The following is a 56574-nucleotide window of genomic DNA, read 5'->3' as shown; positions in this document are numbered from 1 at the left end:
ATTCGCCATCAAGCGCAGGTCGTTCTCTGATACTCCAGCTGCGTGATACGTAGGTTTAGAAGGCGTAATAGGCTTCGACGGTGCAGGTGTTGCGGTTTGTGGAACCCCGAGATCAGAAGCAGTAGGCTTATAATTTTTCGTTGCGTTGTACAGTTTTACTTTCGTTTGCGCGCCGAGGACACCATCTACGGTCATACCAAACTCATACTGAAAGTTACGCAACGCCCAATATGAACGCCACCCGAATACGCCGTCTACTTTTCCTGTATAAAATCCAAGGTGCTTCAAGCGATACTGCATTTCACGCACGTCTGAGCCTTCTGCCCCTACTTTGACGATCTGCTTACTGAATGCATCTGAGTGCAACGGAGATACCATAACCGCAGTCGTAACCAGAAGTGCGAATACTACTACAGCTAGCAGCCATTTGACAGGCTGTTTCATTTCTTACCCTCCTTCGGGTATGGATTTGAATATCAGTTGATTATTGTTAGGTTCTCCAACTTCCGTCATTTTGGCCTTAGTAAAATATTGGAGAATGCGTAGACTACGAGTAATGTATTTCCACTTTAGTTCTGGAAGGGGAAGATTTTGATGCAGGTCGCGCAATTTTTGACGGAACAACTGATCAGATGGGGAGTAAAACGAATATACGGGGTGGCAGGTGACGGTATCTTTGCCTGGCTGGATCAGATCGCGAAGCAATCCGACATTCAATACATTGCCTGCAAGCATGAATCTGCTGCGGCTATGATGGCAAGTGCGGAAGCAAAACTGACGGGAATTCCGGCTGTTTGTACCGCGACGATGGGGCCGGGTTTTGTGAATTTGCTGAATGGACTTGCAGATGCGCATACAGATCGCGCACCTGTCCTTGCAATTACAGGTCAAGTGGAGACATACAAGCTGGGTGGCGCGTACAAGCAGTTTATCTCACAAGAAGACATGATACGGCCCATCAGTTTTTATTCGACGACGATTACGCATCCAGATGCCATCCAAAGTGTTTTGCACAAAGCATTTGTCACAGCTATGCAGCAAAAAGGAGTGACACATCTCTCCATTTGCAAGGACGTCTTTACGCAATCGACTTCAGATGCTGTCCTTCCAGCACTTCCACGCATTCCACATGCCATTTATCCTGATCGAATGGAGATCGAGCTCGCTTGTGAGCAGGTTGCGAAAGCGCAAAAGCCTCTCATACTACTTGGTATCGGTGCCCGCAAGTTGGCGGATTCGTGTGTCAAGCTAGCGGAACAGCTAGGGGCAGGCGTGTTCCTGTCGCTAGGAGCAAAAGGGGCGGTAGATGAATCTCATCCACTGGTGATCGGCGGATGGGGAGAGGGGGGCAGCGAAACAGCTTTACATGCCTTAGTGGAAGCTGATTTGTTGCTGATTTTGGGAGCGAGCTGGTTCCCTCGCGCTTTTTTGCCAAAAAAACTGTCCGTCATTCAAGTAGATCATCAGCCTGGATCGATACATGCACATCCCTACCTCCAGTCCGTCACGGCTGAATTGGACGATGTTCTGCCGATCTGGATGAGACGCTTGCAATCGCGTAGACAGGACGATGCGTGGCAGGAACAGATCAAGAGGTGGCATGGAGAGTTTGGCAGGGAGACAGAGCAAGCAGTCATTCAACAAGCGAGTGAACAAGTAAAACCACAAACCTTGATGCATACGCTTGGGGGCGTGGTCAATGAAGATGCGATTATCGTCCTAGATACGGGTGAGCACACGATCTGGTTTAATCGAGCGTTCCGTGGGAAAAAACAGACCCCACTCTTTTCCGGGAAGTGGCGAACGATGGGATTTGGGTTGCCTGCGGCTGTGGCTGCAAAGCTCACCTATCCTGAGAAGCAGGTCGTCTGCGTCGCTGGGGATGGGGGATTGCAAATGAATCTGGCAGAACTTATGACAGCGGCCGAGCTCCAACTTCCGATTGTGATTCTCGTAGTGAACAATGGGACATTAGGATTGGAAGAGGTCAAAATGAGTCAGGCGGGCTTGATCCCTTTTGGAGTGAAATTGCGTAATCCAGATTTTCAACAATTGGCGAATGCTTGCGGAATCAGTGGCAAGGTTGTCAAAGAGGTACATACCCTGGAGTCGGTATTGCGGGAGGTGCTTGCTGCAGATCAGTTGACACTCGTTGACATTCATTGCACGTCTCCGACACTAACGGAGAGAAAAAAACAAATTTCCTTCCAAGCCCAAGCATGATTTGTTTATAATGAAAGAAAAGGCAAATGAAACCAGTGGGGGAAGTGCGAAACGGGCGAAGAGGAGGGCGACCTGATGGCTGATGGGCTTGGCGAAATCAGAGTAGCAGATCAGGTGATCGCGATCATTGCTGGAGTTGCTGTAGAAGAAGTGATGGAAGTCACAGTTCGTTCAGGCGGAATCTATCAAGATTTGGCGAAAAAGCTGAATGGCGGCGCGAAAGGCATTACCGTTTCCGTAATAGAAGACAGAGTCACCATTGACATGCGTGTCTCCGTCCGTTATGGGGCGCAGATCCATCACGTCTGTCACGTCCTACAGGAAAAAGTAAAAGAAGCGGTGGAAACATTAACAGGTCTTTATGTGGAAGCCGTGAATGTACGGGTGGAAACAATCGAACTCCTTCGAAATGAGTAAGAAAAAAGGGATACTGGAAGCATCCGGTATCCCTTATATTTGTTTCTTACATGGCATATGGCTGTTTTTGTAATTGCTCTTCTACCTTCTGGCGACTGACTTCCCGCGATATACTGAGCAAAAAGCCAGTGGCGAGCAGACATACGAGTAAGGAGGAACCACCATAACTGATAAACGGCAATGGTACACCTGTCAATGGAATCAAACCCGTTACTCCGCCAATGTTTAGGATCGCCTGAATGGCGAACATACTGACAACACCGATTCCTGCCAGACTGGCAAAGGTGTCTTTTACGCGCAGACAAATATGGATGCCGCGCAGCAGGAAAAGCAAGTAGATCAAGAGGAACACAGAGGCACCGATAAAACCAAGCTCTTCTGTCAGGATCGCGAAAATAAAATCAGTATGCATCTCTGGCAAATACAAATACTTTTGAATGCTTTTTCCAAAGCCTGTCCCAGTCAGACCGCCATGTGCAATGGCAATCCAGGATTGAATAATGTGGTAGCCAGTGCCATCTGTATCACTCCACGGGTTGAGAAAGGAGTAGATCCGGTTCAAGGCATGTGGCTTCGCTGTGATGTATGCCAATAAGGCAACAGTCACAACAGGGGCACCAAGTCCGAAGAGGTGACGGATTTTGGCACCGCCACAGATCATGACGATCAAAGCGCAACCGAGCAAGATGGCGGCAGAACCGAGGTCGGGTTGGACGACGATCAGCATAAAAAACATTCCCGTTACCATCAGTGGTGGCATTAAACCAGATTTGAGCTTCAGTATCCCGTTCCCTTTTTTGGAGATGATTGCTGCCAAGTACAGGATGAGGCCAAGCTTGGCAAACTCTGCAGGCTGAATGGTAACTGAACCGAACTTAAACCAAGATTGAGCTCCGTTATTTTCATGGCCGATCCCCGGTATGAGCACCAGGAGCAAGGAAAAGAAGCTGACCAGCGCAATTAATAAGAAATTCCTTTTATAAAAGGAGAAGGGAATGTTCATGGCGACCAGCATTCCAAAGACACCCACCAGTAAGAAAATGGATTGTCGTTTTACGAAATAGAGCTCATCCCCGCCACAATATTTACAGCCGCCGCTTGTAAAGCTCGTCAACGCGAAAATGGAGCTGGAGCTGAGCACCATGGTTATGCCAAACCCAACAAGTAGGGCGGTCAAAAACAGGAGCAAAAAGTCAGGTACGCCCCTCGTCTTCATAAAAATACCCCCCTCTACGTGAAACAGAGAGGGGATTCCTCTCTGTACACCGTGCCATTTCATTTTTTAGTGTGAGGACAGCTTTTCTCCCAGCAATTGCAGCTTCAATTTCGCTGTTTTTACAACGGAGTCTGGCATTGGGTAATCGTAATCCAGACCGTGTGGGAAAAGATGTTTGCCCATATAAGGATCTTCGAGCTTCAGGACGGCGTGCGTATCCTCAAGTTTGCCTTCTGTCACGTTCGCTTCGATACGCAGGTAGAAGACATTGCCTTTATCGTGGATTTTATAATCGTATGTAGCATGCTTGTAATCCCAAGCGCCGCGATCAAAGCCGAGTTCGCTCATGTAGTGCTCCAGATCGGCGAAAAAGACTTCTTTCGTGCCAATTCCCGTGTCCTTAATGACCATTCTTTTTCCTCCTAAAAATGGGTGAGATATTCACTTATTAATCATAGTCTGTTTTTGGAAGAAGCGCAATATATCATACTCTTTCTTGCGCATGAAACGATAGGGGAGAGGACAAACTACAATCGTTGATTAGCAAAAGGAGGAGAATGAAATGGCGAAGCTGGAAAATCGCACACTGCGCGAAATAATGACAAAAGATGTCGCTACTGTGACGCTTAAGGATAATGTGTATGAAGTGGCTTGCAAAATGCGCGATTGGAATGTAGGGGTCATTCCGGTTGTGGATGAAAAAGATGATGTGATCGGGATTATTACGGACCGTGATATCGTCATTCGCGGTTTGGCTGAAAAGCATGAGGGATCGGCTGCCACCGAGGTCGTCATGACACGGGACATTATTCTTGGGCAACCAGGAACGACTGTCGATGAAGCAGCCAAGATCATGGCCCAGCATCAAATTCGTCGATTGCCTGTTGTCGAGAAAGGCAAGCTGGTCGGAATTGTGGCGTTGGCAGATATGGCTGTTCGTCAATTCCACCAAGATGAGGCGAGTGACGCTCTCCAGCAAATTTCTGAGCCGGCGACACATTAATAAGATAGAAACGAGCTGTCGGAATGAAACCGGCAGCTTTTTTTCATTCGTTCTGTACATTCACGCTGCGTCAAGGTTTATGATAGAAAAAGAATGATACAGGGAGAGAGTTCCATGCAAATCAAAGACATGGCCCATCGCTTGCAAATAACCCCACGTGCAATTCGATATTATGAAGAAAAAGGGCTGATCAAGCCATCGAAAGCAGATGCGTCCGGGTATCGCCAGTTCACAGAGGAAGATGTCTGGAGGCTGCAAACCATCATGACACTGCGCGAGGTCGGGATGGCGGTAGAAGACATTCGAGAGCTCCTGATTCAAATGAAAGATCAGGAAGGCAGTCTTCTCCATTATTTAGAGCTGCAGCGTTCGTTTATGTATACAAGATGGGTAGAAATGAGCAAGGTCATCCAAACGACAGAAGCGATGATTGAACGGATAAAGGGTAGAGAATCGATTGATCCAGGCGAGCTGTTTACATTGGCAGAAGCGAACAAGCGATTGAAGCAGACACGGGATAACTGGGTGGATCGATGGAATTTTAATGAATGGGCGGACCGCTATGACGAATGGGTACATGGCGGGAATGGTCATGAATCATACGAAAACGTGCTGGATGAGGTTGTTGCGACTGTTGCGGTTAAATCAGGAGAGTGCGGTCTGGATGCCGGAACGGGTACAGGAAACCTCGCAGGGCGTCTCGTGAAAAAAGGAGCCAGGATGAGCGGGTTCGACCAATCTCCGCAAATGCTGAAGCAATGCAGAGCGAAACACCCAGAGGTCGAGACGAAGCTGGGAACCTTTTTCGCATTTCCATTTTTAGAAAATCGATTTGACTTTGTGGCTACGAGTTACGCCTTGCACCATTTGACGGATGATCAGAAGCAGCTTGCCTTGGCGGAATGTCGCCGTGTGTTAAAACCAGGGGGACGGTTGGTCATTGCCGATTTAATGTTTGAGGATCAGGCGCATAGACAAGCTCATCTTGACACCCTAAGGGAGGCAGGTCATACGAGAGTGATAGCAGATATTCAGGATCGCTGTTATGCCGATCGCTCCCGATTGCTACAGGAGCTTGCCAATCTTGGTTTTACGAACGAAGTAAAACAGCTAGGTACCTATACGCATTTGATCTTGTCTACTTGTAAGTAATTCATTCCTGAAACGTTTTTTCAAAAAGTCGACTTTTGAACACGCATTTTACTTTTGGGCTCTTCCAACTACTGGCACGCGTCTAGCCTTTTGCATAGGCTGTAGCGAGAAGGAAAGGAGGACTCCGCCATGGGTCTGTTCGATGGTTTTTTTGATCGCGAAAACGAGGAATTTATATGGATTATTATTGTCGTGGTCGTCCTGTTGTTCTTGTTTAGCGCCGATCGTGACTAAAATCTGGACGTATAGACAAAACGACCTTGCGTGAAGGTCGTTTTTTTCGTTAGGAAAAAACGGACTGCTTTTCTCTCCTATTGACCTGGGTTGGTAAATCCACTAGGCTGGAAAACAATGCAACGTAGAAGAGGAGAAGGAAGTCTATGAAACGATTAACCGTATTTCTGCTCGCACTGGTTCTTTTGCTATCGGCATGTGGATCGTCCGGTCAGCCAGAAGCTAACGGCGAGATAGATGCTGTGATCAAACGAGTGGTTGATGGCGATACATTTGAGTTGGACAGCGGGGAAAAAGTCCGTATGATTGGCGTAGATACCCCAGAGACAGTAAAACCCAACCATCCGGTCGAACCGTATGGAAAAGAAGCGAGCAATTACTCCAAGGAGCTTTTAACTGGCAAAAAGGTCAAGCTGAAGTTCGATGTTGAGCCTTATGACAAGTACAAGCGTTTGCTTGCTTACGTATATTTGGAAGACGGCACCTTTGTCAATGAAAAGCTCGTTCGTGACGGCTACGCCCGGATCATGACGATCCCACCGAATGTAGCTCAAGCAGAACTGTTCCTGGCAGCGGAGCGGGAAGCACGAGAGCAGAATCGCGGGCTGTGGGCTTTAGAAGGGCAGCAGGCAGAGGCTCCTAAGGAAAAAGCCAAGCCCCAAAAACAGTCCAAGGACAATACGGCGGCTGACACCGCGCCACCTGAAGGCAAAACCATCAAGGGCAATATCAACAGCAAAGGCGAGAAAATCTATCACGTTCCAGGCTCCGCTAGCTACGAGCAAACAAAAGCGGAGGTGTGGTTTGCGACGGAGGAAGAAGCGCAGCAAGCAGGTTTTCGGGCGCCAAAACGATAAGCCATGTAAGAAAAAGTAGCCGCATAAATGTATAAGTAAGCCTCGTCCGCCTTGGCAGTCGGGGCTTTTTCATTGTCGAAAAGAATTCTATAAATGTTACAGAACGATGTTGTATGATAAAAAAGTTCAAAAGACCTATAGAAAATGCCGTTACATAAGAGAAAGGGATTATTAAATAACTTACATATTTCACAGAATGCAGGAATATTTCGTAGAATTTCGATGGAGGAAACAACTATTATGAAGTTGACGGTAAGGAAAAAGCTTTTTTTAGGATTTTTGGCAGTGTTATTACTTTTAGTGGCAGTCGCAGGCATTGGTTATTCTCAGATTGCATCCATCGATTCTCGTTATCGGACAATGATCGAAGACCGAATTAACAAGGAGATGCTATCCAAGGACATTATTGCAAGTGTCAGTGAACGACAAAAGTATGCACGAGGATACGTCATTGTAGGCGATGACAGTTATCTGGCGGGGTATACGAAGGCAAATGACAGCTATAAAGAGCTTACTTCCGAACTATCCAAAATGGGTATGAATTCTGAAGGGGAAAAACTTGTAACAGAGATGAACGAGCTACATGCCCAACACGAGGAAATTATTGACCGGGTTGTAGCGTTAAAGCAACAAAACAAAGTAGAAGAGTACACGCGCTTGGTCAGAGATGAATGTACGCCAGTCGGCGAATTGTTTATACAAAAAGCCCAAGAATTTGTTGCTCTCGAACAGAAACTGTTGGAACAAGATATTGCCGAGCTGGATAGCAATATTCACTCTACGAAGCTCCTGGTTATCTTGCTTAGCTTACTTGCTCTTCTCACAGGAGTAGGTATTGCCCTCATGATTGGACGTGCCATTTCTCGTCCCGTTTTACTGATCACGCATGCAGCAGAACAAATTGCTGCAGGGAACTTGGCATCAACAGATATTCAAATCAAGAATCGCGACGAAATCGGTGAACTAGCCCGCCATTTTTCCCAAATGAAGCACAATCTGCAAGATTTATTAGAACGAGTCTCCTTCCATTCACAACAAGTAGCCGCCTCCTCCGAGGAATTGACAGCCAGCTCCGAATTAACACGCCAGACAGCAGAGAACGTATCCCAATCGATCCAAGATATTGCAGCAGGTGCTGAACAGCAAGTAAATGATGCGGAGAATGCCACACAGATTGCCGTGAGCATCTCGCAAGTCATGCAGCAAGTATCAATGAGCATGGATCATGCGATCAGCTCATCCGTTGAAGCGAACAAAACAGCAACTGAAGGCAATGAAGTGGTTGCCAAATCAATCGAACAAATGAATGAGATTAATCAAAGAGTGAGCTCTTCTACCGAAGTGGTCAATATGCTCGGTGAAAAATCAAAAGAAGTTGGTTCCATCATTTCGATTATTACGGAAATCGCGAGTCAAACGAATTTATTGGCGTTAAACGCAGCGATTGAAGCGGCGAGAGCGGGAGAACAGGGAAGAGGATTCGCAGTCGTAGCAGATGAAGTTCGCAAATTAGCAGAACAATCCGCGCAAGCAGCTTCGCAGATCGCTTCCATCATCGGAGATATTCAAAGAGATACGGAAAAGGCGATTCACGTCATGAGTCAAGGGGACGTAGCTGTTAAAGAAGGAGTCATCATGATCGAACAAGCTGGAGTTGCCTTCTACAAAATCTTGGGTGTAGTAGACGAAGTCTCGAAAAGAACACAAGAAATGTCAGGACAAATCAATGAAGCCAATAACGGAACTGTTTCCGTAGTGGAATTTATAGAGGGAATTGCGCATGTTTCAAGGATGGCAGCGGAAAACACACAAAGCGTAGTTGCTTCTGTACAAGAACAAACAGCTTCTATGGAACAGATTACAACCGCTTCCAGTACACTCGCCGAAATGGCAGAAGAGCTGCAGCATTCCATCCGTAAGTTTCAATTGTAAGGCGAGAACAGGCGGGGGTGCCATGTGTTTAATCAAATCAGAGAGGTAAAGTATGCATTATCTGCATTGGAAGAGTCATCTGTTATTTCGATCACAGATGAAAAAGGAATCATCACCTACGTCAATCACAACTTCTGCGAAATATCCAAGTTCAGTAGAGAGGAATTAATCGGTGAAAACCATAACATCGTCGATTCCGGTTTCCATCCGCGAGACTATTTTAAATCTCTATGGGATACCATCAGCCGAGAGGAAAAGTATGGAAAGGCGAGATGAAAAATCGGGCAAAGGACGGTACGGAATATTGGCTTAGCATGACGCTAGTGCCGTTCATGAACGACAGTGGATTCCTTTATCAGTACGTGGCAATTGGGACGGACATCACGAAACGCAAGCAGATGGAAGAGTCTCTATCAAAGACGATGAAGGACTTGCACGATATCAAAAATGCACTGGATGAATCTTCGATTGTAGCGATTACAGACGACAAAGGCGTCATTACCTATGTAAATGACAAGTTTTGTGAAATCTCCAGATACGAAGTGGATGAATTAGTTGGAAATACACATCGGGTCATTAACTCTCGCTATCATTCCAAGTCGTTTTTTAAATTGATGTGGGAAACGATCAAGCAAGGACGTGTTTGGAAGGGCGAAGTGAAGAATCGCGCCAAAAACGGCAATGAATACTGGATGAATACGACCATCGTGCCATTTCTAGACGACCGGGGAGTTCCGTATCAATATGTTTCGATCCGTACGGATATTACCGACCGCATTGAAGCAGAGGCAGCTTTGGCAGAAGCATTGCAGAACGATTTTCGCAGGACGGTCCAAAACTTGCAAAACTGTGTGTTCAAGATCGTGACAGATCCGAAAGGGAACATCACCTATACCTTGTGTGAAGGGAAAATGGCGGAAGAGCTCGGGCTAACTTCTGAGAGGATGCTGAGAAAAACGTCGTATGAAATCTTTCCTTATGAGGTAGCAGAGCATATGGAAAGCTATTTTCGCAGAGCGTTTGCTGGCGAGCCCGTTACCTTCGAACTGAAACTATCCGGAAATGATTATTACATTACGTTGTCACCTATTGAGGAAAATGGGGAGATCGTGGAGATGGTAGGCTCCATGATTGACATCACCGAGAGAAAAAAGGCGGAAGAAACGATTCGCTACATGGCCCATTACGATTCCTTAACCAATCTGCCTAATCGAACGCTTTTTCATGAAAAGCTGGCAGAGGCGATGCTCAAAGCAAAACAAAAAGATGAGAACATCGGCGTCATGTTCATCGATTTGGATCGATTTAAAAACATCAATGATACGCTGGGTCACTCCATAGGGGATGTCCTTTTACAAGCAGTAGCCAATCGTCTCATCGGGTGTTTGCGAAAAGGGGATTCTGTTTCTCGACTCGGCGGAGATGAGTTCGCCATCTTTCTCACAGATGTCACACACAAAGAAGTTGGTGAAATTGCGCAGCGAATCATCACGAGCATGTCCGAATCGATTACGTTAGACCATATCGAAATCTTTATCACACCAAGTATCGGCATCAGCATGTATCCGGAAGATGGAGACGATATTGAAGCGCTATTGAAGCGCTATTGAAGCATGCGGACGCTGCCATGTATTTGGCAAAAGAGCAAGGGAAAAACAATTATCAATTTTTCTCGGAGGAGCTACATCAGATTTTAGCCAAAAAGCTACAGCTTGAAAGAGAGCTGCGAAAAGCTTTGGATGAGAAACAATTTACGCTGCACTACCAACCGAAGATTCATTTACAGACGGGCCAGATTATCGGTATGGAGGCGTTGATTCGTTGGGAACATCCAGACCTTGGTCTCATTCCACCTATTCAATTTATCCCGATCGCAGAAGAAACAGGCTTAATCGTACCGCTTGGAGAATGGGTAATGCGAACGGCATGCCAACAGATAAAAGTATGGCAGGAAACAGGCTTTACTCAACTGGCGGTTGCGGTGAATATATCCTTACGCCAATTTATGCAAAACAATCTCATTGAGATGATTACCTCGATCCTTGAAGAGACGGGCTTATCTCCGCAATACTTGGAGCTGGAAATCACGGAAAGCATGGCGCTAAATGTAGACTATACAATTCGGATTTTGAATCGTTTGAAAGGTCTCGGGATTAGCATCAGTATCGATGATTTCGGGACGGGCTACAGTTCATTGAGCTATCTAAGTCAATTTCCGATCGATCGGCTAAAAATCGACCAATCCTTTGTCCGGAATTTGAATCCACGGAATCAAGCGATTATTAAAACGATCATCGATATGGCACACAACATGAAAATTGCTGTTATTGCAGAGGGTGTAGAAACACAAGAACATGTTGATTTTCTAAAGGAACAAATGTGCAATGAAGTCCAAGGGTACTTCTACAGTAAACCGCTGCCCACGAAAGAAATCGATTCCTTCTTGCAGGTAAATCGTTATGGTGAATCAGGCAGCATGGTTTAGATGAGACCATCGAGATTTTACAAAAGGAAGGCGGTGAAGGAGCTTGGATCATCAGATACATGGGACGTACGACAGTTTCCTTGTGATACTCTCTTATTTAATCGCGGTTGCAGCTTCTTTTTCTGCTCTCAACCTGGCAGCCAGAGTGAGTACAAGTAAGGGGAAGCATCAGCTACTCTGGTTGATTTTTGGGGCCACAACGATGGGGCTCGGAATATGGTCCATGCATTTTGTCGGAATGCTGGCACTTACCCTCCCAATTAAGGTTCTTTATGACATGGAGTATGTCATCCTATCTGTCATTCTTGCCATTTTTGTCTCGAGCATAGCCTTGTTTACCGTCACGAAAAGCAACCTCAATGCGAGACAGCTAGGTATCGCGGGAATTCTTATGGCTGCTGGAATATCTGGGATGCACTACGTGGGAATGGCCGCGATGATTATCGAAATTACATACGATATGTGGATCGTTATTTTATCCATTATCATTGCAGCGACTGCTTCGGCAGCGGCACTTTGGCTCTTGTTTTACTTTCGCCGTGATCAATCGAAATACGCATATTTATACAAATTGGGCAGCTCACTCATTATGGGAGCTGCAATCGCGGGTATGCATTACACCGGGATGGTTGCAGCGCATTTCTACGTAACGGAAGTGCCGACAACCGAGATAGAAACGCAGATCGAACCGGAGACCTTGGCCTATATCATTGTCTTGGCCACCTTTTTACTGATGGGCATTACATTGTTCGGCTTGTTTATTAACAAGCGACTCTCGCAAAAAGATACGGTCATTCAGGAAAGTGAAAGCTGGTATCGTTCCCTTTATAAAAATAATGAGTACGGCATTATTTCCTTAGATACAGGTGGATGTATTATCCAAATGAACCCAGCTGTCACGAAGATTGGTGGACTGCGGGAGGAAGAATTCATCCATCAACATGTATCGAAAATTGGCATGCATATAGTTGAGGAGAAAAGGGACATCACCAAAGATTCTTTTGCCCAGTCTTTTCAGCCCAATCGTAATAATTTTGAGACGGCCATCTTTCATCCGAACGGAAATCGCGTAGAGCTGAGTGTACTCAATGTCCCGGTTGAAATTGAGGGAGAAGTTGTTGGGAATCACATCATTGTGAAGGATATTACCGAAGAGAATCGCGTGAAAGAAAAAATCAGGTATTTGGCTTATCACGATGAGCTGACCGACTTACCGAATCGAAGAAAGTTTAATCAAGTCCTCCATCAATCTATTGAAAAAAGCAGCCAAGATTCAACCAGCTTTGCTGTCATGGTTCTCGACATCGATCGTTTCAAAATGATCAATGATTCCTTGGGTCACTCCTACGGCGATATCTTTTTGCAGGGGGTCAGCGACAGAATCGTAAAGAGTGCGGAAGGGTACCATGCAACAATTGCTCGTATGGGTGGAGATGAATTTACCATCCTCTGCAAAACACGAGCGGACCGTCGGGAAGCGGCGAGTTTAGCGGATAAGATCATTGAAGCGTTGAAACAGCCATTCTCGCTAAAAGACAGTGAATTTTACATATCAGCAAGTATTGGAACAGCGATATTCCCAGACCACGGAACGGATGCTGTCGCGCTGCTCAAAAAAGCGGATACGGCCATGTACGAGGTGAAAAAACAGGGGAAAAATGGTCACCTGTTCTATACGCCCGAGTTTGATGTGCAATTGCTGGAAAATATTGAGATAGAAAGTGATCTCAGAAAAGCAATTGAACGTAATGAGCTGGTAGTGTACTACCAACCTCAATTTCATGCGGAAAGTAACCGCATGATCGGGGTAGAGGCGCTCGTCAGGTGGAATCATCCGACCAAAGGGATGCTTTCACCAGGAGTGTTTATCCCTATTGCGGAAGAGACAGGGCTGATCTATGAGATTGGTACGTGGGTGCTTCGCGAAGCGTGCAGACAAATGAAGCAGTGGCATGATGGAGGGGGACCATTGATACCCGTCTCCGTCAATTTGTCCTCCCATCAATTCCACCAACGGAACCTAGTCCAGTACATCAAAAATATCCTTGAGGAAACTAAGCTTGGCCCACACTTTTTGGAACTGGAAATCACAGAGAGCATGATGATGGACCCGGCAGTATCGATCAGTATCCTGCATGAGTTAAACAAAATTGGAACGAGAATTAGCTTGGATGATTTTGGAACCGGTTACAGCTCTTTGAGCTATTTGAAAAAGTTCCCGATCCACAAACTAAAGATTGACCGCTCCTTCATAACAGACCTGTCTCGAAATGATAACGATAAAGCCATTGTGGCCACTATTATTTCGATGGCGAAGCATCTGAAATTGGATGTAATTGCAGAAGGCATTGAAACGAAGGATCAGTTAGATATTTTGACAGAAAATCATTGCAAGGAAATACAAGGGTACTATTACAGTCGTCCATTATCCGCGAATGAGGTGGAGCAAGTGTTTTTTGTTCCCACCAGAAACCATCTCATCCAAGAAGCGTAAGGAAAAACTCCCCGTCTTTTATAGATGGGGAGCTTTTTTGTAGGTACACAGCAGGAAAATGTAAAATCGGGTATTGTATACCATACAGGGGTATTGTAAAATAAAATCAAATAAAGCTTCCCAAAAACAAAGGAGGATGTAAGATGAATGTCACTTTGAACGTACAAGGAATGTCCTGCAATCACTGCGTCATCTCCATAGAAGGTGCTCTTCAAAAAGTAGACGGAGTTAGCAAAGCAACGGTAAGCCTTGCTGACAATCAGGTAAGTGTGACTTTTGATGAATCCGTTGTTTCGCTGGAAAATGTGAAAGAGACCATTGAAGATCAAGGATACGATGTCGTTTAAGCAAAGGTTGAGGGAAAGGCTGTGATTATAAAATTGCAGCCTTTCATAAAGTCTCCAGTTGACTGAATGTTACAAATTTAAATAGTGTAGGAGGAATGCCTTTTGAAGCGTGTACAGTTTGCCGTAAGTCCAGAAATTCGTGTCGGCGGTTCTGTGTTTACACCAACAGATATGGTGGCGATCGGTCAAATCGTTGGCGAGGATGCACAAATTGAACTTTCAATCTTTCAGCAGCTTATTGTCGAGATGAATGAAGAGAAGGCTGACGATGCCAAAAAAGCGCTGCGTGAAAAAGGCTTATGCGTGTACGAAACGGGCTCTGTTGTGAAGAATTTGTCTGTCTGTTCTTTTTGCAAAGGAGCAGAGATTGAAGGGCTAGAGGCAGCGAGAAATTTGAATGATACGATTGCAGGGATGGCCGTTCCTTTTACGATGAGAGTCGGTTATACGGGTTGCCCGAATGCCTGTGGAGAGCCGTTGGTAAAAGATATTGGGATCGTCAAGCGAAAAGAAACCTTTGAAATCTACGTCGGAGGTCAATCGAAAACAATGGAGGCCAAAACAGCCGAGCTCCTGGTCGAGCAGGTAAAGGAAGAACAATTATCCTCCATCGTTCAAAGCATGATTACCTTGTATCAGACGCAAGGGAAAAAGAGAGAGAAGTTTTTCAAGTTTGTTGAGCGATATGGATTGGAAAATGTCCGAAAAGAATTGGGACTGTCTTCCTGATGGATATGTGAACATGGAACTTGCTACGTTTTGAAAATTTAGATTATAATCGAAGCGTATGTTTGCTAGGATGATTAGAGGAGGAATCTCATTGTCAAGTGCAGAATTGAACGTTGTACAGTCTTGTCATACATCTGATCGAAACAGTCATCATTCAGAAAAAACCAAGCAAAACTTGCAGGCGCGACTCAATCGGATTGAGGGACAGATTCGCGGGATTAAAGGCATGGTGGAGAAGGATGCTTACTGTGATGATGTCTTGAATCAAATTGCTGCGGTACAATCTGCCTTAAATTCAGTGGGACGTATCCTTTTGGAAGGGCATATGAAATCCTGTGTGATTGAACGCATCCAAGAAGGGGACAGCGCAGTCATTGACGAGCTTTTAACCACGATGAATAAGCTGATGAAATAAAAAGCTTCAGAAATGAAGCTTTTTTATTATTGCGAAATATAGGTTAGTGGGGTATTGTATCATCAAGTCAGAATATTTTAATAATACAGAAAATATCAATCAAACAGGATGATAAGGGAGATGAAAAAATGGGCAAGAAAATGTTGCTGTTAGGTGTGTACGGCATGGAAGTGGTGGAGTGTGGCGGTGCCCTTGCCATTAACGTGAACAATGGAGGGGAATCGTACGCCTCGATCATGCTGTCTAGCGAAAAATCACGCCCGCAGGTTACAGAGGCGGCAGCGGTATTGGGGGTTCAGATGTATTTTCCTAGTTTTCAATCCGGTTATGTAGATGTCAGTCCGGAGTCTAAGAAAAAGCTCGTACGGATTATCCGAGAAGTGAAGCCAGATATTATCATTACGCAGGACCCGGAGCATTCCTTTCACGACTTAGACCCAGACCGTAGACAAGCCATGATTTTGATTTTGGAAAGTATCGCATTGGCCAGCCGGGAGTTTGCTTTAGATGAACTGCCTGGCTTGGAAGCTCACCCGATCCCGACGATCTATTACATGACTCCGCATCATCCCAACTGTGTCGTTGATATTTCGTTGGTGTGGGAACAAAAAAATCGAGCGATGGATGTCTTGCACAGTCAGATGGAGTTCAGTGGCTACGAAAAGGGAAGAGCCGTGCACAAGGTACTCGATCAAGCCATTCATGTGTATCACGGTTTGGCAACGCATGGTCATTTTGCATTAGCAGAAGCATATAAACGTGATGGGAACTTCCATTTGAAAGAACTGATTAACTACTAGGAGAGAGATGTCGGATGAAGCATAATCGAATCAGGATCATATGGCTGCTCATCGCTCTGTTTTCCACATTGTTCGTTGTTCCGGCTGGTGCCGAGAATCACAGGGAGGTGAAGCTTGGGATCACGCAGGATGAACGCTCCTTGAATCTGTACACATACAATACCGGTTTTCCTGGACTCGAGCTGGTCAATCTTCTCTACGACCCGCTATTTATCCTCGATAAAGGCAACAAACCGATTCCTTGGCTGGTTAAAGAATTCACGGTATCCGAAGACGGCAAGCAATACAAAATGAACTTGCATGACCAAATCTTGTGGCAGGACGGAAAGCCTTTGACCTCAGAGGATGTGAAGTTCACCTACGAATACCTGTTAAAATATAAAAAATCCCGCTTTATAACCCCAGCTGCACTCGTGAAAACCATTCAAACACCCGACCCAACCACTGTGATCATGGAGCTTGAGAAGCCTGAACCAGATTTCTTCATTCAACCTCTCGCTGATTTGCCGATTCTTCCTAAACATATTTGGAGCTCTGGCTGATAGTAGATGGGGAAGTACAAAATGAAGGAATCCAACGAGGATGTCCTTTTCTTGCCCGCTGCCCCCATCAGGTTGACCACTGCCAGAATATGAAACCTATGCTAGAGCGAATCTCATCCGACCACTATGTTTCATGTATCCATCATCAGGGGGAATTTGAGAGCGCAAAGGCTGCCAATCGGTATGCGAACTAGAAAAGGTGTGAGCCCTCTCGACAGTAGTCAGAGGGTTTTCTTGTTCGTTTTGTCCTATTTTGTTGACGTAGGACATACTTTACAATGTGGAGAATATACTCGGGGGTGGTATCTTGAACGCGGTGTATCAGGTCCTGATCTATGTCGGTTTCGCTTACGTTTGCTTTACATGGTTTATATGGCGACGAAAGCAGGGGATCGATCATATGCAAGGCATGATGAGCACGATGTCTGTCAGTATGATGATTGGGTTGATCGGTGGGTTGATCCTCGGCGATGTTTACAGGGGAGACCTTTATGTATCCACCATGTGGGGAATGCTGGCTGGTGGACTGTCTGGTTTTCTGCTAGGAGTTCCTTTGTCGATCCTGAGTATTGTAGAAGGAATTTTATCGGGTGTCATGGGCGGGATGATGGGCGCCATGCTAGGAGAGATGGTTCCCAGTGAAAAAGTAGAGCCTCTTCTGTTTGTTTTCGTCATGCTCTATACGGTATGTATGCTGCTCGTAGCCAAGCTGATTGATTTCAATAAAAAAGAAACGAAGTTGTCCTCCTTTTTTCATCATCCAGGCACTCCAGCTGTGTTGCTGCTTGCCGTCTTCTTCTGGTTTCAATCATTACCGTTTCCATCCCCGGCTCTTTATGCAGGCGATCGCGCGACAGAAATCACCCTCACAGCCGTCGACTTTTCGTATAAACCAAACCAATTTACCGTGAAAAAAGATACGGAGATCAAAGTTTTCTTTCAAAATGATGGCAATGTAGAGCACGATATCGAGGTTGTGTCTCATGGAAAAATCGTTACGATTTCAGAATCAAACAGCGAACATCATCATGGAGCAATGGCTGAAGGTGTGGTTCATTTGCACGCCAAATCAGGAGAGTCTGTTGAAACCGTGTGGAAGGCATTGGAGGAAGGAACCTATGAATTTTATTGTACGATCCCTGGACACAAAGAAAGCGGCATGATAGGACGCTTGCAAGTGACTGGATGAAGCAAAGGAGAGGCGAATCATGCCTTTCTTTTTTTCTTCATCGTTTCCTCACAACTTTTCTGTAAAATAAACGAAAAGGAAGACCCACTCGGAGGAGAAGCATGGATTGGTATTCGTACTTGTATCAATATGGAGCATGGATGAGCAAGCCCTTTTCCGATTTGTATTACGGAATGGGCGAACAAGCACCGTTGATTGGAGCGTTGTTGCTCGGGATCGTTGGCGCATTTGCACCGTGCCAGTTATCGGGGAATGTGGCTGCTTTTACTGTGTTCGGGAAGAATGTCGTCGTTAGAGGTGGCTTTCGTAGTCATGTCTGGATGTTCATCCTTGGCAAAGCAGTCGTGTATTCCGCTTTGGGAGCAACCGATGTTTATTTTGATTGGATTGTTCTTAATCGGATGGATTCGATTGCCATTTCTACATACGCAATCATTTGAGGAAAAAATCAAGCGTTTTTTGGAGCGATTTGAGGGAAAGACACAAACCTTTTGGCTCTATTTTGGACTGACGATGCCTTTGATGTTCACGAGCTCGTTCGGCCCGATCATTCCCACTGTATTTGCACTTGGCACGGCGCTTCCATTGCTCATCGTATTACTGCTGCTTGCCGTCCCAAGTGATAGCCCTTCTCTCATGAACAAAACGAGGAAATGGGGTACGGTCACGCAAAAATTGGCTGGAATCGTGTTTGTCCTGCTCGGTATTTCGGACTTTATGGCATTTTGGTAAGGGTGCGCCAAGATAGAAATCGAAGAGGTGGATAGGATGAACAAGAGATGGTGATTGTGGATCTGCGCGAGCCAGAATTATTTGAAGAGGGAAGAGTCCCCAATGCCATCAATATTCCTTTTGCAGAAATCAATGAGAAGTTTACCAGTATCCCCACAGACAAAAAAGTCGTCTTCGTCTGTCATACCGGAAGGATGGGAGTGGAGAGCGGAAACCTCCTGCTAGAAAATGGCTACAAAGATGTTGTGAATCTGGACGGTGGCATGGCTAGGTGGACTGGTCAGGTGGAGTCGTAAATGCTGGACCGCTTTCTTTTTATGGAGGAGAGCGGTTTCTTCGTTTTGGGGGATCAATCACGCCTACTGGGTGGGCTGCATAGTGTAGTCATGAAGGAACAGACATTGCAAGCTGGAGGAGGATTTTGGCATTGCATTCGCAAACACGCGACTATTATCCGTACGTGGGTCCCTATGATCCTTGTCCGCCGATTCGGGTGAAGACATACCAGGTACCCCCTCATCTGTTCATGACATTTCAGCCGGAGAACTTGCCACAGTACAGCCCGATGGAAGCGTTGAGATTAGGTACGTTATGGCCGGCACTTTTTAGCCCCTATGATCCTAGACTGAGTCATTTGGGGAGGGGGCACTCATGACAGCTGAAAATAGATTTGGCGATGAACAATATTACGCATTGCTTGAACAGCTGCAAGCGATCGACTTTGTACTGGTTGAGCTCAGTCTTTATTTAGATACGCATCCAACCGATCAAAATGCGCTTCAGCAGTTTAATGATTTAACAGAGCAACGCTGGGTTTTGGCAAACGAATATGAGAAATTGTACGGGCCATTGCAAAATCTTGGTCGCAGCTATTCAGGGTATCCGTGGCAGTGGAATGATGATCCATGGCCTTGGCAAGTTTAGAAGAGAGGGATAACGAAACCGATGTGGATCTATGAAAAAAAACTGCAGTATCCGGTTCGTGTCAGTAAGTGCGATGTAAGAATGGCGAAGTATTTGATTGAGCAATACGGAGGGGCGGATGGAGAGTTGGCAGCCGCTCTGCGCTATATGAACCAACGGTATACGATCCCAAATAAAGTGGTCGGATTATTAACAGATATCGCTACCGAAGAGTTTGCGCATCTCGAAATGATTGCCACGATGGTGTATAAGCTAACCAAAGACGCGACTGTCGAAGAGTTGAAGGAAGCGGGACTGGGTGACCATTACGCCAACCATGATCGGGCGCTCTTTTACAACAATGCCAGCGGTGTGCCGTGGACGGCAGCCTATATTGCTGCCAAGGGCGATCCAATAGCGGACCTTTACGAGGATATCGCGGCCGAAGAAAAAGCCCGCGCGACGTATCAATGGCTGATTGACATGACCGATGATGTTGATTTGCAGGACAGCTTGAAGTTTTTGCGGGAGCGGGAAATCGTTCACTCTATGCGTTTTCGCGAGGCTGTAGAGATTTTGAAGGAAGAGCGGGATTCGAAGAAGATATTTTAAGAGTGAAAGAAAAATATTTCGGGAGTTAAAAATCCACGCTCTTTAAACGGAGCGTGGAAAAATAAAACGAATTAATGTGAGGGTAACTTGTTAATCATCTTGCCTACTATTTGATTGACATGAATCGGACCGATCATTCTACTATCTAAACTATTCAAACGATTATCACCTATAACGAATATTGTATCTTGGGGGATAGTTATAGGCCCAAAATCCTCAGTCAGATAGAGATTTTCTTTTTTGGCTACATATTTAGCGGCAGCTAAGTATGGTTCGTCGACTGCTTTGTTATTGATGTAGAGAATATCATCTTTATATTCAAGTGTTTCTCCCGGTAACGCAATAACCCTTTTCACGTATTGTCGATCTTTCTCGGCTTGGAAAATAACGATATCCCCACGTTGGATAGGATGGGAGTCATAGTAGGTTTTATCAGCAACAAATCGATCGTTGCTGTTCAAGGTAGGGGCCATACTCTCACCTTCAGAAACAAAGATACTCGTGGATTGGTCAGGCTGGATGGAAGAAAGACTTGCGAAAATGAAAGATAGCATAATGAAGAGCGTTTTCATTCGTATCACCTAATCGTCTAGTTTTTTCTAATTTTATATAGTCTACTTCGAAATGAAAAGCCCGCAACCGTATATATGTTAGGCAATAATACCGTGGGGCAATCTCAAAAGTGGGAGCGAAGATGAGCATACGACTGTCATTCCTACCGAAGATTGACTGAAAAGAGACGCAGTGAAGAGTCGAGGAAGCCACTCCATCGTATGATTCGAGTTTTCATGGACAAACAACAGGATTATGGCAGAATCGGGGCAGATTGGAACTGATATGATGATCGTGTAAACACTTGAACCGAAGCAAAGAAAATAAAAAAGATCGAAAGAAGGCACGTAAAAAATCGAAGCATTTTCACCATTTCAAATCACCCCAAGATTGTAATCTCATGATAGAAAAGCCCTCCAGAAAGAAGGCTTTTCCCTCACACATCCATAATAATCGGCAGGATCATGGGTCTGCGCTTTGTTTTGGCATATACGAATTTCCCAATCGATTCCCGCATTCCTTGCTTCAAGCGGTTCCACTGACTCACATTCGCTTCCTGCAGATTGGTGATCACCTCGGATGCAATGCGAGTGGCTTCTTCCAAGAGACCCTCTGATTCCGGGGCATAGATGAAACCGCGGGAAATAAGGTCAGGACCCGACAAAATCTTGCCGTCGGTTTTACTGCGCGTCACAACGATCACGAGAATGCCATCTTCCGAAAGATGCTTGCGATCCCGTAATATCCCATTTCCTACATCACCGATTCCCAAACCATCCACCAAGGTATTTCCGGCAGGGATTTTTCTTTCCTGTACAGCTACACCATCCTGAATATCCACGACATCTCCGTTATTTACAATGAAAATGGACTCGAAATCAACGCCGACGGATTCAGCCAACAAACGATGTTGATGGAGCATCCGATACTCACCATGAATGGGGATGAAGTATTTTGGCTTCATGAGAGTGAGCATGAGCTTCAACTCTTCTTGGAAGCCATGTCCGGACACATGCATGCCTGTCCCAGAGCCATAGATTACGTTGGCACCCATAATAAACAAGTTATCGACGATGCGCGCTACATTCCGTTCGTTTCCTGGAATGGGGGAAGAAGAGAGGATGACGGTATCGCCGCGTTCTACTTTAACGTGCCGATACCCGGAGGTCGACAACCGGGATAAGGCTGCCATCGGTTCGCCTTGGCTTCCCGTGCATAGGACAGCGACACGGCCTGGATCGAGCTCGCTCACTTCTTCTATTTCCACCAACATGTCTTCTGGTATATGTAAATAGCCTTGTTCTGATGCGATTTTGACCACATTGACCATACTTCGGCCCAGCAAAGCTAGCTTTCGATTCGTCGCTTCTACCGCATCAATGACTTGTTGCAGGCGGTATACATTGGAAGCGAACGTCGAGACAAATATTTTCTGCCGTGCCTTACTGAATGCTTCTAACAGACGATCGCCCACGTTCTTTTCTGATGGAGTGAAGCCTGGGCGCTCCGCATTGGTACTTTCCGACAACAAGGCTAATACACCTTTCTGACCGATTTCGGCCATTCTGTGCAAATCGGGGGATTGCTTATGCACCGGCGTTAAATCAAATTTAAAATCGCCCGTATGCACAATAGAGCCTGCTTTTGTCTCAAATACAACACCCAAGCAATCAGGAATGCTATGGTTCGTCTGAAAAAAGCTGATCGTGAGCGAGCCTAATGAAATAGTAGAGAGACGATCGATGGAGATAAGGGTGGACTGATGAAGCAAATCATGCTCCTTCAGCTTCAATTCGATAAGTCCTAACGTTAAGCGGGTACCGTAAACAGGGACGTTCAATTGTTTTAAAAAATAGGGAATGCCCCCGATGTGATCCTCATGACCATGCGTGACAATCAAGGCTCGGACTTTTTCCTGATTTTCCAGCAAATAACTAATGTCCGGTATGATCAGATCAATTCCTAAATAACTCTCATCCGGGAACTTCGAGCCACAATCGATGAGGACGATTTCATCCCCGCATTGAATCCCGTACATGTTTTTGCCGATTTCATATACTCCTCCTAAAGCAAAAATAGAAAGAGTTTCATTCCATGCATTCATACGCAGTCACTGACCTCCCCAAAGCATCTTGTGGTTACTTTTACCTATTAGAATGCTGAGTATGTATGGATAGCAGGTTAGATCAATCAGCAAAAATGGATGAATGAACCAATCAGGAGTCGGGCACACTGGGGTAAGACTCATTTTGGAAGGGAGCAGCTCCGGTGAAAACCAAACGATTTCTTTTCCGCTTGTTTCTCTTGATTGCCATTGCGGCTGGTGTGGAATGGTTTGTGTACGCGAACCAACAAGCGCAAACCGAAGTGGTAGCAGACGAGTCGCACGCTCATCATGCAGCGCCGACACTTGCTGTGACGCATACCCTTGAGAAAGATGATTTGCAACTCAAATTGGCCGTTACGAACTTCTCTTTTTCCCTCGAAAACATGGGGAAAGAAAACAAGCACGGGGAAGGTCATGTTCATCTGTACCTCGACGGTAAAAAGATCGCCAAAGTATTTGAGCCTAGCTATGTCATGAAGGATATCCCGGCTGGGAAGCATGAGGTCAAGGTAGAATTGGCCCATAATAACCACGAGTCGTATGGTGTTGCAGAGAGCTTTTCCATTGAGGTAAAGCCCTGAATAAGCAAGGGTAACTGTTGGGAAAAGGAAAAAAGCCGACTTCGATACGCCTTGTGGCATTCGAACTGTCGGCTTTTTTCGTGGATAGACTAGCGCATATGCACACTGACTTTTGCTTGCTGGTCTGGCAGGGCAATCACCAACGTCGGATAGCTGATGACTTGTGTTTTCATCGAACCTGCAGCTGGTGCTTGTACCCGCACGTGTACGGCAAAGGCATGAGGGCCAGTCCGCTTGACTTGGTCCGCCATTAAACGATATCCTCCTGTAGGGCGCTGTCCTGCACCCACGACTACATAGGATTTTCCATTGGCACGAACAATAGTGTGTCCGCCATTTTTTCGAACTTTCTTCAAAGCTTCCTGCACAGCCGGCGGATAGGGAGCTGCAACGGCCTCGTAAGCAGCATCTGCTTGTACAGCCTCTTTCGCCACAGGCTCAGATACGGTAGGATGTTGAGGTGACAAGACTTGTGTACCCGTTACTGCCAAGGTTGCTGTTAAGAGTAAACTAGGAAATACATGCAACATCAAGATCCCTCCAATTGGTAAAGTAATGAATCGAACATCATATAGACTGAGGTGACAGGCGTGCGTGTGAAGGATTCGCTGGAATACCTGTCCGAATCAACGCGACAAGCGATTCTACATGAACAGACCAAACGATATCAGATTGCCGAAGAGCAAGAATTAACAGCGAGATTGTTGGATCCCGCTTTTATTGGGCAAGTATGGGAACAGGCAGATGAGCTGGAACGAGCCGTTATCCGGCTTTTCGTAACCAAAGCGACGAGAGGTTTTTTTAGCAAACGAGCTTGGGAACGCGAAACGGCAAAAGAGCACAGGCATCTGTCAGTCGGCTTGACGAAATTGCGACGGCTTGGACTGATATTGACTGTACGGAAAATGTGGAGTGAGATCGGCTATTTGATGCCACAAGAGGTTCGAGAACAGTTGACGAATCAAATGCTGCCGGAAGCCTCTCAGGCTTTTGTTTCTCTTTCAAAAACGCTCCCTTATTATATATCAGCAGGCAGAGGGATACAGCTGGATCTTTTTGGGCTTTTGTTGTTTATTCGAGATAACCAAATTCCCATTACGCAAAAAGGAAGCATTCATCGCAGGATGTCGCAAAAAATGCTGCCGCTGCTCTCGTTTACAGACGAGCATGTAAAAGGAATCGTGATTCCACCGCTCGATCAGGAACAAAGAGAGGGCTTATCCTTGACCGTTGTCCTTGATATTGCGCTCAGACTGGGCTTGGTGCATAGGGAAGAGCGAGAACTCGTACTCGATCTCAATCGAACGAAGCAATGGCTACATCAACTGCCGCTCGTACGTTGGGAAGAGATGTACCAACTCGTCATGGAACAATTTTTGCCGCATGGCGACTGGTGGGAATTTTTCATTCAATTGATGAGACAGGTTCCTGTCGAGCAGTGGTGTTCCATCCATGAGCAATTGCGCATGCTAAGCGAAGCAGGATTCCCTTTACCCGACAATGCAAAGGAGCTCATTGTGGAGCAATGGATGCATGTACTGTTAGGGCTGGGATGGATTCAGCTTGGGATGGACGAGGAGCGAGGGATTTTTTGGCGTTGGAGCAGCTTGCCGCGATTATCGCCGGAGGAAGGCTGGTTTGTGGACCCCACAGGTGCCATTACCATCCCTCCACTTGTTCCATTGCTGGATGTATGGGAGATCAGCCGATTTTGCCAGCTCCAATTTGATGGGCAATTGATTCGGGGAGAATTGCAAGCAAGGCTGTTGCAATCGTATTTGGCTCAAGGAGGGACGGAGGAGCAAGTCATCGAAAAGCTCCGCGCCTCCTGTGTTCATCCGTTGCCCGAGAGCTTGATTGAGGTTGTGAGCCAATGGGCGAGAACAGCAAGGCAGATTCAAATGGAGCCGTACTTCCTCGTGCGGACAGCACATGCTGGATTTCTGGAGGAATGGCGCGAAATTCCTGACTTTCACCCATTTCTTACCCAAGTGATATCGCCGAATGCGTTTTTGATTCCACACTCGCAGGAAAAAGAACTAATCCGTTTACTACGTCACTTCGGTTATGAGCCGCAAGTGCTGTCACATGTTGCTAGCGCAAGCAAAGAGCTCCAGCCGCATCAAAATAGTCAAGCGGGGAATAAAGGCTTGCTTCTCATTGAACGGCCTTGGGACGGTTATGCTATTGAAAACACGTTCCCTGAGCAAAATGAGCAAATCGCCGCACTACCAAAAATGTGGACGAAGCATTTCCAATCGTATCATCCACAGTCCATGCGGGATTTGTTTAAGCGCGCAATAGAACTGAAGCTGGAAGTCGAGATCCAGCAAAGCGGCAAAGAAAAGCTGCGAGGGCTGCCGACAGAAGTACGCCTGGAAATGGGGTACTGGATGGTTACGATTGCCGGACAGGGCGGCAAACAGTGCTACCGTCTCGACAACATTGAGCGAGTGCGCATTGTCGTGCCCGAATATCTGTACTAAGGGTGTGCATCGTGATACAATCAGGAATGACGTAAAGTTTTCACTTTACGGCGAAAGGAGGTCTCGCTTTATGGAAACATTGGAAGCTGTGGATATGACACAGTTGATCATGGAGTCTCATGAGCTGTCCACGATGATTAACCACTCGCGCGAGGTCTCAGATTATCTGGAGGCCAAACGCCAAATGGAAGCAGATGAGGAAGTGCAACGTCTGCTCGTCGTGTTCGAGGCTAAGAAGGAACAGTACGAAGATGTGCAACGGTTCGGGAAGTATCACCCGGATTACAATCATATATCCAAAGAAGTACGGGAACTGAAGCGCAACATTGAACTGAGGGATTCCGTACAGGCATTCAAGCGAGCAGAGGATGCTCTGGATGAGCTCTTGTATCAGGTGAGTAGAACCATTGCTCATTCCGTCTCGGAAACGATAAAAGTACCGAGTAACAATCCATTTTTAGAGGCGCAGGGCAGTGGTTGCGGGACAGGTGGAAGCTGCGGCTGCAGTGTGAAAAAGCCATCGTAATTCACGCTGTTCCCGATTCATTTTGGCGCAGCAGAAAACAGTCTTCACAAAGATTGCCACAGCAAAACTGCTTTTCGTCAGGTACGCGAAAGCGGAAGCGATACACATGCTGCGCGTCATCAGAGCGCACGTAAATGCATTCTGGCTTTAATTTGGTATCAGTGGTCAGGCGCTCTCCTGTTTCCATGAGCTGCTTTGTCAGCATAGGAGCAGGGAGCGTACTGCATACATAGAAAAAGAGCTGGCCTGCATATGTTCGCCAACTGCTATGGGTCACGATTTTTTCGCGGTGAAGCGCTTCCTCGAATTGATGATAAAACGTAGCCAGCATAGGACCACGATTCCTTTCTGTAATAAGCTTTCACCAGTAAGTATACCACGATTGGGAAGGAGACCGACGGCAAAACATGAGAGAGCGACGTCTGGGGGTCGCCGTGTGGGTGAAAAACACGCGTGCCGCCAAAAATTTACGCAAATTTGGCACCATTCATTACATCTCCAAACGCTTAAATTACGTTTCGATGTATGTGGATGCCAATTTGTTGGATGAAACGATTCGCATTATGGAAAAGCTGCACTTCGTAACAAAAATTGAACGCTCCCATCGCCATGAGATTCCGGTAGAGTACAACAATGCCAGACCGGATAAGGCAAAGGAATACGATTATAAACAAGAGAAGAACCAGGTAATGGCACTAGCAGAGACCTTACAGACAGAAGAAAGCAGCCAAGCAACCGTTGGTTCGACATAAGTTGTTCATAAGCTGCCAATTTTCGGCAGCTTTTTCGCTTTTGTTAAACGAGCGTACATGGTATGCTAAAGTGGAAGAAAACGAGAAGCCACGCGAATGAATGCGTTTTCAAGAGATAGATTAGCGAAAGAAAGGTGAGCATCATGATTCATCTGGATATTAACTGCGATATGGCAGAGGGCTTCAGCAGAGGTCGACAATCTGAGGATTTGGGGATTATGAAATGGATCACCTCCGTTAATATTGCTTGCGGATTGCATGCAGGGGATCCGCATATTATTTGCAGAACAATCGAAGCTGCACTCAAGCATGATGTGAAAATCGGGGCACATCCCGGATATGCAGATATTCAAGGCTTCGGACGTCGTTCGATGAACTTGTCTGTCAATGAAGTGTATGAGCTGGTGTTGTATCAAATTGCAGCCTTGGCTGGGACTACAAAAGCACTCGGTGGGGAGCTGCACCATGTGAAATTGCATGGCGCGTTGTATAACGAAGCAGCTGAACGCCCAGAGCTCGCCGAAGCGGTTGTCCAAGCCATTGCGGATATTGATGAGGAATTGATCCTCTATGCGTTGTCTGGCAGTAAGCTAGTAGAGGCAGGCTTGGAACACGGCCTTCAAGTGGCAGAGGAAGTATTTGCAGAGCGGGCTTATTTGCCGAATGGTCGATTGGCCCCGCGTGAGTTGGAAGGAAGCGTGCTGATCAGCAAGGAAGAACGCATGGAGCAGACACGTCAGCTCGTTTTAAAACAAAGAGTAATGACGGTCAATGGCGAGCACATTGACTTGGCGGCCGATACCCTTTGTGTCCATCACGAGAGCCATGACGTACTTCAATTCCTTGTCGAAGTACATAAGTGGGCAAAGCAAAACGATGTGAAAATTGAACCAATCACAGCTCGATAGTAAAAAGCCATCCAGCAATGCCATCCCATTATCGGGAAATGGACGTTGCTGAATGGCTTTTTTCATGTTTCCGTTCTTTGATTGTGCCGTTATCAATCAGGAAAATGACATCTGCGAGCTTCTCGGCTTCTTCACGATCATGGGTGACCAGTAGAAACGGGATGTTCCACATAGCGTGAAGGCGAAGCAACTCATCCTGACATTGTTTACGCGTATCCGCATCCAGCGCAGATAAAGGCTCATCAAGGAGCAGAATGTCTGGTTCAGTAGCAAGTGCACGTACGAGTGCCACCCGTTGTTTTTGTCCTCCGGATAATTGGTGAGGATATTTTTGCAGCAGATGATCGATTCCCACTGTGGACAACAATGGAGCCAAATTTAACTCATGCTCTTTTTTCAAGCCGTATCGAACATTTTGCTCGACTGTCATGTGAGGGAACAGCGCATAATCTTGAAATAAATACCCGATGTTGCGTTTTTGTACGGGAAGCGGCTTCTGTCCTTCGCGATAAAAGACGTTCTCGTTTAATTGGATCACGCCGGTATCGGGATGAACCAGACCTGCAATACTGTTCAATATCGTTGTTTTGCCAGAGCCGGATGGTCCGAACAGCACGACAATTTCCTTCTGCACCGAAAAGGACACATCCAAAATAAAATCAGGCAAACGCTTCTGTATGTTGACAAAGAGCATTTACCATTCACCTGCCTTACTTTTGATTGGCGTACCTGCGCACGTTTCGACGACTCCACCAATTCAGCCAGAGAGTCGTACCCATACCTAAGGAAACAATAATGATGACCCAAAACAATGCCTTATCCATTTGACCAGCCTCTACAGCAAAATAAATGGCGACGGGAATCGTATCGGTTTTCCCAGGGATGTAGCCTGCGAGCATCAGCGTAGCACCAAACTCCCCTAAACCACGGGCAAAAGAAAGAACAAACCCAGCCAACAGGCCAGGCCAGGCCAACGGAAAGGTAACGGTCCAGAATAATCGCCATTCGGAAGCGCCCATCGTGCGTGCTGCATTCTCCAAACGTTGATCTACTCCTGTAAAGGCAGCGACTGCACTCTGATACATCAATGGAAAAGAAACGACAATCGAGGCAATGACGGCTCCTGTCAGCGTAAAGACGACGGTAATATTGAACCATTCATGCAGTAACTGGCCGAGAAAGCCGTTTTTTCCGAAAAGCATCAACAAGCCGAAGCCAACAACAGTGGGAGGGAGAACAAGCGGAAGCAAAAAGAAGGACTCCAACACATTCTTCCCCCAAAAATCCTTTTGTGTCATCCACCTTGCAAAAACCATCCCAAGGACAAATACAAAGGAGGTGGAGAGCGCAGCTACTTTAAGGGAAAGCATCAAAGGAGTAAGATTCGTTTCGATCACGCTTGCCACCTCCAATTTGGATTCGGTTGGTTTATTTATTGAAACCCATACTTCTGTAAGATCGCTTTTCCTTTGTCGCTTGTCAAGTAGGCAAGAAAAGCTTTTGCTGCATCTGGGTTCTTCGATGCGCTGACGACCGCACCTGGATAAACGATCGGTTTGTGCCATTCAGGCTTGGCTGTTGCCAGTACCTTTACATTTTTCGAAGCGGCGGCATCACTGGAATAGACAATACCGACTTCTGCGTTACCGGATTCTACGAAGGTCAAAACTTGGCGAACATCGCTGCCAAATACCATTTGTGCCGAAAGAGAATCCCACATTTTCAGCGTATCCAATGTTTCTTTCGCATATCGTCCAGCAGGGACTGTCTCAGGCTCACCGACGGCAATGTGCTTGATCGTTGCGTTGCTCAGCTCTTCAAAAGAAGAGACTGCGACAGCACTTGTGTTACCTGCGATGAGAACAAGCGAGTTTTTCGTGAAGTCTTGGCGAGTGTCTTTGGCGATCAGCTGCTGTTCCTCTAGACCGTCCATGTCTTTTTTACTCGCCGACAAAAATACGTCAGACGGAGCGCCTTGCGTAATTTGTGTGGCGAGTTTTCCCGAGCCACCGAAGTTAAAGGTGAGGGTCGTTCCCGGGTGTTCTGTTTCATATTGCGTTTTCAACTCATTCAAGGCATCCGTCAAGCTAGCAGCAGCAGAAATCATCAATTCTATCTTTGCTGCTTCGGTTTTTGCTGGCTCACTTGCTTGTGGGGCTGTTTGTGTTGTCGAGCAAGCAGTGAGCATCAAGCAAAATGCCGTCAATAAGGCTAACCAGTGCTTCTTCATAAAAAAAGACCTCCATAATTATATTTAGTTATAATTAATTATAACTGGACATAACTAGATTATATGGATTCGTAATGAATAATCAATTGCGATTTTACGACAGTTGTTTGAAAATAGAGCAAAGGAGATAACGGAGGCGGGACATGAGTCAACAAAATTCTTATACCACCGAAGAGATAGCAAAAATTCTACGTATTTCTAAGCTGACGGTCTACGATCTGATTAAAAAAGGAGAGCTGCCCGCTTATCGAGTCGGGAGGCAAATGCGCGTAGACGAAAGCGATCTGGAAGCGTACAAGGCGAAGGCAAAGGGAGAATACAGGCAAGCCTCAGCCGTCAGCATCCCACAGACAGGACAAGCTCAGCAGACGTCACGACATGAGCAGACTGGTACAGGCCGCAATATTATTATTAGCGGACAGGATGTGAGCTTGGACCTACTAGCCGGGCATTTGGAGAAAAAGGATGAGGCATACCGACCGCTTCGCTCGTACGTGGGCTCTCTGAACAGCCTCGTGGCGATGTATACAGGTAAGGCTGATATCGTCAGCACACACTTGTACGATGGGGATACCAACGAATACAATGTCCCGTATATTCGTCGCATTTTGTGTGGGCATCGTTTTGTTGTCATCAATATGTTGTCACGTTGGGCCGGATTCTACGTTCAGGCAGGTAATCCGAAACAGATCAATGCATGGAGCGATTTTACGAAGCCGGGGATTCGAATGGTCAATCGGGAAAAAGGGTCTGGTGCACGCACGTTGATTGAAGAACAGTTTCGACTGGAAAAAATAGCGGGGAAGGACGTGATTGGCTATGAACGGGAAGAGTCCAATCACCTGGCAGTCGCAGGGGTAGTAGCACGGCGCGAGGCAGACGTAGGGGTGGGTATTGAAAAGGCAGCTTCACTCGTGGGAGTGGAGTTTGTCCCAACTGTGCGTGAGCGATATGACCTTGTCTTGTTGAAAAATAAGGACAATGAACCGCTCATTCAGGCCGTTCTTGATGTTCTCGATTCACGTCCATTTCAAAAGGAATTGGAAGCGGTCGGGGGTTATGATCTTAGCCAGACAGGAAAAATTATGTACGAAACCTGGTAAAGGCTAAAGAAAGCTGCCAATCATTACGATACAATGAGTGGCGGCTTTTTTATTTCACTCAGGAAAGACCATTGTCAAATAAGGCGTATTCTCTACAGAATCTCCTGAATTTCTACTCAGTTTGACATATATTTGCTACAATGAAACAAAAACATTTAGCGCCTGCCGCCGGGCGGTTTATTATTTGGGGGCTGTCATGAAATCACTACATAAAACGAGCTTGCTAGTATGTGTGACGATCCTCATTTTTTTTGGCTCAGTTGGGGTCGTCGCGTATTGGCCAGCCATTTCTCAAATCATTGCCATGAATCAATCACCTGAGGAGGAGCAAAAGTTCGTCGATCCATTTTCCTATGATCCGCCTCTGCCGTCTTATGTAAAGGATTTGAACCCTGTCTATAAGATTCAAGCAGAATTACATACGTCCGAAGCAAAAATAACCGGGAATATGACCTTGGAGTTCGACAACCCGAAAACTCCAGATGTACGACTGTATATTTACGACTACCTTTGGAATAAAATGACGGTGAAGTCGATTCGCTACAAGGACAAGCCGCTTTCTTTTGAACGTGGCCAATCGCTGGTGAAGCTGGCAAATCCTCTAGGTAAGGAGCTTCGTGGCGCCTTAACCATTGAATTCGAGAACCCGGTTCCACGTAGGGGTACACGATTTGGAGTCAAAGACGATATATGGACGTTGACGACATGGTACCCGATGCTGGGAGCCCAAAATCAAAAAGGTGTTTGGTATAACCCGCCGCAACGCGTTGATTTTGGTGATCCATTCGTTTACCACTATGGAGATTACGATGTGTCATTTACCTCTCCACAAGGCTACAAATGGGTCAGTTCATGGGGTAGAGGACAAACGAAGTCAATCGGTGGCAGTAAGCAACAAGTCCATTATCAAGCAAAAAATCTGTTGAACTTTGGACTGGTGGGAAGTCCGCTTTATCACATTGAAACGATTCAATTTGCTCCGAATTTAACGGTTGATATTGCTTCCGTTGATAAAGGGAACATAGAAAGAATCAAGGGCATTGCCCAATCGGTATTTCCTACTTTCATCGACATGTACGGTCCGTTGCCGTATCCGCACGTGGCGATTGCGGAAACGAGTACAGGAACGACGTACGCCATGGAATACGCGAATCTCGCCGTATTCAAAAGAGACATGCATCACAACAATCTGATCGATCATTGGCTGCCGCATGAGGTGGGGCATCTTTGGTGGTACAACAGTGTGGCTACATTGGAGTCCTCGCATGGGTGGCTTGATGAGGGGCTGGTGGAGCTCGGTGTGTCTCATTACTTGCAGAAGCGTTATGGTGCCCAATCAGCTACGACTCTGTTAGATGAGTACAACCGGGATGTCAAACGTTTGCAAGAGCGCTATCCAAATGGAAAGCTGGACAAGCCGTTGCAGAAGTTTGCCACCGAAGAAGAGTTTAAGCTGACCTGGTATTCCCGGGGAGCACTCTTGTTCGATAACCTGCGCCGCAAAATCGGTGACGATGCCTATAAGCGATTCTTGCAGCGCGTCCAGCAAAATTATCATGGCAGTGTCATTGGTGCAGAGCATCTCGATCAGGCGCTTGGGCAAACCTTGCAAGGGGAAGCGAAATATTTCACCCTGTATACCAATAGTGCAAATAAGAATGGCTTTGGTGCCGTGCAATTGGAGCCCTATATCACCACGATCATCAATAACATGAGTTTTTATCCATCGATTCCGGCTCGGGTCACCCAAAATACGGTGTATATTCCACTGCGTGAGCTCGGTGAGAAAATGGGATTAGCCATTAGCTGGGACGACAAGAAACAAATGATCCGCGTAAAAGGAAATGGACGCGAAGTATTTATAAAGGAACGGGAGCGCTTTGCTGTCGTAGATGGGAAGCGAATAGATTTAGGCAGCCCGTTAATCGAAATCAAAGAACGTACGATGGTTCCACTGTCATTTTTTGAAAAAGCATTAGGGTATGAGACATCGTACAATCAACAACAAAAAACGGTGAAGATCAATACATACCGAACGATTGGAAAGGCGGCAGAAACAAAATGAAAAACCTGGTGTTAGTCGGATTTATGGGAACAGGAAAAACCACGGTTGGCGCCGCACTCGCTGCCTCTATGGGAATGAAGCATACGGACTTGGATGATGCGATTGTGGAAAGTGAAGGTCGCAGCATTCCAGAAATCTTCACTGATCAGGGCGAAGCGTATTTCCGAGACGTCGAGACGAAACGTCTTGCACAATTACTGGCAGCAGGGCATCAGGTACTAACAACTGGGGGAGGAGCTGTATTACGGAAGCAAAACGTAGAGATGATGATGGAGCACGGCATCGTAATCACGCTGTATGCCACGGAAGAAGAGCTCATCAAGCGTTTGGAAAATGATACAGGCAGGCCCTTGTTGGCAGGAGGCGTAGCGACAAGGGTAAAAACCTTAATGGCGGAGCGCGCTGGTGTATACGATTTCGCCCCGATTCAGGTGGATACGACAGGAAAGAGCCTTTCCGATATTGTGATGGAAATTACGAGCCAAGTGGTTGAAAGAACGCAGGACGGGGAACAATAGAGGGGACAGCGCTTGCGCCATGGTGTGAATCCGTGAGTAAGAAGGAGGTCAAGTGCGATGTCCTTTCAGGAATATTTAAAGTACCTGACGAAACTGTTTGTTCAGTACATGGATACCCCGAAAGATGAACGCCGTTTGCGTAAGACTCCACGCGAGTCTTGGTCGTCACGCTGGTTTGGTGCCATTCCCATGTCCATTCGACTGTTGTGGCGCAAATAAAATTCGCAAACCTATCATGAACGAAGACGGAGGGTGCATATGGCGAGAGTAGCGGTAGAAAATTCCCTGTCTGAACTGTGCAAGATGCTGCGTCAAAATGGTTACGATGTTGTTGATTTGGGCAACTGGCAGCAGGTGGTAGATGCGATTGTCATTACAGGACAGGATATCAACGTACTGGGTGATGAAAACAAAACGATTACAGGTGCTCCCATCATTAATGCAGAGGGAATGACGGTCAATGAAATTTTTCATGCCGTTCATGAACGTCTCTCTCCTACAGAACATCGGTGAATAGAAAACGTAAAAAACAAGCTCTCCAACCGGTTATTCGGCAGGAGAGCTTGTTTCGTTTACAAAAAATCGTCCGACGCGATGGGCATACGAATACGGGACAAAGCGCAGGCCCTCATCCCATACGCCGACATAAGCATTTTGGTCGTTCCATAAATGCAGGGACCCCACGACAAAGGGTGCCAAAACCTGTGACTGATGAATCGGGACGGCTAATGTTACCGGCGAGGTATAATCTTGCTGCCACAATTGATTCCAGGACACGTCTGTGTCCGTTGTACTCATTTGGCTGACCCACCCGATATGATCAAAAGGATCAGCCTCGGCTGCGTTTAAAATTCTCATTTGAGTCAGGCGTTGTCCATTTTGTATGAGCTTCTCGCCTGCAAAAGCATCGACAGCGCGCTCACTAATTTGAAAGGAAGTGGGATACATTTCTCCCGTTTTTGCATTGACCATTTGTGTATCTGACTTCTGGGTGATCAGCCAGTAGGAAGCAAACCCGTCATAAACTGGCTCTGCCGCGATTTCTTTCGGAGCAAAAGCGTCATCGAACAAGATGTACTCCCCGACACCGTATTCCAGCAGAACAAATTTCTCATGGGAAGTAGAATCAGGTGCTTCTCCAATCACCAAATACCCTACTTGCTTGTCCGCTTTTTTTATACTTACCAGCCATTGATGCTGCCCTGCACCAAGTGTTTGCACGTCCGTCTTTGCGTCCTGCCATTGCTTGAATTGAGGGTCTCGGCTTGCGATTGCATCCATCCATTCTCGAATTTGTGCTTGGAATTGCTTGTCCCAGCTTGCTTCGTCTTGCGCAAAAGCTGGTAAGGAGAGCAGCATCAGAGACAAAAGAGCAGCGATAAAAGGAAGAAATCGTCTGGTCACAACTATGCACCACCTTTTGTAAAGGCTTAACCTATTCCTATTGTAACCAGCTATGACAAAAAGATTTGTTGCAACGTGTCTTTTCTGTTTCACATTTTCTCGTTGATCTTTTACATGATTCGCCCTGATGCGGGGAGATGTCGCATACTTTTTGCTTTCGATGACCGCATGAGCGGAGGAGCGGAAGATAAATAGAACAAGCCACCGTTGATGAACGAAACCTCGATCCGCGGCTCGTATTGCCATGCCAGCTCGTCCTTTCGGCGTTGTCTTTCCTCATCTGGCGTGCTCTTTTTCCATTCCACTTGATTAATCTCTTCGCGTGGAGTGGTTTGGATTCCATTTGCACGTAAAAAGTCGAGGATTCGTCCGCCAGAAGCCCGGTATTCGTCAAAAGATATTGGCTGTTCGACAGAAGCTGTTCCAGCTGGATCAGGCTCGGTTTGCTGAGCCTCTTGCCCGAGTGACGACTGAGCTACTGGTTGCTCTGCTTCATCTTCAGATTCGTCTGCGCTTGTCTGCTCATCTTGTGGTTCTCGCCGTGCCAATTCTTCATAGTACGCTTCTAAGATGGCCATTTCTTCGCGTAAACGTGTGCGCGCTTCCTCTGCCCACTGCTGATCTTCTTGTTCCAATGTATGTTCGACTTCCAGTTGTACCATTTGGAGGGCTTCCTGTATGGTTACCTTTCGATCCAACGTGTAATAGTAGTCAGGGATGGTAGGGGTCAAGGAAAGTGAAAATAAAAACGAAGTGAAATCCGCCACCATCCGTGGCTGATGCAAATTAATCCCCAGGTACAATAAAATGTCACGTCGCTTGTCACAGAGTAGAGAAACCTTCAAGTTCATCCCGAGCCAAGGCACGAGAGGGGTTGACCGACGCTTGCCGGCATTGCCTAAAAGTCCCCCTTGTTGCTCGTACATACAGACAAAGCTGCCATGCTTTTTGGTTGAAGCGAAAATTTGTTGCATGCGGGCAGCCCCTAGATGCAGATGCTCGGATCGCAAACCCTCTGGCATGCAATCCGGATGAAAAGTAAAGGTGAGTACTAATGGTTGATAAGCCAAATTCATCTTATCCACCCAGCTCCAGTAAAAAGGGCGATTGCCGATATCTTTGTCCACCTCGACAGGGAGCTTGACTGTGAAATAATCTGGGTGAGACTCGACGATATGGGCAGAAAAAGTCGCCAAATAGCGCTCGACAAATTGTCTGACCTGTTGTTGCTGCATCAGGAGACCTCATTTCTTTTTCGTTTCCAACAAGAGTTATTGGTCAGCCGCCTCAGAAAGCGGGACGGCTTCTTTGGTTACTTTGCTTGCCCGAATCGCGTGTCCAATGTTATCGAGCTTCAGCGCCATTTCTTTGGAGGAGCGGGAATCCATAATGATTTGAATCAGATTATCTTCCAATGAGTGACTTAGATTCAGGCGTTCCACAATATCATCGAGTTCACCGATCACCATTTCAAACAGGTCGATTTTTTCATACAGCAGCTTGAGAATATGCTCCTCGATCGTTCCTGTTGTCGATAAATTGTAAATGTGCACATCCCTTTTTTGTCCGAGACGATGGACGCGACCGATTCGTTGCTCCACTCGCATGGGATTCCACGGCATGTCGTAATTAATCACCTGATTGCAGAACTGCAAATTGATCCCTTCCCCGCCTGCTTCCGTCGCGATCAGGACTTGTGCACGATTTTGGAACAGATCAGTCATCCAGTCCTTTTTACTGCGTTTAAATCCGCCGCGGAAGGGGACAGAAGTAATGCCGTGGTCGTGCAAATACTTTTGTAGATAGTTTTGTGTTGCCCGATACTCTGTAAAAATGATGACTTTGTCGTTGATTTGTTGAATGAGCTCGACCGCTTTGGCAGCCTTGGAATGCGTCTCAATTTGTTTAATCATCTCGACTAGCTCAAGAATTTGTGTGCGCAAGGGAGAGTCCTCGCCGGTGCGCTGGTGCATGTTATACAGTGTCATAAACGCAGCTTCCTTACTTGAGCAGACCTCACGCTGCAAGGTAATCAGAGCGAGAGAGTTGAAGCCGCCAACCCCAAATCCTGTTTGGTATTGCTCGCGAACAAAGCGCGTCACACCTTCGTACAAGGTCAATTCCTCTGGAGAAAGGTCAATCGGAATCGACTGAACGCGTCGACTGGTGAATTGAATACCACCATCACTTCGTTTGTTGCGAATCATGACCTTTTCAATTTCCTCGCGCAATTTCTCGCTGTTTTTGGATTGGCGTTTGCCCTCTACGTAATTGGTAGAGAAGGTGGAAGTATGGCCGAGGTGACCTGGCTTTAACAAATTGATGAGGTTGTACAGCTCGTCCATCTCGTTTTGAATAGGAGTTGCGGTAAGGAGCAGGCAATATTTTTTGCGGATTTCTTTGACGAACTGATAGTTGCGTGTCCGTTTATTTTTGAGTTTATGGGCCTCGTCGATGATGAGCATGTCGTAATCGATGTCGAGTACGTGACGCCTGTGAGGATCTCGTTTTGCTGTGTCTATCGATGCGACAACGACCTCGTGCTGCCGCCACATATATTCTTTTTTTTGCGCGACTGCTGCTATGCCGAATTTTTGATGAAGCTCTTTTGTCCATTGAATCACGAGAGAGGCTGGAACCAGGACGAGAATTTTTTTAGCCAAGCCGCGGACCATATACTCCTTCATGATCAAACCTGCTTCGATCGTCTTTCCCAGACCGACCTCATCTGCGAGAATGGCACGACCGCGCATCTCTAACAGGACACGTTTCGCCGTTTCTAACTGGTGTGGAAATGGTGACAAGAGTGGAAGGTATTTCAGACATTGCAATTGATCAAATTCGTGAACAGCCATCGCTTCCTCGGCTTCCAATGAGAGCTTGAACAGCTCCCACTTATCCCAGGGACCATCTTCTTGCATGCGTTCTGTAAGCGTATTGATCCAACTCGTATCAAATGAAATAGGAACATTCGGCATATAAGATACTCCTTTACATAGCTCTACCATAACATTCATGGTTAATGTATAAAAACTGAACGTTTATCTATTGTCAATGTGTTTTGTTAAGATTTTCTGAATCTGACTGTTAATTTGTATATTTTCAACTTTGGACTCTCATGGTAGGATAAGGAGGTAGTACATCCATTAGTATGGAAATGATAGCAAAAACTTATGTATGACCATGAAACAACCGCGAATGATGGTAGTAGGGAGAGACTGCTTGAACGTTTGGCAGCGCCGAAGGAGCAAGCCGGTAACGGTGAATCTCTCAGGCAAAAGTACCTCTACCGGACGCAACTCTGGAGAGAGCTCACACGAGCCACCAAAGGGGAAACTTGCAAATGGGGAAAGAATCCTCATGAGATTCGCAAGGTAACTCTCAGGTACCAAGGACAGAGGAGGAGAAATGGGCACCATTATTTTGGTGTACCCGTTTTTCCCCCTCTGTTTTGTTTTGGATCTTATTGTTCACAGGAGGTGCCACATGTCCAATTTGAAACGTACGCCACTATTTGATTCTTATGCAAAGTATGGCGCGAAAACTATCGACTTCGGTGGTTGGGATCTGCCGGTGCAGTTTACAAGCATTGGTCAAGAGCATGAAGCTGTTCGGACAAAAGCTGGTCTGTTTGATGTTTCCCATATGGGAGAAGTGGACGTAAAAGGGGAAAACGCTCTTTCTTATCTCCAGCGTGTGACTACGAATGACGTGTCGAAGCTGGCAGTCGGACAGGCGCAGTACAGTGTGCTTTGCTACCCAGATGGGGGGACGGTAGACGATCTGCTTGTTTACAAATATGCAGATGATCATTACTTGCTCGTCATCAACGCAGGGAATATCGACAAAGACTATGCGTGGCTAGAAGAACATCTGATTCCAGGTGTAACGATTAAGAATATTTCGCCACAAACAGCACAAATCGCGATTCAAGGTCCTTTGGCAGAATCCATTCTGCAAAAGCTGACGACGACAGACTTGTCTCAAATCGGCTTTTTCCGTTTTGGGCGTGATGTGCAAGTGAGTGGTATTCCTGCATTGGTCTCCCGCACTGGCTATACTGGCGAAGATGGCTTCGAGATTTATTTGGATGCCGATCGTGCAGCAGAGCTGTGGGACATCTTGCTGGATGCTGGGAAAGAAGAAGGTCTGTTGCCGTGCGGTCTCGGTGCGCGCGATACGCTTCGTTTTGAAGCGAAGCTGCCACTGTACGGCCAAGAGCTCAGCAAAGACATCACTCCGATCGAAGCGGGCATTGGCTTTGCTGTCAAGGTAGACAAAGAAGTGCCGTTCATCGGTCAGGAAGTGCTGAAGGCACAAAAAGAAAACGGTGCTCCACGCAAGCTGGTAGGGATCGAAATGATCGACCGTGGGATTCCGCGCACGCATTACCCCGTCTATATGGGAGAAGAGCTCATTGGCGAGGTGACGACGGGAACACAATCTCCAACCTTGAAGAAGAACGTCGGTCTCGCTCTCGTAAAAACCGAGCATGCTGCGTTAGGTACACAAGTAGAAGTAGAAATTCGCGGAAAACGTCTGAAAGCAGAAATCGTAGCCGCTCCATTTTATAAGCGCCCAAAAAACTAAGCGATACACCACATACATCCTTTTAGAGGAGGACAACGTCCGTGAAATACCGCTACCTGCCCCAAACTGATCAGGACAAGCGCGAAATGCTGGAAACCCTCGGCATTTCGAGTATAGAAGAATTGTTTGCTGATATTCCGGAAGAAGTACGTTTCAAAGGTGCTTTGAATATTCCAGAAGCACTTTCCGAGCCAGATTTGGTGAAGTATTTTACACGCCTCGCAAATAAAAACGTAAACTTCAGCACGCATGTTAACTTTCTGGGTGCGGGTGTTTATCAACATTACACGCCGAGCACAGTCAATCATATGCTGCTCCGCGGTGAATTCTTTACCGCCTATACACCTTACCAGCCAGAAATCAGCCAAGGTGAGCTGCAAGCTATTTTTGAGTTCCAAACGATGGTATGTGAGCTGACTGGCATGGAGGTAGCTAACTCCTCGATGTATGACGGCGCGACTTCTTTGGCAGAGGCAGCGATGATGGCTGCAGGTCACACTGGCAAAAAGCGCGTAATCGTTTCCCGCGCTGTACATCCGGAAGCGCGTGGTGTTTTGAAAACATATGCGTATGGACAAAACGTTGAGCTGGTTGAAGTAGGTATCAACAGCGATGGCGTTACAGATACAGCGGCTCTGGAAGCGCTTGTTGATGAAAATACAGCAGCGGTCATCGTGCAGTATCCAAACTTCTTCGGAAACGTAGAGGATTTGGGAGCGATTGAACCAATTGCACACGGAAAAGGCGCATTGTTGATTACATCCTCCAATCCGCTTGCTCTGGGTGTACTGGAGGCGCCGGGTAAATTAGGCGTAGATATCGTAGTGGGCGACATGCAGCCATTCGGTATCCCAGCATCCTTTGGCGGACCGCATTGCGGATATTTTGCTACAACCTCCAAACTGATGCGCAAAATGCCAGGTCGTATCGTTGGTCAAACGAAGGACGAAAATGGCAAACGCGGCTTCGTATTGACGCTGCAAGCGCGTGAACAGCATATTCGTCGTGAAAAAGCGACTTCCAATATCTGCTCCAACCAAGCGCTGCTCGCTTTGGCTGCTTCTATTGCCATGACAGCACTCGGCAAGCAGGGTGTACAAGAAATGGCGATGATGAACCTACAAAAAGCTCATTACGCGAAGAATGCCCTGCAAGCAAAAGGCTTGGAGATCGTATTCACCTCACCGTTTTTTAACGAGTTCGTGGTGAAGCTGAACAAACCAGTTGCAGAAGTGAACAAAGGCCTGCTGGCTGCTGGAATCATCGGGGGCTATGATCTCGGACTCGACTACCCAGAGTTTTCCAATCACACCTTGTTTGCAGTAACTGAGCTGCGTACCAAAGAAGAAATCGACACATTGGCGGCTGAATTGGAGGCGATCACACGTGCGTAACGACCAAGAGAAAGCACTGATCTTTGAAATGAGCAAACCAGGCCGTGTGGGCTACAATTTGCCGGCATTGGATGTTCCAGAAGTAGAAGTAGCAAGCCTTTTGCCAAAGCACCTCATTCGTGAAACGCCGGCTGAGCTGCCAGAAGTATCTGAGCTGCAATTGGTTCGTCACTATACAGAACTGTCTCGTCGCAACCACGGGGTAGACAATGGCTTCTATCCGCTTGGTTCTTGCACGATGAAATACAACCCAAAAATCAACGAAGATGTTGCCCGTTACGCAGGCTTCGCGCAGACACATCCATACCAACCGGAAGAAACCGTACAGGGCGCTTTGGAGCTGTTGTACAACCTGCAAGAAGAACTGGGTGAAATTACTGGCATGGACGCAGTTACACTGCAACCAGCTGCTGGTGCTGCGGGTGAGTGGACAGGTCTGATGATGATCCGTGCCTACCACGAGAGCCGTGGGGAAGGACATCGTACCAAAGTAATCGTGCCGAACTCCGCACACGGTACGAACCCGGCATCTGCTGCGGTAGCTGGCTTGGATACCGTAACCATTGCATCTGACGAGCGTGGATTGGTTGACATTCAAGCACTGCGTGATGCGGTTGGTCCTGACACAGCTGCCTTGATGCTGACGAACCCGAACACACTCGGATTGTTTGAAGAAGATATCGTGGAAATGGCGAAAATCGTCCATGAAGCAGGCGGTCTCTTGTACTACGATGGTGCGAATGCGAACGCGATTTTGGGCATTGCCCGTCCAGGTGACATGGGCTTTGACGTGGTGCATCTGAACTTGCACAAAACGTTTACAGGGCCTCATGGCGGTGGTGGTCCAGGTGCAGGTCCGGTCGGCGTGAAAAAAATTCTCGAGCCATTCCTGCCTACTCCAATCGTAGCGAAAAAGGAAGACGGCAGCTTCTACTGGGATAGCAATCGTCCGGCTTCCATCGGTCGCGTAAAAGGCTACAACGGAAACTTCGGTATTCTCGTTCGTGCGTACAGCTACATCCGTACCATGGGTCCAGAAGGCTTGCTCCAAGTTTCCCAAAATGCGGTGCTCTCCGCCAACTACATGATGCGTCGTCTGGCAACGGCTTATCATCTGCCATTTGATCGCGTCTGCAAGCATGAGTTCGTCCTGTCTGGCGTAATCCAGAAGAAGCTGGGCGTACGCACGCTCGATATCGCAAAACGCTTGCTCGACTTCGGCTATCACCCGCCAACGATCTACTTCCCATTGATCGTGGACGAGTGCCTTATGATCGAGCCGACCGAAACCGAGACAAAGGAAACGCTCGATGAGTTCATCGACGTCATGATACAAATTGCCCGCGAGTGCGAGGAAACGCCAGAAATCGTTCAGGAAGCTCCTCATACCACTGTGGTCAAACGTTTGGATGAAGCGACAGCGGCAAGAAAGCCAATTCTACGTTATCAACCACAAGCATAATTCTAGATTCCAGGAAAAGTCGCCTGTTGTTACGGGCGGCTTTTCTTTCCGATTGGTGCTATCATGGGGGAAGAAGAGGCAGGGGAGGGTTCGGGCCGAATGAAGAGAAAGATTGTGTTTACCGGTGGTGGTTCGGCAGGACATGTTACTGTGAATCTGGCGCTTATCCCCCACTTTATCAAGCTGGGCTGGGAAGTCGCCTATATTGGTTCTGCGACAGGAATTGAACGAGAGCTAGTCGCCAACCATCCGGATGTTCGCTATATTGGCATTTCTTCAGGCAAACTGCGACGGTACTTTGATTGGAAAAACGTGAGTGATCCGTTGCGAGTCGTCAAAGGCATTTGGCAGGCGTCTCGATTTCTTGGCAAATGGAAGCCGGATGTGATTTTTTCCAAAGGGGGCTTCGTCTCCGTGCCGGTCGTATTTGGGGGGTGGCTAAACCGTCTTCCTGTAGTCATCCATGAATCTGATCTGACACCCGGTCTCGCAAATAAGCTGGCTGTCCCTTTTTCCAGCAAGGTGTGCGTAACATTTCCAGATACGCTTTCGAAAGTGCCGAAAAACAAAGGGATTCACGTAGGCGCAGTTGTGCGAGATGAGCTGAAGCAGGGGAGAAGAGAAGCGGGCTTGTTATCTTGCTCTTTTTCTACAAAGAAACCTGTCATGCTCGTCATGGGAGGAAGTTTGGGAGCACGGAGAATAAACGAGGCGGTACGCCATTCGCTTACTGCTTTGCTCGAACATTTTTCCATTGTACATATTTGTGGCAAAAATCAAGTGGATGAAACGATTCAGGTGAATGGCTACAAGCAATTTGAGTATGTACAGGAGGAATTGCCCGATTTGCTGGCAATGGCTGATCTTGTCGTGTCTCGAGCAGGCTCCAATGCGATTTATGAGTTTTTAGCCCTGCAAAAGCCGATGCTCTTGATACCGTTGTCACGTGAAGCAAGTCGGGGTGATCAGATTTTAAATGCACAGTCTTTTAAAAGGCAGGGCTTTTGTCATGTTTTGCTGGAAGAAGAGCTAACGGCTGATCGCTTTTTTCAAGCGGTGAATGACTTGCAAAACAACAGGGAGTCCATCTTGCGGCGAATGCGGGAAGAGACTGAGAAGAAAACAGATTCATTGGCGCAGGTCTTGGCCATTTTGCAGGAAACAGCTCGCTCCAATTAGCCCATCAGAAGCTTGCCGTCCTTCATGCCAGAAGCGTACAATGAAGGCGTTGTGAATGAGGAGGTACATAGATGGAACAGTGGCGCTATATCGTGACGGAAGCAATGTCACCCGCGATGAATATGGCAGTAGATGAAGCGATTTTGCAGTTACACAGTGAGGGCAAGGTTCCCCCGACCGTTCGTTTTTACACGTGGGACCCCGCGACACTGTCGATTGGTTATTTCCAAAAGGCCATCAAGGAAATAAACCTGGAGGAAGTACAAAATAGAGGACTGGGCTTTGTTCGCAGAGCGACGGGAGGGCGTGCTGTTCTCCACGATCAGGAGCTGACATACAGTGTCATCGTATCCGAAGACCATCCGAAAATGCCTTCGAGTGTGACGGAAGCATACAAAATCATCAGCTTGGGACTGCTGCACGGATTCCAGAACCTTGGACTCTCGGCGGAAATGGTCTCTTTAGCGAGTGAAGAGGAGAAGGAAAAGTACAATTCGCCAGGGTCATCCGCCTGCTTCGATTCGCCCTCTTGGTATGAGCTCGTGGTAGAGGGGAAAAAAGTAGCGGGAAGCGCTCAGACCCGACAAAAGGGCGTTATTCTTCAGCACGGCTCTATTCTGCTTGATATGGACGTAGATTTACTATTCTCGCTCTTGCATTTCCCATCGGAGCGGGTAAAACAACGGATGATCGATAGTTTCCGACAAAAAGCAGTGACGATCAACGAAGTAAGCCCACGGCCAATCAGTCTCCAAGAATCCATCGAGGCGTTCTCGAAAGGCTTTGCATCTGGATTGGAAGTGGAGCTGATCTCTTCAACGCTTACAGACGAAGAACTCGCGCTGGCAGAAGAACTCGTTAAGACGCGCTATGCCACAGACGAATGGAATCTGCGTCGTTAAACAATAAAGAAAAGCTCTCTCGGATGTATATGCATACCGGGAGAGCTTTTGTTCATTACACGAGTACACTTGTGTTGATATGCTGTTCAAACAAATCTTGTAGCGTAAGCACGACAGGTCCTGGCTGTCCGTTGCCGACAGCGACGCCATCTACCGAGATGAGCGGCATGATTTCCGCAGTCGTGCTGGTGAGGAAGACTTCATCGGCTTGCTTCAAGAAAGCCATGTCAAATGCTTCTTCATGTACAGTGATGCCATTGTCCCGAGCCAAATCAATGACCACTTGGCGGGTAATTCCGTGCAGGATCAGATTGTCAGCCTGATGCGTATACAGCTCGCCATTTTTTACGACGAACAAATTGGAAGAGCTGCACTCTGTGATGACGCCGTTGCGGTGCAAAATTGATTCTTGGGCACCTGCATCCTTTGCGTATTGTTTGACAAGGACAGCTCCTAGCAGATTGAGCGTTTTAATATCGCAACGGAGCCAGCGGATATCTTCGACGAGTTGTGCTGTCCAGCCCTTTTTCATATCGGCGACAGGGCGGTCCTTGTGACGGACAAAGCCCATGATCACAGGCTTGATCCCAGACGGAATATCGTGAACACGCGGTGAGGCGCCACGAGATACTTGCAGGTAAAGGCTGGCGTCATCATTCTCCGTGATGTTGTTCTTGACGATCAACTGATTCGCTAAATCTGTCAGCTCTTCTGCGCTCCATGGAAGCTCCATTTTTATTTCTTTGGCACTTCGAAACAAACGGGTAAGATGTCCATCCCATTGATACATGCGTCCCTTATAAATGCGTACTACCTCATATATGCCATCCCCAAAGTTATAACCGCGGTCTTCTGGATGAACTGCGACTTGCCCTTCTTCTACCCATTTTCCATCTACATACAGCATGGTACTTCCCCCTCAATGGATTCCAATCCGTTTCTTTCAAACGGTTTTTTATTGATTCCACCTTAGCAAAAGGGAAGGACATAGGTCAATTTGAAAGTCGCCTTTTCTTTATCAATAATTTTACAGAAAAAAGCACCTTTCTATTAAGAATTCATATGGAGGGAAGTCACTCGAAAAATCGACGTTTTGGGCAGAAGAAAGCGAAAGCTGTCCAGGGATGGCGCAGGATGAAGTTATTTGACTAACTATTCTGACTAGACTCTATTTGTCATAACCGCCCATAATAAATGCAAAGAGCGAAGGAAAGGGAGAATGCCATGCGATCAGTCCGTCATTATGCGCTATGTGCCTTGCTTGTCTGTGGAACGATATTTCCGATACCTTTCCTTTCACATCGTGCTCATGCAGAGGAAACGCAAGATTGGATCGATAGTGAACGCTTGTATAGCCATGTCGAGCAATTGGCGAGAACAGCTCGTCCACCTGCTACTGAAACGGAATTTGCGGCAGCTGTCTATGTGGAAAATACACTTCGATCTTACGGGTACAAGACCAAGCTCGATCCCTTTTCTTATTATACGTACCGAAAGCCTGCTACTCTATCACTGACGATAGAAGAATGGCCAGGTCAAAAATGGACAGTAAGTGGATTTTCTTTTGGGATCAATGGAACCGCGACAGCAGAAGTGGTGGATGCAGGCTTGGGAAGAGCGGTTGATTTTGCGAATGATGCATCCCGGGGGAAGATTGCCTTGGTCAAGCGAGGCGAGATTCCGTTCGGAGAAAAAGTACGCCAAGCAGCAGCTGCCGGAGCCGTTGCTCTTATCATCTGGAATGATCGAGAGGAAGGCTGGAATGCTTCGCTGGGCGAACCTTTGGATATCGCTGTGCCTGTAATAGCTTTGTCTAAGGCGGATGGCACGAAGCTCCAAAAACGCATCATGGACAAGCGGCCCGTAAAGGGAAGCGTCAAGGTGGAAGGAGCCGTAAGCATCAAGCAAACCTCGTATAATATCGTGGCAAGTCGAAAGTCCAATCAAAACGACACCGGGCAGGTCGTCATGGTATCCGCTCATCATGATTCCGCTGGGTTATCGGTTGGGGCTAATCACAATGGCTCCGGTGTAGCAGCCTTACTTGAAATCGCGCGTAATATGGCTGACAAGCCGATCGATACGGAAGTGAGGTTTGTCAGCTTTGGTGCAGTTACATCGGGAAACAGAGGACCGATTGCTTATGCGAATGCCTTATCAGCCAAGGAACGACAAGCTATGATTGCAGCCTTCTATGTCGATGGTGTGGGCAGCCAAAAGGCAGAGCTTGTTGCAATCAATTCGCTGGGCAACGAAAATCTGCCAATCCAACTCCTGAGAGAAGCGGGGGCATCATCTTCCCAAAAGAATGGTACACGTGAACGAAACGGTGCAGCGAGCTCTTTGGCCGCCGCAGGTATTCCTACGGCACTTGTGACGAATGCAGAGACAGGACAAGCAAAAGAAGACTCCTTGGCGCAAATGGATTGGGAACAAACTACAAAGGCGACTAAGGCGGTCCTTTCAGCAATCCACAAAATTACGGCACAAACAACGCCAGCTTATCCGTTGGGTACTCCAAATGGGGTACAGCTGAAAGCGGAAAGTGAGGCTTTGCAGTAAACGTCTCCTTCGGGGGACGTTTTTCATTTGTGGTAAAATGAGGGAGAGTAACCATGTGTAGAGGAGGCCTACGTGACGATGAGTCCGTTGAAATGGGTCCTATCATGCCGAAAAAAGTGGCCAAGACTCTGTCTTGACCACAGGAGTTACCAGTAAACAATCAGGTCAATGCTGATGCTTCCAAAGGTACCAGCCCATTAAGAACATGCCGCAATAGGTCGTTGCACTGGCGATTGCAGACATACTCCACGGAACCACGAGTGTGAGGAGAGAGAATACCAAAACGGTAAGCAGCATGACGACAATCAATGGCAGCATTTGTAGATGTTGACGTGTCGCAATTGGATGTGTCAACGAGTAGAGTAGGGCTGCGACAATGACTCCACCATGCACCAGCGAGAGGATAGCGAGAAGCCAATCGCCACCCGTCATCATTTGAACCAAAATTTGTTTGATAGGCAATATAGAGGAGTGTGCATCATGCCAGTGGGCAAGAAGGATAGCTTGACCTAAAAACGTGAACAAAAGGAAGATTCCAGCACCGATGATTGCCCCCATCCGAACTGTACGCTCATGGGACGCACGGACTGCCAGAGGTAGAGTCGTGGCCAAGCTGATAAGAAAATGCAAAGCAAGGAAAAATACGGCGTGAATCAGCCAGTTCACATTCATTTGATAACCCAAGCTCGGTATTGGGACATGGGATTGTGCGCTGAAAATCAATCCGAACAATAATAAACCGATGGATAGAGATATGGCTGTTGCAGTGACAATCCATCTCCAACGATTTATGATAAAGAAGATGGCTGCAATGGTCAGAAGGATGAACCAGAGAGGAGAGAGCTCCTCCAAGAGGAAATCTGCCTGTTGGCCAAGCATGACTCCTGTATAGCCCAATAGCAGAATGTGGGTGATTACAGATAGGCTAGAAGCGAACGCTTCGCCACACAATACGTAGTACAGCTCGTACAGGGAGCCAATTTGCTTGCGATGGCAAAAGGTCAACAGCTGGACGCCGAACCATCCGAGGCCAAGAGCCGCAAGTGCAATGCCGATTGTCCCCCAGGAACCGAAATAAGTAAAAAAGCGTAACCACTCATATCCACCCAAGTAGAATCCACCTAACGCAGACCCTGCAAAAAGCACGGCGATATGCCAAGCGACTTTGTCCATAGGCATCATCCTCACTTGCAACTTGGTACAAGTGTATGTGACAAACAGGTCTGTTCAGAACAGACGATATTAAATAAACATAAATGTTTACAAATTATACTTAATGGAATATAATGATGATCATACCAGTATTTAGATTATCGATGGGGTGAAACCATGAAAATTGTAGGAATAGCCGGAAGCATGAATGCCAATTCTACGACCAAACAAGCGATTCATATTGTACTCGAAGCAGCGAAGGCTGCAGGTGCCGATGTTGAAATGATTCATCTCGCGGACTGGAAGCTGCCGCTGTATGATGATCGTGATGATACCAGTACGTACCCTGAAATTGTCCATCAATTTGTCAAAGCAGTTTCTGAAGCGGATGGACTTGTGATCGGTTCGCCTGAATACCATGGCACAATGACAGGTGCTTTGAAAAACGCCATTGACTTCCTGGAAGGGCGCATTTTGCGTGACAAGCAGGTTGCCATCATTGGCGTCGCTGGGGGAAGCATGGGTGCTACGAACACGGTCAACACCTTACAGTTAATCATGCGCAACCTGCATGCATGGCCGTTGCCATCTAGCCCTTCCATCCCAAGTGCGTACAATGCTTTTACACCAGAAGGCAAGCTGAAGGATGAGCGTTTGCAGGCGCGCATGGAGCAGTTGGGTCAACAACTCGTACAATATGTCCAAATGATGAACCCAACACCAGAAAAACAGCTGCGATAGGTACTTTTCTCTTGCAAATGGTTCTCATTACACGGTATGATATTTCTACGTGCCTTTTTTGGCTAGATGAAATAACGGTTTGGAAATGAGGGGTTCACAATGCCGCCGACGCCGAGTATGGAAGACTATTTGGAACGCATTTACAACTTAATTGAAGAAAAGGGCTATGCTCGTGTCTCCGATATTGCTGAAGCGTTAGAAGTACATCCCTCTTCGGTCACGAAAATGGTTCAGAAGCTAGACAAAGACAAGTATCTCGTTTATGAAAAATACCGCGGGCTTGTCTTGACGCCAAAAGGGAAGAAAATCGGAAAACGCCTAGTGGACCGTCACAGTCTTCTAGAAGAATTTATGCGGATCATTGGCTTGGATGAAGAGCATATTTATCAGGATGTGGAAGGAATCGAGCATCACCTGAGCTGGGAATCGATTACATGCCTGGAGTATCTGGTTCAGTACTTCGAGGCAGATCCAAAGCGTATAGAAGAGCTTCGTAACATTCGTTTGTTAGATGAGCAAAAAGAGGAATAGTCTATATCGTCATCGTATTATAGCGCAAGCCGACCAGGCTTGCGTTTTTCTTTGTGGTAACGGAAAAGCTGTCGTCTTATACATGGAAAATGGGGAGGAATTTTAGGGAGGGGAAACAAAGTGAAAGCGGATGCAGTCTTTGAAGGTGGCGGCGTAAAAGGAATCGCTTTTATCGGTGCCTTGCGAGTCATGGAGGAGAATGGATACACATGGGAAAGGCTCGCTGGTACCTCGGCTGGCTCCATTGTTGCAGCTTTGCTTGGCGCAGGCTATTCAAGCCATGAGTTGAAACCGATCTTTGAAGAGCTGGATTACCTTCACTTTCTCAAGCGCTCAGGGCTGGGCAGGCTCCCTCTCATCGGACCAATCTATGAACTAGTCGTGCGGGAAGGGGTTTATCGAGCAGATCGAATCGAGTTGTTCATAGAGAAGTTGTTACAGCGAAAAGGAGTGCGAACATTTGGAGATCTTCCTCCTGGTAAGCTGAAAGTTGTCGCTTCTGATGTCACTGACGGAAAAATGCTTATATTTCCCGACGATTTGGCACGGTATGGTGTAGAACCAGATCATTTTCCTGTGGCACGAGCCGTTCGTATGTCTTCCTCTATTCCGTTCTTTTTTCAGCCCGCAAAGCTGACAAGTGCTGGACATGTGCACTACATCGTCGATGGCGCATTATTGAGCAACTACCCCGTGTGGTTATTTGATGTAGAGGGGACTCCCCGGTGGCCGACAATTGGTTTTCGCCTGAGTGATGATCAAAACAAGAGAGAAGCGACCAGTATCAAAGGGCTTTTTTCCTTCTCTCGGGGATTGCTGGCGACTATGCTCGATGCCCATGACCGTCTGTATGTGGAAAAGGCAAAAGCCGTTCGGACGATTTTCATTCATACATTAGGGGTAAGGACAACCCAATTTCAGATGTCAAAAGAAATGAGGCAGCAATTGTTTGAGTCAGGGGAGGCAGCCGCTCACAAATTTTTGGCACAATGGGATTTTGAAGATTACGTAAAAGTGTTTCGCAATAGCTCTCCGAAAATGCTGGTGTGAAAAACAAAAACAGGTCGCCGATTCAGGCAACCTGTTCTTGTTTTTAGTGGGAGATATTATTTTGCGATTTTTCGTCTTGTTTCTCTTTTTGCTTTCCTTTGCTGCCTTCGATCACACGAAACGGATGATCTTTTCTCGGGGTAGTCGACTGCTTTTTCACTGCTTGCCGACCTATGGAGGGCTTTGGCTTCACCTTGACCTTTGGCTGTCTAGGTTTGCCAGAGCCTGCGCCTTGTGAAAAGAAGGAGCCGGTTTGTAAATAGTTGCGCACGACCAAGAAAAGTACAACGGATAATCCCAAGATGATAATCGTACTAACAGGGTCATTGATGAGTGTGATCAAAAATCCGTAAATCGCTAATACGATCACTATCAGAATCACTGGTGGAATGCGGCGTAACATAGGGCTTCACCTCTATGGGAATAAAAATGCCTCACGCTATCCGGTCGTAACCATTCTTTCCTGCACGTGCTTCTGATCAAGCTCCCGCATCTTTTGGAATGAAGCGATGGCTACCTCGACTTGGCTGTCATCTGGTTCACGAGTCGTGATCTTTTGCAACCACAATCCTGGATAACCAAGGTAACGTAGGACTGGTACATCACGGAGCTTGTTTGTCCACTGCAAAACCTCATAAGAGACGCCGATTACCAGTGGCAAAAGAACAATGCGTTGTACGACCCTCTCCGTCAGGGAGTCATAACTGAACAGTGAGTAAATCACGACACCGACGAACACTGAGAAAATGAGAAAACTGCTACCGCAACGATAATGCAGAGCGGAAAATTTTTGTACATTGGCTACTGTTAATTCTACCCCGGATTCGAATGCGTTAATCACTTTATGCTCGGCTCCGTGGTATTGAAAAAGCCTTTTAATCAACGGAGCTTGTGCAATCGCTGTAATGTAGCCGAGGAGGAGCAAGATTTTAAATCCGCCTTCAGCCAAGGTTTGAGGAACGCCATCCGGTACCCATTTTCCGAGTAAAAAGTCAGCCAGGAAAACGGGAACGAGTGTAAATACGAATTTCCCGAACAGGAAGGAAAGTACCCCGACGACAGCAACACCTAAAATCATAGTGAGCTTCGATGGACTTTCAGATACTTCTTCTCCAGACTCCATACTGTATTGTTCAGAGGCGAAGTTGAGATGTTTGGCCCCATTGGCGCTGGCTTCGACCAAACCAACAATCCCACGCACAAACGGAATCTTTTTCAGCGTAGTAATCCATTTATATTCCGATCTTGGGGATTCAAAATACTCAATTTCATGATTTTTTTTGCGAACAGCCGTAACAGTCATGGTTTTGCCACCGAACATAACTCCTTCGATGACGGCCTGACCGCCGTAGCTAGGTACGTTTTGTTGCGCCAATACAATCACCATCCTTACCACTATATTAACGGAAATGGCGACTTGAAGCTACAAGGAGTTCGCACTTTTCCAACAAATGTAAAGCAAAAGTGAAAAGCTTAGAGGAAGAGCATACTAGAGAACAGAGGTGATGGAAATGGAAATAAGCAAAACAGGACGGAAACACAAGCAAGCGCGTGTATCCCATACGGAAGAAGAGAAGCAAGGGAGTAAAAGAGTCTCCACTTCGAAGATTTTGGAGGTCGCATTCTGGGGAACGATCATTTGGGGGCTCGTCCGGTTGATGGCTCACTTTTTGAACATGACCCCGTATGGAGTCGGAGCTTTTGCACGTCCCTTTATCAACATCGAGGACGAAAATAAGTTTGCGAGCGTGTGCCTTGGTGGTATCGTGCTATTCGTTGAAACAGCCGTTGCTTCCTTTGTGTTCAGCTTGCTTTTTAGCCGGATCCGTGCCTGGTGGTTGGGACTCGTCTACGGGGCTGGCATGCTAGTGATAGCAGGCTTCTTCTTTCATATCGGAAATTGGGAGATAGCCACTTTAAGTACGGAGGGCGCTTGGTATTTGACGTTTGGCTTGTTTATCGGGATGACAATCATACTCGAGCAATCCGACGAGAATCATACATGGAATGAGTCTACAAGGTAGGAGGATTTCTCCGTTCCTTGTCAAAATGGATGTAACAATGTTCGAAAAGTTTCATAGATGAATGCCCACTATGGAACTAGGACGGCATGTGGTAAAATGTTTCATTAGTAAAAAAACTTTTATAGGGAGAGGGATGGTCGATGACTTCCGTCTTGTTATTGAACGGACCCAACCTGAATTTATTGGGGACAAGGGAGCCGGATGTTTACGGAAGGGAAACGCTGGAGGATGTGGTGACAATCCTGACGGGTGTCATGGATGAGTTGGGCGGAAAGCTTGAGCATCTCCAATCGAATCACGAAGGTGTCCTCATCGACGCGATTCATCTGGCGAGAGGTGTCCATGACGGCATCTTGATCAATCCAGGGGCATTCACACATTACAGCTATGCGATCCGAGACGCATTGGCCAGTGTGGCTCTGCCAACGATTGAAGTACATATTTCCAATATTCATGCACGGGAACCATTTCGCCATCACTCAGTCATCGCTCCTATCGCGATTGGACAAGTTGTCGGATTGGGGATCGATGGATATCAATGGGCGCTAAGAGCGCTCGTCCGTAAAATCGAAAGAAAATAAAAGCTGTCAAAAAGGGGAAAAAGGCTGCCATGAAACAACGTTTGCATAAATTGCGTGAAGCACTTACACAAGTTGGAGCAGAGGCGTTTATTACCGAAAAAACAGAGAATCGCTTCTACTTGAGTGGTTTCACCGGATCAACGGGATGGGTAATTGTCACCGAAACAGAGGCGTTTCTCGTCACTGACTTCCGCTATGTGGAACAAGCGCAAGAACAAGCACCTGAATTTACTGTAGTAAATAACGAGAGAAAAGCTGTTGAAGCGATTGCAAAGCTCCTGCAAGAAAAAGGGATTAAGCGTTTGGCATTCGAGAGCAGCGTGGCCTTTAGCACCTATCAGGATTGGAACAAAGGATTTGACGGAGTAGAACTGGTGCCAACAAGCGGTCTGCTTGAAAAAATCCGCATGTTTAAAGACGAATCCGAGATGGTTATTATTCGTGAAGCGGTTCGTATCGCGGAAGCAGCATTTACGCATATTCAGGGCTACATCAAGCCAGGTGTGCGTGAATCCGATGTTGCTTTGGAATTGGAATACTTCATGCGCAAACAAGGAGCGACAGGCTCTGCATTTGATATGATCGTAGCGTCGGGTGTGCGCGGTGCTCTGCCACATGGACGAGCTTCCGAGAAAGTGATTCAGGCAGGGGAAATGGTTACGCTCGACTTTGGTGCTGCTTATCAGGGCTACAATTCCGATATCACACGCACATTGTCTGTGGGAGAGCCAGACCCGAAAATGCGTGAAATCTACGAAATCGTTCTGCGTGCACAGCTCGCAGGTTTGGAAGCACTGAAGCCAGGTGTATCCGCAAAAGACGCTGACGCAGCAACGAGAGATATCATCACAGCAGCAGGCTATGGCGATGCCTATGGACATAGCGCAGGTCACGGTCTCGGACTGGAAGTTCACGAGCTGCCAGGGCTGTCGACTGTAAGTACCTTCGTATTGGAGCCAGGTATGCTCGTAACGATGGAGCCAGGCATTTACGTAACAGGACTTGGTGGCGTTCGGATCGAGGACGATGTGTGGATTACTGCTGATGGTCATGAGAACCTGAACAAGTCCACGAAAGAGTTGCTCATTTTGCCTGTGTAATTTATACTTATTCTGTTATTGATTGATTTGGGAGGACTACCATGATCTCTGTAAACGATTTTCGTACCGGTTTGACAATCGAAGTGGATGGCAATATTTTTACCGTGCTAGAATTCCAACACGTAAAACCAGGTAAAGGTGCGGCATTCGTTCGCTCCAAACTGCGCAATCTGCGTAGCGGCAACACGACAGAAATGACCTTCCGCGGCGGCGAAAAAGTAAACCCTGCCCGGATTGAATCCAGCACAATGCAGTACCTGTATGCTAGTGGCGATGAATACACTTTCATGAATACTGAAACATACGAGCAAATGACGTTCACTCAAAAACAAATTGAGCGTGAACTGCGTTTCCTCAAGGAAAACATGAACGTGCAAATCATGCAGTACAACGGAGAAACAATCGGTATTCAATTGCCGAACACAGTTGAACTCGTTGTAACAGAATGTGAGCCAGGTGTAAAAGGTGACACTGCTTCTAACGTAACAAAGAAAGCAACCTTGGAAACTGGTTTCGTAGTAAACGTTCCTCTCTTCGTAGAAGAAGGAGAGCGTCTAATCATCGATACTCGTACGGAAGCATACGTTTCCCGCGCGTAAAAGTACGGATTGCAAGAAAAAGCTGTGCCCATTTGGGTGCAGCTTTTTTTATTTGGATTTCATATATTGATGTAGTATTGTAAAAATTATGCAATTACACTACATTAAGTGGACGGAGAAATAGTAGGGTGGAGGGGGATGGCTGTGAGAACGGAACAAGAAATGATGAGCATGCTGATCGATTTCGCCAGGAAGGATGATCGAATCCGGTTGGTAACCTTGGAAGGGTCACGTACGAACAAAAACATACCCGCAGATCCATTCCAAGATTATGATATTTCGTATTTTGTGACAGAGATGGATTCTTTCAAGGAAAATGATCAATGGCTCGATGTTTTTGGGAATCGGATTATGATGCAAAAGCCGGAGGATATGGAGCTGTTTCCGTCCGAGTTAGGGAATTGGTTTTCCTATCTCATGCTATTTGAGGATGGAAATAAAGTAGATCTGACGCTGATTCCGATAGACGAGACAGAGCAGTATTTTGCAGATAGCGACGGTCTAGTTGAGGTATTGCTGGATAAGGACGAGCTTATCAAACACGAGGTGCTCGCTTCCGATCGCCAATATTGGACCCGGAAGCCAACTGCTAGAGAGTTTGATGACTGCTGCAATGAATTTTGGATGGTCTCTACTTACGTTGTTAAAGGTCTGGCAAGAAAAGAAATCCTGTTTGCGATTGACCATCTCAACGAAATTTCCCGACCGAATTTGCTCCGAATGATGGCCTGGCAAATCGGGTGTGAGAAAGGGTTTACCTTTAGTGTCGGGAAAAATTACAAATTTATAGATCACTATCTTCTAAAAGAAGATTGGGAAGCGTTACGATCCAGCTATAACGAAAACGGCTACCCGCAGATGTGGGAATCGTTATTCACTTGCTACGAGCTATTTCGAAAGTACTCCAAAGCGGTGGCAGAAAGTCTCGAATATCCGTATCCAGATTACGATGAAGCCATTACCAAGTACGCGGAAAACATCTACTATTCGTGGAAGTTATGAATGCCATTCGACCGCCTTTATCAAGGGCGGTCTTCTTATGTTGTGCAGATCGCTCGACCACGAAAGCTGGCGAGAAGAAAAAGCATAGGGCTCGTAGACCTTGACAACGCCTACCCAGTCGGAACTTAAAAAAGGGGACCACGCTTGTCGAACACTTCTTCCTCGAGAAACTTCCGCCCGTAGGGTGGCTT

Annotated in this window: 64 protein-coding genes and 2 riboswitches (1 of these 66 only partly in view); of the genes, 47 read left to right on the top strand and 17 right to left on the bottom strand. The window is 46.8% G+C overall.

The window, feature by feature from the left end:
* Positions 1-444: the 5' portion of a spore cortex-lytic enzyme gene (gene sleB / locus C7R92_RS04985; protein WP_106833430.1), read on the bottom strand. The gene continues 324 nt to the left of window position 1, outside the view; the window shows 444 of its 768 coding nt (coding positions 1-444); its start codon is at positions 442-444; its stop codon lies off the left edge, out of view.
* 150 nt (positions 445-594) lie between these two features.
* Between sleB and C7R92_RS04980 the strand changes: the two genes are divergently transcribed.
* On the top strand, positions 595-2223 hold the full coding sequence (locus tag C7R92_RS04980) for a thiamine pyrophosphate-binding protein (RefSeq protein WP_106833429.1): 1629 nt from the start codon (positions 595-597) through the stop codon (positions 2221-2223).
* Positions 2224-2298: 75 nt separating this feature from the next.
* Positions 2299-2640 carry an Asp23/Gls24 family envelope stress response protein gene (locus C7R92_RS04975; RefSeq protein ID WP_106833428.1) on the top strand — a complete coding sequence of 114 codons (342 nt, stop codon included), beginning with the start codon at positions 2299-2301 and terminating at the stop codon, positions 2638-2640.
* Positions 2641-2686: 46 nt separating this feature from the next.
* On the opposite strand, the gene ftsW is transcribed toward C7R92_RS04975, so the two are convergent.
* Positions 2687-3856, bottom strand: a complete 1170-nt coding sequence (gene ftsW / locus C7R92_RS04970; RefSeq protein ID WP_106833427.1) for a putative lipid II flippase FtsW — start codon at positions 3854-3856, stop codon at positions 2687-2689.
* A gap of 66 nt (positions 3857-3922) precedes the next feature.
* On the bottom strand, positions 3923-4267 hold the full coding sequence (locus C7R92_RS04965; protein WP_106833426.1) for a YugN family protein: 345 nt from the start codon (positions 4265-4267) through the stop codon (positions 3923-3925).
* A gap of 151 nt (positions 4268-4418) precedes the next feature.
* On the opposite strand from C7R92_RS04965, the gene C7R92_RS04960 reads away from it, so the two are divergent.
* The 21 genes from C7R92_RS04960 to C7R92_RS04875 all read left to right on the top strand — a co-directional run bounded on the left by C7R92_RS04960 (position 4419) and on the right by C7R92_RS04875 (position 20282).
* A complete protein-coding gene (locus C7R92_RS04960) occupies positions 4419-4859 on the top strand; it encodes a CBS domain-containing protein (protein ID WP_106833425.1) in 441 nt (146 codons plus the stop codon).
* Between the two features lie 114 nt (positions 4860-4973).
* Positions 4974-6011, top strand: a complete 1038-nt coding sequence (locus C7R92_RS04955) for a MerR family transcriptional regulator (protein ID WP_106833424.1) — start codon at positions 4974-4976, stop codon at positions 6009-6011.
* A gap of 380 nt (positions 6012-6391) precedes the next feature.
* Positions 6392-7102, top strand: a complete 711-nt coding sequence (locus C7R92_RS04950; protein ID WP_106833423.1) for a thermonuclease family protein — start codon at positions 6392-6394, stop codon at positions 7100-7102.
* Positions 7103-7342: 240 nt separating this feature from the next.
* Positions 7343-9034, top strand: a complete 1692-nt coding sequence (locus tag C7R92_RS04945) for a methyl-accepting chemotaxis protein (protein ID WP_106833422.1) — start codon at positions 7343-7345, stop codon at positions 9032-9034.
* 24 nt (positions 9035-9058) lie between these two features.
* Complete coding sequence (locus C7R92_RS33385; protein WP_279629809.1) at positions 9059-9310, top strand: PAS domain S-box protein; 252 nt, start codon at positions 9059-9061, stop codon at positions 9308-9310.
* Complete coding sequence (locus C7R92_RS33380; protein ID WP_412679177.1) at positions 9265-10644, top strand: sensor domain-containing protein; 1380 nt, start codon at positions 9265-9267, stop codon at positions 10642-10644. Before C7R92_RS33385 ends, C7R92_RS33380 begins: the two co-directional genes overlap by 46 nt.
* 17 nt (positions 10645-10661) lie before the next feature.
* A complete protein-coding gene (locus C7R92_RS33375) occupies positions 10662-11519 on the top strand; it encodes a putative bifunctional diguanylate cyclase/phosphodiesterase (RefSeq protein WP_244195651.1) in 858 nt (285 codons plus the stop codon).
* 43 nt (positions 11520-11562) lie between these two features.
* Positions 11563-14013, top strand: coding sequence for a bifunctional diguanylate cyclase/phosphodiesterase (locus C7R92_RS04935; RefSeq protein ID WP_106833421.1), 2451 nt, complete (start codon positions 11563-11565; stop codon positions 14011-14013).
* A gap of 143 nt (positions 14014-14156) precedes the next feature.
* The gene (gene copZ, locus C7R92_RS04930; protein WP_017247941.1) at positions 14157-14360 is read left to right on the top strand and encodes a copper chaperone CopZ; all 204 of its coding nucleotides are present in this window, start codon (positions 14157-14159) and stop codon (positions 14358-14360) included.
* A 102-nt stretch (positions 14361-14462) separates the two neighbouring features.
* The gene (locus C7R92_RS04925; RefSeq protein ID WP_017247942.1) at positions 14463-15089 is read left to right on the top strand and encodes an NAD(P)/FAD-dependent oxidoreductase; all 627 of its coding nucleotides are present in this window, start codon (positions 14463-14465) and stop codon (positions 15087-15089) included.
* A 91-nt stretch (positions 15090-15180) separates the two neighbouring features.
* Positions 15181-15504, top strand: a complete 324-nt coding sequence (locus C7R92_RS04920; RefSeq protein WP_016739861.1) for a metal-sensitive transcriptional regulator — start codon at positions 15181-15183, stop codon at positions 15502-15504.
* A gap of 128 nt (positions 15505-15632) precedes the next feature.
* On the top strand, positions 15633-16304 hold the full coding sequence (locus tag C7R92_RS04915) for a PIG-L deacetylase family protein (protein ID WP_106833420.1): 672 nt from the start codon (positions 15633-15635) through the stop codon (positions 16302-16304).
* Between the two features lie 14 nt (positions 16305-16318).
* Positions 16319-16846, top strand: coding sequence for an ABC transporter substrate-binding protein (locus C7R92_RS04910; protein ID WP_244195650.1), 528 nt, complete (start codon positions 16319-16321; stop codon positions 16844-16846).
* Between the two features lie 400 nt (positions 16847-17246).
* Positions 17247-18035 carry a cupredoxin domain-containing protein gene (locus C7R92_RS04900; RefSeq protein WP_244195649.1) on the top strand — a complete coding sequence of 263 codons (789 nt, stop codon included), beginning with the start codon at positions 17247-17249 and terminating at the stop codon, positions 18033-18035.
* A 101-nt stretch (positions 18036-18136) separates the two neighbouring features.
* On the top strand, positions 18137-18475 hold the full coding sequence (locus C7R92_RS32700) for a hypothetical protein (RefSeq protein ID WP_244195648.1): 339 nt from the start codon (positions 18137-18139) through the stop codon (positions 18473-18475).
* Positions 18405-18767, top strand: a complete 363-nt coding sequence (locus C7R92_RS32695) for a hypothetical protein (RefSeq protein ID WP_244195647.1) — start codon at positions 18405-18407, stop codon at positions 18765-18767. The genes C7R92_RS32700 and C7R92_RS32695 overlap by 71 nt, the downstream gene beginning before the upstream one ends.
* 47 nt (positions 18768-18814) lie before the next feature.
* Positions 18815-19063 carry a rhodanese-like domain-containing protein gene (locus C7R92_RS04890; RefSeq protein ID WP_144616301.1) on the top strand — a complete coding sequence of 83 codons (249 nt, stop codon included), beginning with the start codon at positions 18815-18817 and terminating at the stop codon, positions 19061-19063.
* The gene (locus C7R92_RS32240; RefSeq protein ID WP_167403184.1) at positions 19064-19264 is read left to right on the top strand and encodes a hypothetical protein; all 201 of its coding nucleotides are present in this window, start codon (positions 19064-19066) and stop codon (positions 19262-19264) included.
* Positions 19195-19422: a spore coat associated protein CotJA gene (locus C7R92_RS04885; protein WP_106833419.1), complete on the top strand. Its 228-nt coding sequence runs from the start codon at positions 19195-19197 to the stop codon at positions 19420-19422. Before C7R92_RS32240 ends, C7R92_RS04885 begins: the two co-directional genes overlap by 70 nt.
* Positions 19419-19691 (top strand): spore coat protein CotJB, encoded by a 273-nt coding sequence (locus C7R92_RS04880; protein ID WP_007725800.1) that lies wholly within the window; start codon positions 19419-19421, stop codon positions 19689-19691. Before C7R92_RS04885 ends, C7R92_RS04880 begins: the two co-directional genes overlap by 4 nt.
* Positions 19692-19712: 21 nt before the next feature.
* Positions 19713-20282, top strand: a complete 570-nt coding sequence (locus tag C7R92_RS04875) for a manganese catalase family protein (protein WP_069844588.1) — start codon at positions 19713-19715, stop codon at positions 20280-20282.
* 71 nt (positions 20283-20353) lie between these two features.
* Here C7R92_RS04875 and lepB read toward each other — a convergent pair whose 3' ends face one another.
* A complete protein-coding gene (lepB, locus tag C7R92_RS04870; RefSeq protein WP_106833418.1) occupies positions 20354-20854 on the bottom strand; it encodes a signal peptidase I in 501 nt (166 codons plus the stop codon).
* A gap of 416 nt (positions 20855-21270) precedes the next feature.
* The gene (locus C7R92_RS04865) at positions 21271-22938 is read right to left on the bottom strand and encodes a ribonuclease J (RefSeq protein ID WP_106833417.1); all 1668 of its coding nucleotides are present in this window, start codon (positions 22936-22938) and stop codon (positions 21271-21273) included.
* Between the two features lie 164 nt (positions 22939-23102).
* Between C7R92_RS04865 and C7R92_RS04860 the strand changes: the two genes are divergently transcribed.
* On the top strand, positions 23103-23522 hold the full coding sequence (locus C7R92_RS04860; RefSeq protein ID WP_017247955.1) for a thioredoxin domain-containing protein: 420 nt from the start codon (positions 23103-23105) through the stop codon (positions 23520-23522).
* Between the two features lie 89 nt (positions 23523-23611).
* Here the strand turns inward: C7R92_RS04860 and C7R92_RS04855 are convergent, their stop codons facing one another.
* Positions 23612-24052: a protease complex subunit PrcB family protein gene (locus C7R92_RS04855; protein ID WP_106833416.1), complete on the bottom strand. Its 441-nt coding sequence runs from the start codon at positions 24050-24052 to the stop codon at positions 23612-23614.
* Between the two features lie 60 nt (positions 24053-24112).
* Between C7R92_RS04855 and C7R92_RS04850 the strand changes: the two genes are divergently transcribed.
* Positions 24113-26008, top strand: coding sequence for a hypothetical protein (locus C7R92_RS04850; protein ID WP_106833415.1), 1896 nt, complete (start codon positions 24113-24115; stop codon positions 26006-26008).
* Between the two features lie 70 nt (positions 26009-26078).
* Positions 26079-26534, top strand: coding sequence for a YlbF/YmcA family competence regulator (locus tag C7R92_RS04845; protein ID WP_017247958.1), 456 nt, complete (start codon positions 26079-26081; stop codon positions 26532-26534).
* Position 26535: 1 nt separating this feature from the next.
* Here the strand turns inward: C7R92_RS04845 and C7R92_RS04840 are convergent, their stop codons facing one another.
* Positions 26536-26865, bottom strand: coding sequence for a hypothetical protein (locus C7R92_RS04840; RefSeq protein ID WP_069844593.1), 330 nt, complete (start codon positions 26863-26865; stop codon positions 26536-26538).
* Between the two features lie 76 nt (positions 26866-26941).
* Here C7R92_RS04840 and C7R92_RS04835 point away from each other — a divergent pair, with 76 nt between their 5' ends.
* Complete coding sequence (locus tag C7R92_RS04835) at positions 26942-27286, top strand: YlbG family protein (protein ID WP_007725782.1); 345 nt, start codon at positions 26942-26944, stop codon at positions 27284-27286.
* 143 nt (positions 27287-27429) lie between these two features.
* The gene (locus C7R92_RS04830) at positions 27430-28194 is read left to right on the top strand and encodes a LamB/YcsF family protein (protein ID WP_017247960.1); all 765 of its coding nucleotides are present in this window, start codon (positions 27430-27432) and stop codon (positions 28192-28194) included.
* A 28-nt stretch (positions 28195-28222) separates the two neighbouring features.
* Here C7R92_RS04830 and C7R92_RS04825 read toward each other — a convergent pair whose 3' ends face one another.
* Genes C7R92_RS04825 through modA form a run of 3 tightly spaced genes read right to left on the bottom strand, consistent with a single transcriptional unit; the run spans position 28223 to position 30424 of the window.
* A complete protein-coding gene (locus tag C7R92_RS04825) occupies positions 28223-28888 on the bottom strand; it encodes an ABC transporter ATP-binding protein (protein WP_069844594.1) in 666 nt (221 codons plus the stop codon).
* A 16-nt stretch (positions 28889-28904) separates the two neighbouring features.
* Positions 28905-29591, bottom strand: a complete 687-nt coding sequence (modB, locus tag C7R92_RS04820) for a molybdate ABC transporter permease subunit (protein WP_017247962.1) — start codon at positions 29589-29591, stop codon at positions 28905-28907.
* A gap of 35 nt (positions 29592-29626) precedes the next feature.
* The gene (modA, locus tag C7R92_RS04815; protein WP_106833414.1) at positions 29627-30424 is read right to left on the bottom strand and encodes a molybdate ABC transporter substrate-binding protein; all 798 of its coding nucleotides are present in this window, start codon (positions 30422-30424) and stop codon (positions 29627-29629) included.
* A 143-nt stretch (positions 30425-30567) separates the two neighbouring features.
* Here modA and C7R92_RS04810 point away from each other — a divergent pair, with 143 nt between their 5' ends.
* The 5 genes from C7R92_RS04810 to C7R92_RS04790 all read left to right on the top strand — a co-directional run bounded on the left by C7R92_RS04810 (position 30568) and on the right by C7R92_RS04790 (position 34623).
* Positions 30568-31527 (top strand): helix-turn-helix transcriptional regulator, encoded by a 960-nt coding sequence (locus C7R92_RS04810; protein WP_106833413.1) that lies wholly within the window; start codon positions 30568-30570, stop codon positions 31525-31527.
* A gap of 196 nt (positions 31528-31723) precedes the next feature.
* Positions 31724-33592, top strand: coding sequence for a stalk domain-containing protein (locus tag C7R92_RS04805; RefSeq protein WP_069844597.1), 1869 nt, complete (start codon positions 31724-31726; stop codon positions 33590-33592).
* Positions 33589-34110: a shikimate kinase gene (locus tag C7R92_RS04800; RefSeq protein ID WP_106833412.1), complete on the top strand. Its 522-nt coding sequence runs from the start codon at positions 33589-33591 to the stop codon at positions 34108-34110. Before C7R92_RS04805 ends, C7R92_RS04800 begins: the two co-directional genes overlap by 4 nt.
* A 57-nt stretch (positions 34111-34167) precedes the next feature.
* Positions 34168-34329: a YqzE family protein gene (locus tag C7R92_RS04795; protein ID WP_007725773.1), complete on the top strand. Its 162-nt coding sequence runs from the start codon at positions 34168-34170 to the stop codon at positions 34327-34329.
* 39 nt (positions 34330-34368) lie between these two features.
* Entirely contained in the window at positions 34369-34623 is a 255-nt protein-coding gene (locus tag C7R92_RS04790; RefSeq protein WP_017247966.1) for a YkuS family protein, read from the top strand.
* Positions 34624-34656: 33 nt separating this feature from the next.
* Here C7R92_RS04790 and C7R92_RS04785 read toward each other — a convergent pair whose 3' ends face one another.
* From C7R92_RS04785 to C7R92_RS04775, 3 genes are all read right to left on the bottom strand, one after another.
* Positions 34657-35514 (bottom strand): hypothetical protein, encoded by an 858-nt coding sequence (locus C7R92_RS04785; protein WP_069844599.1) that lies wholly within the window; start codon positions 35512-35514, stop codon positions 34657-34659.
* Positions 35515-35624: 110 nt separating this feature from the next.
* Positions 35625-36749 (bottom strand): YqhG family protein, encoded by a 1125-nt coding sequence (locus C7R92_RS04780; RefSeq protein ID WP_106833411.1) that lies wholly within the window; start codon positions 36747-36749, stop codon positions 35625-35627.
* Positions 36750-36785: 36 nt separating this feature from the next.
* Positions 36786-38492, bottom strand: a complete 1707-nt coding sequence (locus C7R92_RS04775; RefSeq protein ID WP_017247969.1) for a DEAD/DEAH box helicase — start codon at positions 38490-38492, stop codon at positions 36786-36788.
* A gap of 220 nt (positions 38493-38712) precedes the next feature.
* Positions 38713-38810, top strand: a riboswitch (glycine riboswitch).
* Positions 38811-38922, top strand: a riboswitch (glycine riboswitch).
* A gap of 78 nt (positions 38923-39000) precedes the next feature.
* On the opposite strand from C7R92_RS04775, the gene gcvT reads away from it, so the two are divergent.
* From gcvT to C7R92_RS04750, 5 genes are all read left to right on the top strand, one after another.
* Positions 39001-40104, top strand: a complete 1104-nt coding sequence (gene gcvT, locus C7R92_RS04770; protein ID WP_069844601.1) for a glycine cleavage system aminomethyltransferase GcvT — start codon at positions 39001-39003, stop codon at positions 40102-40104.
* Positions 40105-40145: 41 nt separating this feature from the next.
* Positions 40146-41498 (top strand): aminomethyl-transferring glycine dehydrogenase subunit GcvPA, encoded by a 1353-nt coding sequence (gcvPA, locus tag C7R92_RS04765; protein WP_106833410.1) that lies wholly within the window; start codon positions 40146-40148, stop codon positions 41496-41498.
* Positions 41491-42960, top strand: coding sequence for an aminomethyl-transferring glycine dehydrogenase subunit GcvPB (gene gcvPB, locus C7R92_RS04760; RefSeq protein ID WP_017247972.1), 1470 nt, complete (start codon positions 41491-41493; stop codon positions 42958-42960). The genes gcvPA and gcvPB overlap by 8 nt, the downstream gene beginning before the upstream one ends.
* Before the next feature lie 99 nt (positions 42961-43059).
* Positions 43060-44139: an undecaprenyldiphospho-muramoylpentapeptide beta-N-acetylglucosaminyltransferase gene (locus C7R92_RS04755; RefSeq protein ID WP_106833409.1), complete on the top strand. Its 1080-nt coding sequence runs from the start codon at positions 43060-43062 to the stop codon at positions 44137-44139.
* A 71-nt stretch (positions 44140-44210) separates the two neighbouring features.
* Positions 44211-45041, top strand: coding sequence for a lipoate--protein ligase family protein (locus C7R92_RS04750; protein ID WP_106833408.1), 831 nt, complete (start codon positions 44211-44213; stop codon positions 45039-45041).
* Positions 45042-45096: 55 nt separating this feature from the next.
* Here the strand turns inward: C7R92_RS04750 and dat are convergent, their stop codons facing one another.
* Positions 45097-45948: a D-amino-acid transaminase gene (dat, locus tag C7R92_RS04745; protein WP_106833407.1), complete on the bottom strand. Its 852-nt coding sequence runs from the start codon at positions 45946-45948 to the stop codon at positions 45097-45099.
* Positions 45949-46265: 317 nt separating this feature from the next.
* On the opposite strand from dat, the gene C7R92_RS04740 reads away from it, so the two are divergent.
* Positions 46266-47603, top strand: a complete 1338-nt coding sequence (locus C7R92_RS04740; protein WP_106833406.1) for a M28 family peptidase — start codon at positions 46266-46268, stop codon at positions 47601-47603.
* Between the two features lie 165 nt (positions 47604-47768).
* Here C7R92_RS04740 and C7R92_RS04735 read toward each other — a convergent pair whose 3' ends face one another.
* Complete coding sequence (locus tag C7R92_RS04735; RefSeq protein WP_106833405.1) at positions 47769-48776, bottom strand: hypothetical protein; 1008 nt, start codon at positions 48774-48776, stop codon at positions 47769-47771.
* Positions 48777-48932: 156 nt separating this feature from the next.
* On the opposite strand from C7R92_RS04735, the gene C7R92_RS04730 reads away from it, so the two are divergent.
* From C7R92_RS04730 to C7R92_RS04720, 3 genes are all read left to right on the top strand, one after another.
* Positions 48933-49496 (top strand): NADPH-dependent FMN reductase, encoded by a 564-nt coding sequence (locus C7R92_RS04730; protein WP_017247978.1) that lies wholly within the window; start codon positions 48933-48935, stop codon positions 49494-49496.
* A 99-nt stretch (positions 49497-49595) separates the two neighbouring features.
* Complete coding sequence (gene mntR / locus C7R92_RS04725) at positions 49596-50027, top strand: transcriptional regulator MntR (protein ID WP_017247979.1); 432 nt, start codon at positions 49596-49598, stop codon at positions 50025-50027.
* 120 nt (positions 50028-50147) lie between these two features.
* A complete protein-coding gene (locus tag C7R92_RS04720) occupies positions 50148-51077 on the top strand; it encodes a patatin-like phospholipase family protein (RefSeq protein WP_069844608.1) in 930 nt (309 codons plus the stop codon).
* Between the two features lie 43 nt (positions 51078-51120).
* On the opposite strand, the gene C7R92_RS04715 is transcribed toward C7R92_RS04720, so the two are convergent.
* The gene (locus tag C7R92_RS04715; RefSeq protein ID WP_017247981.1) at positions 51121-51480 is read right to left on the bottom strand and encodes an ABC transporter C family protein; all 360 of its coding nucleotides are present in this window, start codon (positions 51478-51480) and stop codon (positions 51121-51123) included.
* Positions 51481-51516: 36 nt separating this feature from the next.
* On the bottom strand, positions 51517-52464 hold the full coding sequence (locus tag C7R92_RS04710; RefSeq protein ID WP_017247982.1) for a DUF1385 domain-containing protein: 948 nt from the start codon (positions 52462-52464) through the stop codon (positions 51517-51519).
* A 124-nt stretch (positions 52465-52588) separates the two neighbouring features.
* Here C7R92_RS04710 and C7R92_RS04705 point away from each other — a divergent pair, with 124 nt between their 5' ends.
* From C7R92_RS04705 to ant(6), 5 genes are all read left to right on the top strand, one after another.
* A complete protein-coding gene (locus C7R92_RS04705; RefSeq protein WP_069845448.1) occupies positions 52589-53101 on the top strand; it encodes a YqhR family membrane protein in 513 nt (170 codons plus the stop codon).
* A 140-nt stretch (positions 53102-53241) separates the two neighbouring features.
* Positions 53242-53682: a type II 3-dehydroquinate dehydratase gene (gene aroQ / locus C7R92_RS04700; RefSeq protein WP_106833403.1), complete on the top strand. Its 441-nt coding sequence runs from the start codon at positions 53242-53244 to the stop codon at positions 53680-53682.
* 29 nt (positions 53683-53711) lie between these two features.
* On the top strand, positions 53712-54782 hold the full coding sequence (locus C7R92_RS04695) for a M24 family metallopeptidase (protein ID WP_106833402.1): 1071 nt from the start codon (positions 53712-53714) through the stop codon (positions 54780-54782).
* 41 nt (positions 54783-54823) lie between these two features.
* Positions 54824-55381, top strand: a complete 558-nt coding sequence (gene efp / locus C7R92_RS04690; RefSeq protein ID WP_007725738.1) for an elongation factor P — start codon at positions 54824-54826, stop codon at positions 55379-55381.
* A gap of 144 nt (positions 55382-55525) precedes the next feature.
* The gene (ant(6), locus tag C7R92_RS04685) at positions 55526-56383 is read left to right on the top strand and encodes an aminoglycoside 6-adenylyltransferase (protein WP_106833471.1); all 858 of its coding nucleotides are present in this window, start codon (positions 55526-55528) and stop codon (positions 56381-56383) included.
* Positions 56384-56574 lie beyond the last annotated feature (191 nt).

Origin of the sequence: Brevibacillus porteri (assembly GCF_003013475.1) — a bacterium.
GTDB classification, from domain to species: domain Bacteria; phylum Bacillota; class Bacilli; order Brevibacillales; family Brevibacillaceae; genus Brevibacillus; species Brevibacillus porteri.
This window is presented reverse-complemented; position numbering and strand designations above follow the sequence as displayed.

Coding starts and splice junctions, on each gene's coding strand:
- mntR (WP_017247979.1), top strand. CDS start 49,596: ATGCCGCCGACGCCGAGTATGGAAGACTATTTGGAACGCATTTACAAC.
- C7R92_RS04840 (WP_069844593.1), bottom strand. CDS start 26,865: ATGCTGGCTACGTTTTATCATCAATTCGAGGAAGCGCTTCACCGCGAA.
- lepB (WP_106833418.1), bottom strand. CDS start 20,854: ATGAAAACGCTCTTCATTATGCTATCTTTCATTTTCGCAAGTCTTTCT.
- C7R92_RS04915 (WP_106833420.1), top strand. CDS start 15,633: ATGGGCAAGAAAATGTTGCTGTTAGGTGTGTACGGCATGGAAGTGGTG.
- C7R92_RS32700 (WP_244195648.1), top strand. CDS start 18,137: ATGGATTGGTATTCGTACTTGTATCAATATGGAGCATGGATGAGCAAG.
- C7R92_RS04750 (WP_106833408.1), top strand. CDS start 44,211: ATGGAACAGTGGCGCTATATCGTGACGGAAGCAATGTCACCCGCGATG.
- C7R92_RS04960 (WP_106833425.1), top strand. CDS start 4,419: ATGGCGAAGCTGGAAAATCGCACACTGCGCGAAATAATGACAAAAGAT.
- C7R92_RS04880 (WP_007725800.1), top strand. CDS start 19,419: ATGACAGCTGAAAATAGATTTGGCGATGAACAATATTACGCATTGCTT.
- C7R92_RS04950 (WP_106833423.1), top strand. CDS start 6,392: ATGAAACGATTAACCGTATTTCTGCTCGCACTGGTTCTTTTGCTATCG.
- C7R92_RS04975 (WP_106833428.1), top strand. CDS start 2,299: ATGGCTGATGGGCTTGGCGAAATCAGAGTAGCAGATCAGGTGATCGCG.
- C7R92_RS33380 (WP_412679177.1), top strand. CDS start 9,265: ATGGGATACCATCAGCCGAGAGGAAAAGTATGGAAAGGCGAGATGAAA.
- C7R92_RS04845 (WP_017247958.1), top strand. CDS start 26,079: ATGGAAACATTGGAAGCTGTGGATATGACACAGTTGATCATGGAGTCT.
- C7R92_RS32695 (WP_244195647.1), top strand. CDS start 18,405: ATGTTTATTTTGATTGGATTGTTCTTAATCGGATGGATTCGATTGCCA.
- C7R92_RS04825 (WP_069844594.1), bottom strand. CDS start 28,888: ATGCTCTTTGTCAACATACAGAAGCGTTTGCCTGATTTTATTTTGGAT.
- C7R92_RS04875 (WP_069844588.1), top strand. CDS start 19,713: ATGTGGATCTATGAAAAAAAACTGCAGTATCCGGTTCGTGTCAGTAAG.
- C7R92_RS04830 (WP_017247960.1), top strand. CDS start 27,430: ATGATTCATCTGGATATTAACTGCGATATGGCAGAGGGCTTCAGCAGA.
- C7R92_RS04890 (WP_144616301.1), top strand. CDS start 18,815: ATGGTGATTGTGGATCTGCGCGAGCCAGAATTATTTGAAGAGGGAAGA.
- C7R92_RS04715 (WP_017247981.1), bottom strand. CDS start 51,480: ATGTTACGCCGCATTCCACCAGTGATTCTGATAGTGATCGTATTAGCG.
- C7R92_RS04730 (WP_017247978.1), top strand. CDS start 48,933: ATGAAAATTGTAGGAATAGCCGGAAGCATGAATGCCAATTCTACGACC.
- C7R92_RS04805 (WP_069844597.1), top strand. CDS start 31,724: ATGAAATCACTACATAAAACGAGCTTGCTAGTATGTGTGACGATCCTC.
- C7R92_RS04900 (WP_244195649.1), top strand. CDS start 17,247: ATGCAAGGCATGATGAGCACGATGTCTGTCAGTATGATGATTGGGTTG.
- C7R92_RS04735 (WP_106833405.1), bottom strand. CDS start 48,776: ATGGACAAAGTCGCTTGGCATATCGCCGTGCTTTTTGCAGGGTCTGCG.
- C7R92_RS32240 (WP_167403184.1), top strand. CDS start 19,064: ATGCTGGACCGCTTTCTTTTTATGGAGGAGAGCGGTTTCTTCGTTTTG.
- efp (WP_007725738.1), top strand. CDS start 54,824: ATGATCTCTGTAAACGATTTTCGTACCGGTTTGACAATCGAAGTGGAT.
- C7R92_RS04780 (WP_106833411.1), bottom strand. CDS start 36,749: ATGCAGCAACAACAGGTCAGACAATTTGTCGAGCGCTATTTGGCGACT.
- copZ (WP_017247941.1), top strand. CDS start 14,157: ATGAATGTCACTTTGAACGTACAAGGAATGTCCTGCAATCACTGCGTC.
- C7R92_RS04740 (WP_106833406.1), top strand. CDS start 46,266: ATGCGATCAGTCCGTCATTATGCGCTATGTGCCTTGCTTGTCTGTGGA.
- C7R92_RS04775 (WP_017247969.1), bottom strand. CDS start 38,492: ATGCCGAATGTTCCTATTTCATTTGATACGAGTTGGATCAATACGCTT.
- C7R92_RS04795 (WP_007725773.1), top strand. CDS start 34,168: ATGTCCTTTCAGGAATATTTAAAGTACCTGACGAAACTGTTTGTTCAG.
- ftsW (WP_106833427.1), bottom strand. CDS start 3,856: ATGAAGACGAGGGGCGTACCTGACTTTTTGCTCCTGTTTTTGACCGCC.
- C7R92_RS04810 (WP_106833413.1), top strand. CDS start 30,568: ATGAGTCAACAAAATTCTTATACCACCGAAGAGATAGCAAAAATTCTA.
- aroQ (WP_106833403.1), top strand. CDS start 53,242: ATGACTTCCGTCTTGTTATTGAACGGACCCAACCTGAATTTATTGGGG.
- C7R92_RS04710 (WP_017247982.1), bottom strand. CDS start 52,464: ATGGTGATTGTATTGGCGCAACAAAACGTACCTAGCTACGGCGGTCAG.
- modA (WP_106833414.1), bottom strand. CDS start 30,424: ATGAAGAAGCACTGGTTAGCCTTATTGACGGCATTTTGCTTGATGCTC.
- C7R92_RS04945 (WP_106833422.1), top strand. CDS start 7,343: ATGAAGTTGACGGTAAGGAAAAAGCTTTTTTTAGGATTTTTGGCAGTG.
- C7R92_RS04695 (WP_106833402.1), top strand. CDS start 53,712: ATGAAACAACGTTTGCATAAATTGCGTGAAGCACTTACACAAGTTGGA.
- C7R92_RS04705 (WP_069845448.1), top strand. CDS start 52,589: ATGGAAATAAGCAAAACAGGACGGAAACACAAGCAAGCGCGTGTATCC.
- dat (WP_106833407.1), bottom strand. CDS start 45,948: ATGCTGTATGTAGATGGAAAATGGGTAGAAGAAGGGCAAGTCGCAGTT.
- C7R92_RS04965 (WP_106833426.1), bottom strand. CDS start 4,267: ATGGTCATTAAGGACACGGGAATTGGCACGAAAGAAGTCTTTTTCGCC.
- C7R92_RS04835 (WP_007725782.1), top strand. CDS start 26,942: ATGAGAGAGCGACGTCTGGGGGTCGCCGTGTGGGTGAAAAACACGCGT.
- C7R92_RS04980 (WP_106833429.1), top strand. CDS start 595: ATGCAGGTCGCGCAATTTTTGACGGAACAACTGATCAGATGGGGAGTA.
- C7R92_RS04790 (WP_017247966.1), top strand. CDS start 34,369: ATGGCGAGAGTAGCGGTAGAAAATTCCCTGTCTGAACTGTGCAAGATG.
- C7R92_RS04800 (WP_106833412.1), top strand. CDS start 33,589: ATGAAAAACCTGGTGTTAGTCGGATTTATGGGAACAGGAAAAACCACG.
- C7R92_RS04910 (WP_244195650.1), top strand. CDS start 16,319: ATGAAGCATAATCGAATCAGGATCATATGGCTGCTCATCGCTCTGTTT.
- C7R92_RS33375 (WP_244195651.1), top strand. CDS start 10,662: ATGTATTTGGCAAAAGAGCAAGGGAAAAACAATTATCAATTTTTCTCG.
- gcvT (WP_069844601.1), top strand. CDS start 39,001: ATGTCCAATTTGAAACGTACGCCACTATTTGATTCTTATGCAAAGTAT.
- C7R92_RS04755 (WP_106833409.1), top strand. CDS start 43,060: ATGAAGAGAAAGATTGTGTTTACCGGTGGTGGTTCGGCAGGACATGTT.
- C7R92_RS04955 (WP_106833424.1), top strand. CDS start 4,974: ATGCAAATCAAAGACATGGCCCATCGCTTGCAAATAACCCCACGTGCA.
- C7R92_RS04855 (WP_106833416.1), bottom strand. CDS start 24,052: ATGTTGCATGTATTTCCTAGTTTACTCTTAACAGCAACCTTGGCAGTA.
- C7R92_RS04865 (WP_106833417.1), bottom strand. CDS start 22,938: ATGAATGCATGGAATGAAACTCTTTCTATTTTTGCTTTAGGAGGAGTA.